This window comes from Caballeronia sp. LjRoot31 (assembly GCF_964253885.1).
Taxonomy (GTDB): domain Bacteria; phylum Pseudomonadota; class Gammaproteobacteria; order Burkholderiales; family Burkholderiaceae; genus Caballeronia.
In genome coordinates this window covers 3324661-3382331 of sequence record NZ_CAXURX020000001.1, presented here as the reverse complement: position 1 = coordinate 3382331, position 57671 = coordinate 3324661, and the positions used below count along the sequence as shown (strand labels likewise).

Genomic DNA, 57671 nt, shown 5'->3' with positions numbered 1-57671 from the left:
TTGATTCGTTCCGCGAAAGCAGTTGTATTTCCGTCTTTATATGAAGGCTTTGGATTACCAGTCTTGGAAGCTATGGAGCTAGGAACACCAACACTTTGCTCCCGAGAAGGGTCGCTAACAGAAGTTGCAGGAGACGCGAGCGTCTTCGTCGATGCCTACGAGGTAGGGTCCATTGCGAGCGGCTTGGAAAGCTTAGAAAGAAATGACGAACTCAGGCACAAGCTTGTGACTGCTGGAAAGCATCAAGCAGCAAAATTCAGTAAACGAATCTATCAAGAGCGGCTGTCAGAATTGTATCGGTTAGCGTAAGCGGTGACTTATTTAGGGAAAAGATCTATGTTACAGGTATTCGTGAAAAACAAGAACGGAAAGTCGCAATCGATTAAGTTGGGTGATGACGCGCGCGATGCGCGGCGATGGCAGGACGCCGTAGAGCATTACAATGCAGCGCTCAGCGAAAATCCTAACAACGATGGCATTTGGGTTCAGCTCGGACACGCGCAGAAGGAATTGGGTCAATTTGCAAAAGCAGAGGAAAGCTATCTAAAGGCGTTGAAGCTAAAGCCAAACGAAGCCGATACAAACTTGCAAATCGGTCATCTTTTTTCTGTTCGAAGTGATTCAGTGAACGCAGCTCGATATTACCGCGAAGCCATAAGACTTGGTTCCTACGACAAGATTGCTGCGACTTATATCGCGAATAACGTAGTTGTTGCGGACGAGTTAACATTGTCCGCGACCGATGCTCGATCCACACTGTACTTCGATTACAGCGATCTGGTTCAGTACTTCCGCCACAATCGGTTTCCCACCGGGATTCAGCGGGTCCAGATCGAAATGCTCAAGGCTGCGCAGGAGTCGTCCTTTGACGTCCCAATCCGGGCATGTACATTTTCTGAAGCTAAGAGATTCTGGGTTGACCTCGATCCAATGTTATTTCGGCGAGTTTGTGACCTGTCTTCACTCCCTGGTGGAGAAGACGACGCGGTATGGAGGTCTGCTGTCAACGATCTCATCGCAAGGATTGAAGTTAAACCAGCGATTCGCTTTCCTGCCGGCGCTGCGCTGATAAATGTTGGAACGTCCTGGTGGATAAAGGACTATGGCACGTATATACGCCACGCCAAACAAAAGTATGGACTTCGATATGTTCCTTTTGTACACGATGTAATCCCGCTTATCACGCCGGAGCATTGCTCCAAGGGATTGGTGGAAGATTTTAGGGCGTGGATCCACGCTGTGATGTTGCAAGCCGATTTTATGGCGGTAAATTCGGTAAACACTCAGAAGGATGTTGTTGCGCTGGGGCAGCAAAGGAATGCATTGTCTTATGAGCCTCAAGTGGTACGGCTCGACGCGGAATTTTCCCGCAATCCAGATCGGGGAGATGCCTTCGTCGAGGATGTACTTCTCGATTTCGGCCTCTCTAAAGATGATTACGTTTTGTTTGTTGGGACGCTAGAGTCGCGAAAAAATCATGCCGGCGTGTTCAGCGCATGGAAGAAATTGATCGCAAAGCATTCCGTAGACAAAGTGCCCACGCTAGTATGCGTTGGTAAGCGCGGGTGGCTTTTCGAGGAGGCAGCTGCGCGTCTCGAGAAAGACAGTGCATTGTCGAGTAAGGTAATGATGCTGTCGGGCATTTCCGACGACGAACTGGCTTCTCTTTATCGCGGATGCCTTTTCACCGTATACGCAAGCCACTACGAAGGCTGGGGACTCCCTGTTACTGAAAGCTTGAGTTTTGGAAAGGTCTGTCTTACGGCCGATAACTCGTCGCTCCCCGAAGCCGGTGGAAAATTCGCAGATTATTTTGACAATGACTCGGTCACGGAGTTAGTGACAGGGTTAGACAAACTGATCTTCGACGATAAGTATCGAGAGCAACGAGAAAGCGAGATTCGAAAGCAATTTGTGCCTCGGGACTGGGCTGCCGTTCTTGGCGACCTGGTAAACGGCGTCAGGCGGCATTTCGAAACCCACAGTCCTGAGGCGCAACGTGGTATCGCGGCCATTCGGCCTAGCATCTTGTATACGACGGCCAATGCTGCAGGGACTCCAGAGGCGGGTGAGTTTCAATCGATCGATCCCCTCCGACACGAGCTTACTTGGCATCCGTTGGAGGCGTGGGGCTCCTGGGCGCGCAGTAAGGTGGCGAAAGTTGCCTTTACGTTGCAGGGTGCGGAGCTGCTGCAAAGTCCCAACGTGCTTATCTATATAAAGCTTCAGTCGGGACCACTCGGCACTGCAACTCGAATCCGCTTGGGCAACCGCGAAATCGGAAAAGTCAGGTTGAACGCTGGCGAAACTCGATTTGTGCGATTCAAAATACCGCGGGACTTACTTGAACTCGATAGCGCACAAACGACATTCAACGTTTTGGCTTTTTACCATGAGCGTCTACACGACCTATCCGAACAAACTCAAGGTGCAGACCAACGCGAAATTGGGTTGGGGTTGTGCGCTTTTGGTCTCTGTGCGGAGAGCGACTTCGGGTTTCGCTTGGAATTGCAAGAGCGCGATTTCATGATCGTTCTCTAGAACCCGGTTAGATTCGCGTTTTAAGCTGTTAGAGGAGCAATAGGGGGTTTTAAGCTTTACCCCTTGCTCTTCCTCGGTCGTAATCGTGGTCGGCGCACTTTGAAGTCTGATGCCGGGGGCGGACACCGATCGGGTGTTCAGGAAGGGGCTTCATCATTTGTATGGATGTGGATCACTCCGACCACGCAGCGCTTGCTGCCCGAGCATTCAGGACAACCTCGACTCCGAATGGACTATGACAGAGTAGATCCAAGCGCTGCGGCAATGCGATTCTTTACATTTGCGGCGGCGGCGCGTGATGCCACGAGGTACTGATCAACCTTCTTCCAATCTTCGTCGGTGAAATCAAATTCGCTTTCCATTACCGCGCGTTCTGTACCTACAATAAAGCGCTCAAGCCCCAGCGTTTGGTAAAGATCCCGAATCTTAGGGATAGAAATGCACAATGCGCTAACTCTTGACGCGAGAGCAAATAAAGCCCCATGGTATCGCATCGTGAACACTGTTCTCGCCGCCCCGACGATCTCGATAGCTTCCGCCCAGTTAGTGACCCGAATCACGTTTTCAAAGCCGCCGGCAATCTTCCCGTCCATATGCGGCTCAAAAAGCAACGTGATCGTCTCGACTTGTTTCGCACGTAATTCCGCTTGAAGAGTGACGAGCGCTGCCAACCCTTTCTCCTCATTGGCATTCACCGGATTCTTAGGAATCAGGACAATCTTTGAGCTTTTGGTTGATGGTTTTTCAGAAAATCGAATTTCGGCGGATGTTGCAAAGAAAGGATCCGCCATAAACTGCGTATCGGGGCGATAAGCTCTCAGCGCGGTAACGCTCTCCAAGTCTCGACCCGTCACGAACAATGCTCCCTCGAGCAAATTTTTGTAGCCGCTCATACGGCCTGGTGCGGCTAGTTCTGCGCTCGTTGCACCAACACCTACCAGCGCGTATTTACATCCGAGTGCCCGCAGTCCATTGACCCAGAGTTCATTGTGAAGGGGAAAGTGGGGGGTGGATAGTAGTCCCCCACCGCCGATCAGCAGGAGATCCGTTGATTGCAAAGCGCTAGCATTGAGTATTTCGTCACGCGCTAATGGTAATTGTGCGCCTTCAAAGCTCGCATTTACGTTTTCCCAAGAGCAGGCACTTATACCGATTTTCCCAAGCGTTTCCGATGCTTCACTTACCAACCGATGGAGCGCGGCTGCTTGACATTGATCTCCAACATTTCCGTTTCCAAAAGCTCCAAACAACATCACGTTTATGCTATCGAATAATTTGGGAGCATGGGAGACTCGTGCTTTAAAGCATTCTAGTAAATTAAGTTTCCGGTGATTGTCGGCGTTTTCATCGGATAAAATTAGTTCTGTAACTAGCGAAAATAAGTTGTCGTTTCGAGACAGGTGCTCTTCCAATACGTCTGAAGCCAGTAAATCCCGACCCAGAATGGCTTTATAGGCAAGATCAATCTCCGCACCGTGGAGGCGACTGTGCCACACGAGATCGGCGCGCAAGTTTGCGTCCGTGTCAAAAGCATAGGGACCCCATTGCTCCTGCTTGCCGCAAAGAATGTTCTGAAATTCGGTGCTTCGCATTATGCGGTTTCGCAGCACGCCAATGCTAGGCAGTCGGCGGCACTCGTCAATTGTCGACTGGCTCTCGGGGTCCCGTCCAAGCAGCATTCGATAGGCCCAAATGACGTCAACGTCATTAATCCACACACCGTTCATAGGTTCTAAATCCATCGACATTCTCTAGAGATCTATTGTCTGGTTTATCTACATCCGGTCTCACACCCATGTGCAGCTACTGCGGTGGAGTTTGCGTGCTATTCGCGCTCGTGCCTAAGCAGGTGAGAACCCGGTTCACAAGCTGCAAGGAGCTGCGCCATCGCACAGTCTTGAAAGCCGGATAATTGGCTCCGAAGGGTCTTTAGTTCCGAATGCCTCAGGGCGCTTAGGTCTTAGCATTCCTAACGTAGTCACTGAGATGTATTCTAAACTATCAAATTGCTTACATCCAAATACATTTTGCGGCAAACGCGAGAATGCCAAGATAGGTGCGAGGCGCGTAAACGAGAACTTGAGACTGTTTCGATTATTCCGTCGAACAATTCGTCGTTCCCCGTCCGCATATGCGCGTCCTAAATGATCGGTGAATACACTAAAAGCTTCGGCGCGCGCATCGATGTTTGACCGCCCACTAGGTCACTCACTTGCCGCCGTGCTTGATAGCCAATTTCGAATTTTCGATTTAAATTTATCGAGATATAGGCAAAAAATTGCTTAATATTGCTCGTAAGAGACAAAATTCGTCGAATGGGTCGACGAAGTCCAATGTTTGCCAATGCGAAGTTCCAGCAAAACGGCTTAGTATCGCATTTTGATCGCGAGCTAGAACATCCATGCGAGCGATACCAGTATGCGTCGGGGTATTTGCAACCGCTACAAACATGAATGACACATCTTTATTTTTGCGCTGAAGCGAGTCACGAATTAGTTCAAACTCCTGAACTGAGTGTTCATTTTCCCTCCGAAGCAGAAGAAACAAGGTCTTCGCGTTGTCGCGCAGGGCATCTCTAAAACGCTCAACGCAGCGTGTCAAGTACGCATAATCTTTCGGTTCGTGTACGTCATGATGGTTGAACATAAAGTCCACCCCGTGAGCTTGCTTATAGTACAAGTGCTGCACGCGGTTGACGTCGGTTCCATCACGACGTTGCTCTATCGGCACTGGTGAATATTGGGCTGCATCAAGAAAAGTCTCAAAGTCATCGTCGATGGCATGAGCGATCATGGACGGATTCGAAAAAATCCAGTCGAATGCTGATGAAAATTTCTTCAGCTGAAATCGCTTTAGAAATGTTCCGGTATAGCAATGGGTTCCCAAGCTAACTACGCTATCAAAAACTCGCGCCGTATCTTCCGATAGGCCCGCAAGGCGTGCCATATCTTGACGCGCCAGATATCGCCTACTCTCGTCATTCGCAAGAAACATCTTGAGAAGATCTTGGACCGCGTCTTCACGACCATGCTGTTGCATCCACGTAGAATGAGTTTGAAGTCCATTCGCATCGGGTTCTCTTCCGAGGAGCTGCCGATAAAACGCGGTTACGATTTTCTCATTTTGATTGTCGAGTGACATGTTCGGGCCCAATTGATTTGTGTCGCTATTAAGCGGCGCAATAGTCGTATTCTCGAGTGAAGTATTGATTACGGGCGTCGTCAGCTGCTCAGATACTGACAGGGAATATCTGATATTGGATGATTTAAGCTCATCGTGATAGTAATCGTATGCTGTGTTGACATCGTCAAAATTTCGTAAAATGCCATTCTCAAGCACACAGGCACGAGAGCAATGTTCGCGAATCATACTTGCATCGTGTGCAACCATTAACATTGCGCGATTCTTTCGATTGACGAATAATTCTCGGCGACACTTTTCCTGAAAATTTGCATCACCTACTGCGAGAACTTCGTCGATCAGAAAGCAATCGAAATCGACGGCCATAGAAAGCGCGAAAGCGAGACGTGCACGCATTCCATTAGAGTAGGTTTTTACCGGTTCCCGCAGATAGCTTCCCAATTCAGTGAAGTCCTCAACAAACGGAACCGCATCTGAGTAAGATGCCCCATATATTCGGCAGACAAAGCGCAAATTATCTAGGCCGGTAAGACTCCCTTGAAAACCACCGCTAAATGCGAGCGGCCACGATACAGACATGCTGCGCTCGATTTCACCATGCGTGGGTAATTCAGACCCGCCAATTAACCGGATCAAGGTTGATTTACCAGCGCCATTTCTGCCAAGAATACCGACGCGCTCTGATTTCGACACGCGGAGGTTAATGTTATTAAGAACCTGGCGATGACCGGTTCTAGTTCGGTAATATTTGCTAACTTGGCGTAAATCGAGCATCAATGTTCTACTTTCGATGAAATAAATTTGACCGCAGCCAGCCCTGCCCATGTAAGTAAAGTGCAAACTATTGCAACGTACCCGACACTATAATAAGATTTAATCGATGAACCGAAATATCCCGCTCTAAAAATCTCCGCGCAATTAGCTGCTGGAAACCACAGAACAATCTCGCGTATTCTCGGCGGCAACCAACTTGCCATGGCAAACGCACCCGAAACGGGTAATTGAAAATAAGCAATCGGATGCCAAAATCGCTCGATTATTTCGCTGTATTCGCAAAGGCCGCCGACCAGAAGTCCCATTGCCGCGGAGTACCAAGAAAGCAGAAGCCAACCTCCAACCATGGTCAGAATGTCCGCCGGCGGTGGAATCATTCCGGTCGCCACGAAAACAGTTATTAATGTAATGACCGAAAGTGTGATTCCCACAATTTCAAGGATAATGCGAGCAATAAACAAGTCAATCACTCGAACATTTCGGTGGAACAACAGGGACAGATTAGGTTCAACTGCGAGGGTGCACCTACCTATTGTATTTCTCCATATGAGCACCGTTGAGTAACTGGTTACGGCGAAGGCAATAATATTGATAGTGTGCGAGGTGTCACCGGTATGAACTACGCTCCACAGCGCAGTAACACCTACTGTGAAAAGCATTGGCTCCGCGAAGAGCCATGCAAAACCGATATTATGACGTCCATAACGCGTAATGATCTCCCGCATTATTAATGCATAGACAATGCGGCTTTGAATTGCGATAGCGTTAATCAGGGTGTCCGAATTATTGGAGAGCATAATGTCAGTCCCGATGTTCTCGTACGCTCGCAATGAGTAAGCTGAGCGAGGCCCATGCTATAAGCCCAAGAACGAACGTTGTTGCAATCCCGCGCAATCGCTTTGGCTCAATAGCAACGTCTGGCCGGTTCGGCTGAATTAACCGCTCTAAGTAGAGCTGTTTACGCTGGGCCTCGGCGCGCGCGCCGTCTAGGGTTGTCATTGCCGAGGCTAATTGTTTATCGGCGAACTGAGAATCAAGTTGTAGGCGTGCATAGGCGCCGGCCTTAGCGGACAGCGATCGCGTGTTGCCGGTTACACCACCATTTGCATCTTTAATCTGTTGTTCAAGGCTTGATATATTTGTTTTTAGCACTGGGACTTGCGGATTCAGCGGTGAAATCGACTGTAAGCCTGTCAGCTGTGCTTGGGAAGAATACAATTGGGCCTGCAAGGCCGTGACCTGCTGCAGTTGGAGCGCGGATTGGCGCTCTGGGTCAAAAACCGTGTTGGCGTTGCGGAACGATGCGAGCGCTGCAGCAGCATCCTTTGCTTTCGAAGCCGCTTCGTTCACTTCAGTCTGGGCGAATCGCACAGAATCGTATGCAGCACGTTGATTCATTCGATTTACAAGATGTTCGCTCAATTCGAGCAATTGCTCGTTGATTTGAGCCGCATCGGCAGATGTGAACGCGCGGACTTGCAGTGTTGTGATCGCCGATGTCGAGTCCAGTTCTACAGAGACTATCTTCTTTTGATAGTATTTCCATAAAGCCTCGAAGCTCGGATCGATGCCAGGAACAAATCGACTAAAAATATCGCCACGTTGGGAATACGAATTATAAATATGATTACTCGTGTTGAGTTCCGTGAGCGCATCGCGCGACTGAATATAGTCAATTACGGGATATGTATCATCCTGAGCCCGAGAAAATCCGGTACCTTGCAATAGTGCACCGACCACGCTGGTTTGAGCTTGCCGTTGCGGACTGCGAACAACAAAACGCGACTCGGAGACATACACATCCGACGCAACTAGGGCGTAATAGCCAATTGATAGTGCAGTCGGGATCACGACTGAAAGGATGAATATCCCGTTTGGTCTCTTAATCCGCTTGAAAAAGCTTTGTTTTTCCGGTTGCGGCAAGGCGGGGTAGCTGCTCGTAAGAGGTTCCAACGTATAGTCCAGACGGTAAATCACACAATAACGCGTCGTGCGACAATCATTAATAGGCAAAGCAAGGCACTGTGTGCGACCGAATCTCTCGCGGACAGTGGGCGCACAGACCAGCGTCTTTCTCCAAGAAGGGGCGATCCGTAGCCGTTGCTCGGAGCAACCTTACAGCCTTCCTTTGATACGCTCATTCGAGCCATATTTAACCGCATAAGTATATCGATACTGCTTACCGTTTGCCACTTTCGGCCGTAAACTGGTACCTTCCCCGCAGGACGCTGGCAGGCTCTTGGCAACAGCAGTGTCGGCGATAGCTGACAGCAGCCAGCGCCAAGGATGCGGAAAATGACGGGGAAGTGCAACAGCCCTTTAAGATCGGCATGCCAATCCGGGCCGCCTATGATAAAATTAAACACTTCAGGTTATTGCCGTTAGCTACTCTTTCAGTCGTCTGTCTTGTCGATAAAGATGGCGCAGTGACTGCGATAGTGGTAATTGCGTCAAGATGCCGGATACAAAAGCATAAGTTGATTGATCGCGCCCGCTCCTGGTGGCGCGGCCGCGGCTTTATCTTCTCCAAGCGACCCACTTAATGCCGCGATCGTTCCTTGCCCTCCAAGGCACGGCTTCACCATTTTTTAGTCGACTTTCGGACGCTTTGATAGAGCGAGGCCATCCGGTGCGCCGCGTGAATTTCTGTGGTGGCGACATCCTCTACGGTGGGAAAACTGAAGCATTAAATTACCGCGATAACGAGCGAAATTTATTGGCGTGGTATAGCGATATCCTAAAGCCCGGCGCATTTACCGATATCGTTTTATTCGGCGATTGCCGGGCAATTCACACCCCAGTCCATCCCATAGCCAAACAATACGGCGTGAACGTACACGTGTTCGAAGAAGGTTACGTTCGCCCGCACTGGATCACCCTCGAAAGCCCTGGCGTCAACGGACGTTCGCAACTCCCTCGCGACCCTGCGTGGTACCTCGAACGCCGCGGCCACACGCCTCCACCGCCGTGCCATTCGACCGGCTACAACCTCTACGAACGTGCGTGGCATGACATTCGATATCGCGCGGCGAACACGCTTTACGCATCCCGATTCCCGAACTATCAAAGTCATCGTCCGCATAACGGCATAAAGGAATACGCGGGACTCGCCATGCGGTTCTCGCGCCAGAAACTCCACAATCGGGAAGCGGCGCGCGTCACCGCATCTGTGCTCGGAACAAAGCGCGCCTACTACGTCTTCCCGCTACAACTGAGCTCGGACTCGCAAATCCTCGAACACTCACCGTTCAATTCGGTGCGCGAAGCAATCGAAAAAGTAATGCGCTCTTTCGCCGTCCACGCGCCCAGCGACGCATTGCTAGTCATCAAGAACCATCCCTTAGACACTGGCATCGTCGACTATCGGCGCTTCTCTCACGACCTCGCGCGCACGCTTGGCATGCAAGACCGCCTGATGTACATCGAAGCCGGCCATCTGCCCACTTTGCTCGATCACGCAAAAGGCGTGGTCGTCGTGAACAGCACGGTGGGACTCTCCGCAGTCCACCATCGCAGACCGCTGATCGCGCTCGGCGCTGCAATCTATGACATGGCCGGCATGACGTGGCAGGGCGGCATCGACGACTTCTGGCGCCACGCAGAAGGACCCGACATGGCCCTGTACTACGCGTTCCTCGACTATGTGATCCATCACACTCAGATCAACGGCGACTTCTACACAAAAACCGGTATTGCCATGGCAACAGCGGGCGCCGTGCAGCGACTCGAAGCGTCAAGTGTTGGGCGTGAACAGGCAAGCGTGCTTGTGCCGGAGCGCGAGCGTCTGTATGGCTGAGGGCGCTCCGCGCCACATCGTCGTGACTGGCGCAAGCGCGGGCCTTGGCGCAGCGCTCGCGCGCGCCTACGCGGCGCCGGACATCGTGCTGGGCCTGGTCGGTCGTGACATCACGCGCCTCGAGGACTGCGCGCAGCAATGCCGCAACGCTGGCGCGCAGGTTGTGACAGCAGCGCTCGATGTCCGCAACGCCAGCGCCATGCAAACCTGGCTGGATCATTTCGACAATACCTATTCCATCGACTTGTTGATCGCCAATGCAGGGATCGCGAGTACGCTGGCTTCGGCAACGGATTGGGAGGACCTCGCGCTTACAAACGCGGTGATGGAAACCAACTTCTTCGGCGCAATGCACGCGGTGCTGCCAGTCGTCGAACGCATGCGTGTACGCAAGCGCGGGCAGATCGCCGTCGTCAGTTCGCTGGCGGCACTGCACGGCATGGCAATTTCCCCAGCCTATTGCGCAAGCAAATCGGCGCTAAAAGCATACGGGGAATCGGTGCGGCCGCTGCTGGCACGCGACGGTATCGCGTTGTCAATCGTGTTGCCCGGATTCGTCAAGACGGCAATGAGCGATATGTTCCCGGGAAATAAACCCTTTCTCTGGACGGCCGAAAAAGCGGCGCGCTTTATTCGTCGCGGCCTGCGCGCAAATCGGCGGGAGATTGCGTTTCCCGGCCTGCTGGCTTGGGGAATGGTCTTCCTCCGGTTTCTTCCGGCCCGCCTCGCGGATGGCATTCTCGCCTCAATGTCCTACCTGCCACGCGAGGAGCGTTGATGACGTGACGGTCACGCTCTGGTTTCTTGTCTCGATGATCGGTTCGTGCATGGCGGAAGCCGTGGCGTTGCCGCGTGCGTCGTTCAAGCGCTCATGGCGGGCCATCGGTCTCGGCGTGGCTGCACTCGCACTGCTGTTTTCGATAGTCCTGTGGGTGAGCGCTCGCCCCGCGTTCGCCGCGCTCGTGACGGCCTCGCTGGTCGCGTTGCTGGCTATAGTGAGCAACGCCAAGCATGAATCGCTACATGAACCGTTTGTATTCACGGATCTCAGCCTTTTTAGCCAGCTGTTTCGCCACCCACGTTTGTATCTGCCGTTCCTGAGCGCTGGCAAGGTGGTCGCCATAGCAATAGGCGCAGCGCTTTTTGTCGCTGCGTTTATCTTCGGGCCGAAGCTGCCACGGCTTCCGCATGCCTCGCTGGCGCTTGTCGCACTGGCGAGTCTCGCAGCGATCGTGCGTTTGTCGTCGCGGCTCGACTTGTCCTTGCTGCTGGAGAACGACCAGCGGCGCTACGGGTTCTTTTCAACCTTCATTGCCTACTTGTCGAATGGCTTGCGTCCCGCGACTGCGCGCCAACTACACGCCGCGCTCGCGAGCGGCCCATTCGCCCGCACGGCGGCGCCAGTTGCTCACCCAGACGTGATCGTGATCCAGAGCGAATCCTTCTTTGATGCACGACGGTTGGGCAGTTCGATCGAACCGTCGCTGCTGAAGCACTTCGACGCAGCCTGCCGCGAGTCCGAGCAATACGGCGAACTGACCGTCCCGGCGTGGGGCGCGAACACCATGCGCACGGAGTTCGCCGTGCTGACGGGCTTACCTGAAACCCGCCTTGGCTACGCACGTTTTTATCCGTATGCGTTTGTTCGGACCCGGTGCACGACGATTGCCGCCTGGTTCAAGCGGGCGGGTTACGTGACGCGCGCCATTCACCCGTATTTCGCCGATTTCTTTGGCCGGGCGCGTGTCTTCCCGCTCATGCATTTCGATAGCTTCACCGACATCAGCGCATTCGCAACGGCGCCGCGCGCCGGTCCGCATGTTGCGGACTCAGCGGTGGCGGATGCCATTCTCGAAGCGCTCGAAGCGGCCGGGGACCAGCCGGCATTCGTGATGGCGATGACCATGGAAAATCACGGTCCGCTACATCTTGAGCACGTAGGACCGGGAGAGGCTGCGCAGTATCACGGCGAAGGCGAGGATCCGCGCTGGCACGACCTGACGGCTTACCTTCGGCATCTTTCCAACGCAGACGTTATGATCGGCGCCCTTATGCGCGCACTCGCGCAGCGGCCGCGCGAATCCATCGTGTGCTTTTACGGTGATCACGTGCCGGCGCTACCCAAGATTTTCAATTCACTGAACAAACCTCAACACACAAGCGATTACTTCATTTGGTGCAGCCATGGCACGCGCACGGAGCGACGAACCAACAAGCCGATGAGCGCCGCACGACTTGGACTGACTCTCGTCAAGCTGATCGAAGCGAAGCATGGCGCTGTATCGATGCGCTAACTAATAGATGAAGATGAGAGCGATCCCAGTCTTGCCGGGATCGAAAAATAATGATGACCAAACCAATCGCAATAATAGGAATGGCCTGCCGGTTTCCGGGCGGCGTGACCACTCCCGATGACTTCTGGCAGTTGCTGTCCACCGGCCGCGACGCGGTCACGCAAATCCCGCCTGATCGCTTCGGCACCGAGTTCTACCAGCACCCGTCAAAACGCGAGCCGGGCAAGAGCTACACGTTCGCGGCGGGCGTGCTCGACAACGTCGCGGGATTCGACGCCGCTTTCTTCGGCATCTCCCGTCGCGAAGCCACGCAGATGGACCCGCAGCAGCGCCTGCTGCTGGAACTCGCGTGGGAAACCTTTGAAGACGCGAGTCTGCCCCCGCGCGAGATGGCAGGGCGCAACTGCGCCGTCTATGTGGGCGTGGCGAATACGGATTACGGCCATCGCGGCATGGACGACGTGAGTGGCATCGATGCCTACACGGCTACGGGCACCACGCTGAGCATTGCGTCGAATCGCGTGTCGTATGTATTCGACCTGCGGGGCCCGAGCATGTCGATCGATACCGCCTGCTCGTCGTCGCTGGTCGCGCTCCATCAGGCGTGCCAATCGTTGCAAGCAGGCGATGCCGACATGGCGCTTGCCGGCGGCGTGAACGTGTTGACACATCCGTCGGCGTTCATCGGCTTCTCGAAGGCGTCGATGTTGTCGCCCACAGGCCGTTGCCGCGCATTCGATGCCTCCGGCGACGGCTACGTGCGCGCCGAAGGCGGCGCATTCGTGCTGCTCAAGCCATTGGATAAAGCCCTCGCCGACGGCGATACGATCCACGCGGTGATCGCGGGCTCGGGCGTCAATTCCGACGGCCATTCGCGCGGTGGAATCAGCGTTCCAACGTCGGCTGCGCAAGCGGCGCTGCTGAAGAGCGTGTACCAGCGCGCGGGTATCGATCCGCGCGAACTCGCCTATCTGGAGGCGCACGGCACGGGCACGGCGGTGGGAGACCCCATTGAAGCGCGGGCGCTGGTCGAAGCGGCATCGGTTGGGCGGCCGGCTGACAAGCCGTTGCTGATCGGGTCGGTGAAGACGAACGTCGGCCACCTTGAGACGGCGTCCGGCATGGCGGGTTTGTTCAAGACCATCCTGAGCCTGAAGCACCGCGCGGTGCCCGAGTCGCTGCACTTCAAGACGCCGAATCCGCGCATCGACTTCGAAGGCGGCGGGTTGAAGGTCGTGGACCGGCTTACGCCGCTCCACAGCAGCGCGCCGCTCGTAATGGGCGTGAACTCGTTCGGCTTCGGCGGGACGAATGCGCACGTGGTGCTGCGCGAAGCGCCGCTACGCACGCCGGCCGCTGATGCTCAAACCGACATCGCAAAAGACATTTCGTTATTGCCGCTTTGCGTGACGGCGCGCGCACCGGAAGCGCTGGCTGCCATCGCCGCGCGCTACGTCGCCATGCTGGACGCGGGCACGCCCTGGAATACGCTGGCCGTCAGCTCGGCGCGCGGACGCCAGTGGCTGAGCGAACGCGCGATCATCGCGCCGTCGAACGCAGTTGACGCCCGTGCGTTGCTCGAAAGCCTGAGCAAAGGCGAGGACCCAACCGGCGACGCCAACGCGCTGATCCGCGGCACCAGCCCCGGCGACGACGACCGTCTCGCGCTTGTGTTCTCCGGAAACGGTGCGCAGTGGGTGGAGATGGGCAAGCGTCTGGTCGACGAAGAGCCGCTGTTCCGTGCCGCGCTGGAAGAAGTCGATGCACACTGGTGCGCCGACGGCAGCGCATCGCTGCTCGACGTATTGCGCGCGGGCACAACGGCCGCGTGGCTCGACGCAACGGAAAACGCGCAACCGCTGTTGTTCGCAATCCAGGTGGGCATTGTGCGAGTGATCGAAGCGCGCGGCGTCCTGTACGACGCGTGTCTCGGCCATAGCGTGGGCGAGATCGGCGCGGCGTGGGCCTCGGGCGCCCTGACGCTGGCGCAGGCGGTGCGGGTCATCAAGGTCAGAAGCCAGGCACAGGCGCTGACACGGGGCTTGGGACGCATGGCGGCGGTAGGCATGAGCGAGATCGCGATGCGCACGCGCATCGCGGAACTGGGGCTTGCGGCATCGGTGGAAATAGCCGGCATAAACAGTCCGCAAGCGGTCACGCTGGCCGGTTCGCTCGAAGGCCTGCAAAAAATTGAAGATGCGCTGCGCGATAGCCGCACGTTCTTCCAGATGCTCGACCTGGACTACGCGTTCCACAGCTCGCACATGGACCGGATTCAAGCCGCGGTGCTCGACGGCCTCGCGGACCTGGCGCCGCAGGAATCGGTGCGCCGGTTCATCTCGACGGTGACGGGCGCGGACTTTCCGGGCGATCAGCTCGATGCGGATTACTGGTGGCGCAACATTCGCGAACCGGTGCATTTCGGCGAGGCCGTCGCGCACCTCGCCCGCGCGGGCGTGCGGATTTTTCTCGAAGTCGGCCCGCATTCCATCCTGCGTCACTACGTGAAGCAGACCTGCGACGACCTGGAATTGCCGGTGCGCGCACTGTCCACGTTAAAGCGCAATCACGACAGCGCACAGATGTTGGAGCACGCGCTGTACGCGGCGCTCGCCAACGGCGCGCGTGCGGATCTGAATCGCTTTGCACCCACGGATCGCGCGTCGGCACGCATCGCGTTGCCGGGTTATCCGTGGCAGCACGAGCACTTCTGGCAAGGCCCGACTGCGGAAGCCTATGACCTGGTGAACCGGCATCGCGAGCATCCGCTGCTGGGGTATCGGCTGCGCGATCAGGCGCTCGCATGGGAAAACGATATCGATCCGGAACGGCTGCCGATGCTGGCCGATCACGTGGTGGACGGCAATATCGCGTTCCCGGGCGCGGGGTATGTGGAGATGGCGCTGGCGGCCGCGCGCGTGTTTTTCGGCACGGAAACCTGCGCGGTCGAGAACGTCGAGATTCGCGTGCCGGTGGTGTTCCGCACACAGCATTCGAAGCTCTTGCGCCTGAGCGTCGATCCGCGCACTGCCGCGTTCACGATCGAAACGCGCGACCGCATGAGTGACGCGGCATGGACGCTGAATGTGACAGGACGTCTGTTGTCGGGCGGTCCGGACATGAGCGCGCCAGCCTCGGTGCCGCATGCCGAACTTGAGCGGCTGATGACACTGCCGGCGCACGACGGCGCGACGCTGTACGAACAAGCCATGAACATCGGTCTTGCCTACGGTCCGGCATTCCAGTGGGTTAAAACGGTTCGCATTGCCGACGATAACCTCGCGCTCGCCGAAGTCGCGATGCCGTCGGCGTGTGCCGTTCCCGGCCGCAAGCCGGATCTGTACACCTTCCATCCGGCGTTGATGGACAGCGGTTTTCATCCGCTGTTCGCGCTGCTGGCGGCGGGTGTCGAAGAAGGCGTTGCCGATCACGCCGCGTATGTGCCGGTGCAACTCGGACGGATCGACTTCCTCGGCGGTGAGGCCGTCAAGTATGTGCTCGCACGGGTCGAGCGCCGCAGTCCGCATTCGCTGGTGGCATCGTTTGAATTCGCCGATGAACACGGTGTCATCGTCGCGCGGCTAAGCGCGTGCCGGTTTCGCCGCGTGGATCTGAACGCGCGCCGTCCGAGCGCGCCTGCACGCTTCGCCTATGTGCTCGACGCAAAACCGCTGTCCGGCGACGCGCACGCGCGTACGCTGCCGGCCTCGGCTGGACTGGTTGCGAACGCGTTGTCAGCACGAGGCGCGGCGTCCACCGAAGACGATGCGCGCCGCACGACGCATCTCACCGAAGTGCTGCCGTTGCTCGACGTGCTCGCGAGCGCATACGCCTTGCACGCGCTCGAAGCGCTCGATGTGTTCAATCAGTCCACGCTGCCGCCGTGCGCCCATCCGGCGCTGCTTGCGCGGCTGGTGGACATGCTCGTCGAGGACGGTCTCGCAAGCTGGGACGCGAGCGGTCGCCTGATTCGCGATGAAGCCGCCTGCGAGAGCTTGCCGCCCACCGACGCACTCTGGCGTGAGCTGCTTGCGCAGTCACCGTCACACGTCGCGGAATTGACGTTGCTCGCGCATTGCGGCAGCGCGCTCGCGCCGGTACTGCGCGGCGAGAAGTCTGGCGTTGAGATTTTGCCGGCCGCACGCAGCAGCCTGGTCGAGCATTTCTTTGAAGGTTCGCCGACCTGGTCGTTCGTGAATCAACTGGTGGGCGATTGCGTGAACGCCGCCATCGATTCATGGAAGCAGCCGCGCCGCTTGCGCCTGCTCGAAATCGATTCGCCCGAAAGCGATGTATTGCAGCCGCTGGGCATGCATTTGCCGTTGTCGCGCGTGGATTGCACGATCGCCGGAACCGATGAACAACTGAGTACTTTCGACACAGCCGCGTACCCCGCCGTGCATACAGTTACGCTGGAGCGCGGCGCACGGCCGAAGCTCGGCAGCGGCGCGGCGAATCACTACGACGTGCTGGTTGCAAGTCACGCGCTCGCGGCGCAATCGAATCCGCGCGCGTTCGTTGACGCAATGCGTGGCTGGCTTTCGCCGGGCGCGCTGGTCATCATCACCGAAGCGCGCCGCAGCCGTTTCTCCGACATCGTCTTTAATCTCGATGCCAGCGAGTCCGCAAAGCGGACCTGGCTGTCCGCCGCCGAAATCGCGCTCCTGTTGCAGGAGGCCGGTTTCGACGATGTTTTCCAGCACGTCGAGCAGGGCCTCGACCTGGAGGGCGCGCCGACGCTCGTGGTCGCGCGGCAACCATCCGCACCGGAAAACACGCCTGCACAGGACAGCCGGCCGAAGCAGTCCTGGGCGTTGTTGACGACCGGTGCTTCGAGCGCGTTGCATACCGCCATTGCTGCCGAACTCGATACAGAAGGGCAGGATGTGAGCTGCGTCGCGCTGTCCGCGGTGTCCACGCTCGACGCTGAGAACGTCGTGTTCATTGCGCCGGACCTGGCCGGTGAAGATGTCTTGTCATCGCAGCGCGATCTTTCGCTTGCGCTTGCTCGGCTGGTACGCGATCTCACGCGCAATCCGGGTGCGCCCGCGCCGAAGCTCTGGATTGTCACGCGTGGCGGTGCGCCGCTGATCGTGCGGCCGGAGTCCGTATCGCAGCAGACGGACGCCGCCGCATTGCATCCTGAACAGGCCACATTGTGGGGTCTCGGCCGCGTGATCGCCAATGAGCATCCCGAACTTTCGTGCCGTCTCGTCGATGTGCATCCGGCATGCGCGAACCCGGCGGCGAGTCTCGTCGGCGAACTGCTTGCTGCCGATACCGAAGAGGAAGTGCTGCTGACGCCTTCGGGCCGTCACGTGCCGCGCATGCTGCCTGCCGCCACCGGCCTGAACTTTCGCGACGTCATGTACGCGATGGGCCTGCTCTCCGATGAAGCCGTGGAAAACGGCTTCGCGGGCGCGACTATCGGCATGGAGTTGTCGGGAAGAATCGTGCGCGTGGGACGCGACATCACGGGCTTCCGTCCCGGCGATGCCGTGCTCGGTTTTGCACCGGCATCGTTTGCATCGCGGGTGCGTACGCGGGTCGTGGCCATCGCCCACAAGCCGGCGCAGATGACCTTCGAGGAAGCCGCGACCATTCCCACCACGTTCTTTACCGCCTGGTACGCGCTGTGCGAACTCGCGCGGCTGCGTCCCGGCGAGCGCGTGCTGATTCACGGCGGCGCGGGCGGCGTGGGCATCGCGGCAATCCAGCTCGCGCGCCACTTCGGCGCGGAAGTGTTCGCGACAGCAGGCAGCCGCGAGAAACGCGAGTTCGTGCGGCTGCTGGGCGCCGACCATGTTCTCGATTCACGCAGCCTGCTGTTCGCCGATGAAATCCGCGAGCGCACCGGCGGTGCAGGCGTGGATATCGTGTTGAATTCGCTGGCGGGCGAAGCCATGGTGCGAAGCATCGATACCTTGCGGCCGTTCGGACGTTTCCTCGAACTCGGCAAGCGCGATTTCTACGAGAACAGCCGCATCGGCTTGCGTCCGTTCCGCAACAACATCAGCTACTTCGGTATCGATGCCGATCAACTGATGACCGTATTACCCGAGCTCACCGCGCGTCTGTTCGCCGACGTGATGAAGCTGTTCGCCGATGGCGTGCTGCATCCGCTGCCTTATCGCGCGTTCCCTGCCGAGCGCGTGGAAGACGCGTTCCGGCACATGCAGCAGGCGCGTCAGATCGGCAAGGTGCTGGTCACGTATTCGGGCGGCACGCCCGCGCCCGCACACGCGGCGGTTACGCCGGACGCATTGCGGCTCAATGATTCTGCGGCGTATCTGGTCGTGGGAGGGACCGGCGGGCTGGGCTTTTCGACGGCGCGCTGGATGGTCGAACGCGGCGCGCGGCACATCACGCTGGCAAGCCGCCGTGGTGTACTGGCTCCGGCCCTTGCCGACGAAGTCAAGACCTGGGAGGGCGTGCAGGTTCACGTAGCTGCGTGCGATATCACGGACAACGAAGCTGTTCACGCGCTGATTCGCGACATCGATGCACGCGGTTTGCCGTTGAAGGGCGTCGTGCATTCGGCAATGCTTGTCGACGATGGCCTGATCCGTAATCTCGACGACGCCCGCTTCAACGCCGTGCTCGCGCCGAAGGTCGCAGGTGCATGGAATCTGCATCGCGCGACGCGGGCTTGCACGCTCGATGTGTTTGTCGTGTATTCGTCGGCGACCACCTTCCTCGGCAATCCGGGACAGGGCAGCTATGTGGCCGCGAATACGTTCCTCGAAGCGCTGGTCGGACAGCGTCGCGCAGCCGGACTCGCGGGGACGGTGATGGCGTGGGGTCCTATCGATGACGTCGGTTTCCTCGCGCGCAATGAAGAAACACGCGAGGCGTTGCAGGCGCGAATTGGCGGTTTGTCGATTACATCGGCGGAAGCACTGGCTGCGCTGGAACAAGCGCTGCTCGATGGCCGCTCCGGCGAAGCGGTGCTACGGCTCGACTGGAATGTCGTCGCACGCGGCATGCCGGCTGCCGACGCGCAACGCTACTCCGAGCTGCACACGCGCGGCGCGGCGGAAGTCACGCGCGAATGTGGCGCGCATATTCGCGCGTTGTCCCGTACGGACGCGCTGTGGTTCGCCGAAGAAACGCTGCAATCGCAGATCGCGCGGATCCTGCATATGTCGCCGGAAAAGATCGGCAAGGACCGGTCGCTCGCCGACATGGGCATGGACTCGCTCATGGGCATGGAGCTCGGCATGGCGGTCGAGGAATCGTTCGGCGTGAAGTTCTCGGTGATGGCGCTGGCCGAAGGGGCGACCGTGGTATCGCTGGCGCGGCGTATCGTGGATTCCGTCATGACCGGCGACGCAGAAGGCGCGTCGCTGGATGCACCGGACGAGGCGTCGGTACTGGCTGCACGTCACGGTATTGAAGACGAAACCCGGGCTCTGGCGGAACCCGATACAGAAGCTGAATTGGAATCGGTTTCAGAGGCCGCACTCGCCGATACCACCGGGGGAACGCATTGAGCGCCCCGGCCGGCTGGCACTGCGACCAGGGCACGCTCGCCCGCAACCTTGAACTGAGCGGCCGTGGGCTGCATACGGGACGCCGCGTGAATGTGCGCGTTGTTCCCAGCGAGGCCGGCGGCATCATTTTTCGGCGGATGGGCAGTGGCCGGGTGCTTGCCGAGTTGCCGGTGAGTCCTTCGATACGTCTCGCGCAGCCGCTCTGCACGACCTTGCAAATAGATAGCGTTCGGGTGCGCACGGTGGAACATCTGCTGGCTTCACTGCTGGCATGTGAGATCGATCACGCCACCGTGGAACTCGACGCTGAAGAAGTACCCATTCTCGATGGCAGCGCTCAACCCTGGATTGAAGCCATCACCAATTGCGGGCGACGTTCCCTGTCTGCCCGCAAGCGCTTCATTCGCGTGTTGCGCCGGGTCAGCGTGGAGGACGGGGTGGGCAGCAAGAATGTTCGCAGCATGAGCATCGAGCCTTCAGACCGATACGAAATGAGCGTTCGCAACGATCTCAAGGGGTTCGGCAACCTGCATTGGGATGGCGGCATTACACCCGCCAGTTTTGCGGCCGAAATCGCACCGTCGCGATCGTATGGCCGCGTGAAGTGGGCGGCGCTCGCCATTGTTGCGGGCTATGTGCGCGGCGTGCCGATCCTGCGCGGCGCACGGCTCAGTTCGACTGCGGCGATCGTGGGCAGCAAGGTGATCGGCGGGATGCGCCTGCCGGACGAATTCGTGCGGCATCGCGTGCTCGACCTGGTCGGCGACCTCGCGCTCGCGGGTGCGCCGCTGCTCGGACGCGTGACGGCGGTACGGCCCAGCCACGAGATGAACTATCGGCTGCTTGCCGCACTGCTTGCCGATCGAGATGCATGGGAATGGACCGAATTTCCCGCCTGAGCGCACGCCACACAGGAAAAAACACCTCATGGATTTGACTGGAAATTTTCGCCAGCAGCTCGCTGCAAAGGCATTGCAGCGACAACTCGAACGTGTGTCACAGCAAGCTCAGGCTCCGGCGCGTTCGCTCGCGCAGGAACTTGCGCAGGCGCCCGGCAGCGCGTCCAGCTCGACGCGCGACGCGTTATGCAGTTTCGAGACCATGCCCGGTTACACGCAGGTCAAGCTGCTGCGTGAAATGGGCGACAAGCTGCGCGTGACGTCGCCGTTCTTCCGCGTGCATGAGGGCACCGCAGGGGCGACGACGCAGATCACCGGCAAGCAGTATCTGAACTTCGCGAACTACAACTACCTCGGGCTGGCCGGCGATGCACAGGTGAACGCGCGCGCCAAGGCCGCGATCGATCAGTACGGAACGTCGGCATCGGCGAGCCGGATGGTCGCGGGCGAACGCACGGTGCACGGCGAACTGGAACACGCGATGGCGCGTTTCTATGACGTCGACGACGCGCTGGTTTTCGTCAGCGGCCACGCAACCAACGTGACGGTCATCGGCTCGCTGTTTGGTCAGGGCGACCTGGTTGTCCATGACTCACTCGCGCACAACAGCATCCTGCAAGGCGCGCAACTGAGCGGCGCGAAACGCCTGAACTTCCCGCACAACGACTGGCGCGCGCTCGATGATCTGCTGACACGCGTGCGCCATGAATTCCGGCGCGTGTTGATCGTGGTGGAAGGGTTGTACAGCATGGATGGCGACATCCCCGATCTCGCGCGCTTCGTGGAGGTGAAGCGGCGCCATGCCGCCTTCCTCATGGTTGATGAAGCGCATTCGCTGGGTGTGATCGGCGAGACGGGCAAGGGCATCCGCGAGTATTGCGGCGTGCCGAGCGCGGACGTCGATATCTGGATGGGCACGCTCAGCAAGACGCTGGCGGGATGCGGCGGATTTATCGCGGGCTCGCAGGCGCTGGTCGATATCCTGCGGCATCTGGCGCCCGGATTCCTCTATAGCGTGGGCTTGGCGCCTACGCTCGCGGCCGCTTCGCTGGCGGCGCTGGAACGATTGATCGCCGAGCCGTGGCGGGTCAAGCTGTTGCGAGAGCGCGGTCACCAGTTCCTCGATGAAGCGCGCAGTGCGGGCCTGGACACTGGTATGAGCGCGGGCTTTGCGGTCGTACCCGTGATCACCGGCAGTTCACTGAAGGCGGCGCAATGGGCCAATGCGCTGTTCGAAGAAGGCATCAACGCCCAGCCGATTTTCTATCCGGCCGTGGAAGAGCGCGCGGCGCGGCTGCGGTTCTTTATCTGCTCGACGCATGAGCCCGAACAGATTTCGCAGACGGTAGCCGTGCTGCGAAAGCTTGCGCGATGACGACCGCGTCGAACGCGTCCACGGCAGCTCAAAGCTCGCACGCTGGCTGCCGTCCTGCCGGTCCCGACGATGCACGCCAGGCTGCGCCGCTTGTCTTCGCCTCGGGCAGGCTGGAGTTCGGCTTCCTGTTCGGCGTGCCGCCGGAGCACTGCATCGCTTTCCTGCAGAGCGCGTTCGCGTCCACGCATGGACGGTTCTCGTGGCGGCGGCATTGGGTATCGATGGAGGGAGGCGAGGTCGTCGGCGTACTCGCGGCGCACGGCAGCCGCTCGACGCTTTCGGACAATCTCTGGTTCGCGTGGATGACCCTGCGATGCTTCGGCTTGTGGCGCACGGTCGGCGTGCTCAGGCGCGGACTGATCCTCGAAAGTGAATTGCCGCCACCGCGTCGCGGTGAAACGCTGCTTGCGCATTGCGCCACTCGCGAAGCTTCGCGCAACCGCGGCGTGTTCAGCGCTTTGCTGAACGACGCACAGACGCTCACCACGCCGTCGTTCGTCCCGCAGAGCGAAGGGCTCGTGCTCGACGTGCTGGTAAGCAATGAGCGCGCTGCGCAGTTGTATCGGCGGCTGGGGTTTGTTGCGTTGACACGCAAGCGCCCTCCGGCGCGCAGCCTGCCCGCCGAGCTGGAATCGGTGAGAATGCGCTTTCAGCCGAAGTGAATGGCGCGGGCCAGTAGTACAACCAGGCGCACGGATAAACGAACGTAAAATCATGGTCAGCGTCCAAATGGATACCCGGCTCCGTCGATCCGTGGACGATCCTTGAGAAGGAGCACGGCCATGAAACCTGTCGAAGAACTCTGGCGCCTGGCAGAGGGAGACCCCGAGGCCCTTGAACACCTCACGGTCAGCGGCGATGAACGGCAACTGCCGTCGGTGTATCGGGTGAGTGCGTTGGCGGCGGCGAGCGTGGGCGCATCGGCGTTAGCGGCGGCGCAATGTTTCAAGCATCGCACGGGCCGGCAGCAAGACGTGCACATCTACACGCGCCGCGCGGCCATTGCGTTCCGCAGCGAGCGCTATTTGCGCATCGGGACCGATAACCCGCCGGAGCTGCGTGATCCGCTAATGGGCTTCTACGAGACCCTTGACGGCCGCTGGATCCAGCTTCATACGAACTTCAAGCATCATCGGGACGGCGTGGTGAAGCTGCTGGGCTGCGCGGACGATCACGCCGGCGTGACGCAGGCCATCCGTCAATGGAACGGCGCAAGCCTGGACGAGGTGCTGGCCGATGCCGGCCTGTGCGCCGCGCTGATCCGCACGCCGGAAGAATGGGCGCTCACGCCGCAGGCCCATGCGATTGCGGAAATACCGCTGCTGGAGATCGTCAGACTTGACGATGCGCCGCCCGAATCCATCGGTGAAGGCGAGCCGCAACGGCCTTTGTCAGGCGTCCGCGTGCTGGACTTGAGCCGCATCATCGCGGGTCCGGTGGCGGGGCGAACGCTCGCCGAGCACGGTGCCGATGTCCTGCTCATCAACGGTCCGCATCTGCCGAACATTCCACCATTAGTCATCGACAACGGCCGCGGCAAGTGCTCGGCGACGCTCGATCTTCGCGAAGAAAGCGGCCGTGAATCGCTGCGCACGTTGTTGAAAGATGCCGATGTATTCCTGCAAGGCTATCGTCCCGGCGCGCTGGCAGCACATGGCTTCGGCCCGGAAGAGGCTGCGCGGCTGCGCCCGGGCATTGTGTATGTGACGATATCGGCGTACGGGCACAAAGGCCCGTGGTCTCAACGGCGCGGTTTCGATAGCCTCGTGCAATCGGCGAGCGGGATTGCGTGGACCGAAGCGCAAGCGGCTGGTCAGGCGCAACCGCGCCATCTGCCGTGTCAGGCACTCGATCACGCCACCGGTTATCTCGCGGCGCTTGGCGCGATGATCGCGCTGCAACGACGCGCCACGCAAGGCGGAAGCTGGCATGTGCGGGTGGCGTTGGCGCGGACCGGGCGCTGGTTGCAATCGATGGGTCTGATCCAAGGCGGTCAGAACGTGCCCGATCCCCAACTCGACGATGTCCGCGACATGCTGCAAACCATCGATTCGCCGTTTGGTTCGCTGACGTGCACGCAGCCGCCTGAACGGATGTCGCTGACGCCGCCATACTGGGCTTCGCCGCCGGTGCCTATCGGGACCGATCAGCCGCGCTGGTGGTGAGCGCTGGCGACTAGGCGCGACTACTTGCGCAACTCCGCGACGAAATCGTAATAGTCGTTGCGGCAGTAGGTATCGGTGAGTTCGATCGGGCGCTGGTCGGCCGTATAACCCACGCGCGTGATCAGCAGCAGCGCGTCGTGGGGCGCGATGCCCATTTGCGCGGCGATTTCATCGCTCGCGTTCACCGCGCGGAAATGCTGCAGGGCTCGCACGATTGAGAGATTGCGCTGTTCCAGAAAGCTATAAAGCGAATCGCCGACAGCCTGCGGGTCCGGAATCAGCGCTGCCGGAAAGGTGGAGTTCTCAACGGCCATCACGATGCCGTCGGCGGTGCGCAAGCGCCGCAAGCGTGTCACGGCGGCCGCTGGCGATAACCCGAGCTGGATCACTTCATCGCGATTTGCGGGTTCGATCACGCGTGAGAGCCACTTCGAACCGGGGGTAAAACCGCGTCGACGCAGCATTTCGCTGAAGCTCGACAGCCGTGACAGCGGATCTTCATAGCGCGGCGTGATGAACGACCCGGCGCCTTGCGTGCGGCGAATCAGCCCTTGTTCGACCAGCAACGCGATTGCTTTACGCGACGTAATCCGCGATACCCCGAGCGCTTCCGACAGCACGCGTTCCGAGGGCAAGGCTTCGCCCGCGTTCCAGCGATTGTCGTGGATTGCGTTGCCGAGCTTGCGGGCGAGCTGGAGATAGAGCGGGGTGTCACTGTCCGGGTCCGGGCGCAAGTCGCGCCAGCGGTCCTCCGATGTCGTGTTCATAGTGCGCAGGAAGTGGGGACCAAGGGCAGATTCTAAGACAAGCAGCGCGGCGACGGGGATTGAATGAGAAGTGGCATGCGTGGGAGAGCCAGGGTTGGGGGCGGTCAGTGCCGGGATGGTGGGTTCTGGGTTAGTGGTCGGGGTCTATGCCGGGGTGGTCGGTTCTGGCGGTAGTGGTCGGGGTCAATGCCCGGGGTGGTCGGTTCTGGGGTTAGTGGTCGGAGTCAATGCCGGGGTGGTGGTTTCGGTGTTAGCGGTCGGGGTCAATGCCCGGTTGCTGCTTTCGGCGTTAGTGGTCTGCGAGAGTCGGATTTTCTCTTTATCACTATTAGCCACTGTGCGTGGCGGCACGTCATTTCTTTGTCCAAAGCGACAAAGAAACGAAGCAAAGAAAACGCTTTTAAACCGCGCTACCCTAAGTGTCCACAGCGTGCAGTTTTGATTCATAGGTGCCCCAAAAGCACGGTGCTCGCCAGAGCCACGGATGTTTGAACCCCTCCTTCTCGCGAATCCTGACACGAACACGCTTCGCCCCGTACGCTCTCGGGCAAGCACAATTGCTAAGGAACCCGCGCGGCCTCACGCGTTCTGGCTGCCGTGCTCTTCGCGTGTCAGCTACGTGCTCCGACGGTTACGTCGGTAGGTCGTGGCACCACGCGTGTTACTGCTCCAGTTTTGGTGAGTTACCCGCGTGGTCCCCACAGTTATTTGCGTGGGTGCGGCCTTACGCATCTTCGCGACCGCGTTTCCAGCAGGGTTGGCGACATGGTTCGACGTGCGCACAAATTCGGTGGTTGGTCGTCCGCGGATAGCGCGGGGTGCCCCTTGGGCAGGTTCAATCACTGGTGGCGAAGCGTGTGGGTATCGGTGTTCGGAGAAGGAGGGGTTCACACATCCTTCGCTCTGGCGAGCACCGTGCTTTTGGGGCACCCATGAATAGAAACTGCACGCTGTGGACACTTAGGGTAGAGCGGTTAAAGCGCTTTCTTTGCTTCGTTTCTTTGTCGCTTTGGACAAAGAAATGACGTGCCGCCACGCACAGTGGCTAATAGTGATAAAGAGAATATCCGACTCTCGCAGATCACTAACACCGAAAGCACCAACCCGGCATAGACCCCGACCGCTAACCCCGGAACCAGGCACCCCGGCATAGACCCCAACCGCTAACCCTGGAACCTAGACCCCCAACGCCCACCCGTCCAACCTCCTACGCCGTAGCCGCTCCCCCAACCCCGCGCCCTGTGCGCACATACAACGCGATGGTGAGCGCCACCCCCGCCGCCGATGCAACCGCAGCAAACAGATACACGGAGCTGAACCCAAACTCCCCGGCGATATACCCGGCCAGCGGCCCCGTCACGCCCAGCGACAAATCCAAAAACACCGAATACGCCGACAATGCCGCGCCACGACTAGCCGGCGGCACGAGCCCGACCGCCTCAACCCCGAGCGCAGGAAAGATCAACGCAAAACCAAACCCGGTCAGCGCGGCGCCCGCAAGCGCAAAGGCGGGATCGGCGGCAAGCCAGAGCATCAGCAAGCCGACGCATTCGAACGCAAACGACACAATAGCCACGCGAAAGCCGCCAAAAACCTTGATGGTGTTGGCAAACAACAGCCGCGAGCCGACGAACATCGTGCCGAACACGGTCAGCGAAAGCGCTGCGTCAGGCCAGTTGTGCGCGGCATAAAAGAGCGTAATGAACGTGGCGATCGACCCAAATCCCGCCGATCCCAACGCGAGACCCATGCCGTGCGGCAGCACGCGAAAGAACACGCTGCGATACGACATGCGCTCGCCATGCACGATCGGAACAGCCTCCATGCGCGTGGCAAGCCAGTAGCCAAGACCGCCCAGCGCAATCACAAGCGCGCCCAGCGATGCAAATCCAATCGAGCGCTCCATCGCCACGCCAAGCGGGGCGCCAACGGCCAGCGCGCCATACGTGGCAATGCCGTTCCACGAGATCACGCGCCCGCTGCCGGCGGCGCCAACCCGTCCGATACCCCACGTGATCGCACCGGTTCCGACCCAGCTTTCGCCAAAGCCAAGCACAAGACGGCCGATAATCAACAGCCCCAGGCTCACCGAATGCCATTGCGACGCGAGCGCCGCGCTGAGCAGCAGCACGCCGCTGATCGCGCAGGCGGTCAGCCCGTACAGCACGGTCTGCTTCGGCCCGATGGTGTCCGCCGTGCGCCCGGCGAGCGGCCGCGAGGCGAGGGTTGCGAAGTACTGGACGCTGATTGCCACGCCTGCCATCACCGATCCGTAGCCGAGATCCGTATGCACGAAACCAGGCAGCACCGCGAGCGGGATGCCAATGGTCAAATAACAAATGAACGTGAACGTGACGACCGAGACGATTCGCCCGGTAATGGCTAGATCGGCGCGTCGGGACAGCGGGGCTTCGGTGGACATTGGGGTAATTGCGGGGTTGATATCGCTGAAGAAGCGTGATTCTCCCATAGCTTAGACGCGAACGTGGCTCGCCAGATGCTTTTTCAGGATACGCAGAATAGCGAAAAGCCTTGTCGGGGAAGAGTCTGCAGAATTTTCGTTGCGGACGAAGAATTTGCATCTGGCCCGTGACCGGCCGTGGAGCGGGAAAGTCTTACCGGTTTTCCAGGCCGGCGGACTGCCCGGTCAACTCCCTTGAGACATCGGCCATCAGCGTCTGCAACCAGGCCAGGTCGGTGGGACGGCTGACTTCGGGCAAGGACATCAGATAACTTTCGATAGGCGGAAACTCGATCGGCGACTCCATGACCACCAGCGGCAACAGCGCGGCGTAATGCAGCGCGAAGCGTCGCGTAGCAGTGAAGATCAGGTCGGATTGCAGCAACACTTGCGGCACGAGCCCGAAGTACGGAATGGTCGTGACAATGCGTCGACGGATGCCTGCGCTCGCCAGGCCTATATCGATGGGATGACGCTTCACGCCGCTATACGTGGTGGGCGCGAGATGCGCCGCGAGCGCATAGCGAGCCGTTGTCAGCGGTTCGCGTGCGAGCGGATGGCCGCGGCGCATGAGGCACACGAAGCTGTCGGTGAAGAGATCGCGGCGGGCAAAACGCGGCTCGGGATTCTCCCAGTTGCCGACGACCAGGTCGAGATCGCCGTCATCGAGCGCACGTTCGTGATCGAGCGTCGGCGTCAGCGATTCGATCTCCAGCCGCGCATTCGGCGCCGCCACGCGGAATGCGCGAATCATCGTCGGCATGAAAAAGTCGTTCAGGTAATCCGGTGCGGCGACCCGGAAGGTGCGCCGTGACGTGCTGGGATCGAAGGCGCCATGCGGCGTGGCGACAAACTCGACCTCGCGCAACGTGCGCTGCACAGCCGGCAGCAGCGACGCGCCGTACTCGGTCGGCACCATGCCCTGCTTGCCGCGCACGAGAATGGGGTCGCGCAGCAGTTCGCGCAGCCGCCGCAGCGCCGTACTGATGGCGGGTTGCGTCTGCCCCAGGCGCAGCGCGGCCTGCGTGACGCTGCGCTCGGTCAGCAGTGTTTGCAGTACGCGGATCAGCCAGATGTCGAGGGAATCAGCGGCGGAGCTGGCGTAATCGGCGGGATCGATGGGATCAGTCATAGAGCGCGGTCTTCGGGCGGACCCTTGGGGCTGGGTGTTGCGTAGCAATTCGTGGCGGGACGATCAGGCGTAATGCGCGCCCGATCGAGAGTGCACTACGTTAAGCCCGACCGAACACGCACGCCATAGCGTGCATGCTATGGATGGAATAGGGGCCGACCGTCAACCAGCGCGGGCCGAACCTCACGAATCAGCCGGCTCTCGTCCAGCGCCGCATCACACTTCCGGCGCGGTCCTCGGCAAATCGCTGATTCGCCGCACTTCCTTGCCGTCGAGCCAGTTCGGCGAACGCGCGACGTAGAGCACCATCGGCAGCGTGTCTTCGCCCCAGAACAATTGCTGGTTCACCACGAATGTCGGCACACCGAACACGCCGAGTTCCACCGCGCGCTCGACATTCGCCCGCAATGTCGCCTTGACGTCCTCGAGCTCGATCATTTTCGCGCCGTCGGGCAGGCCCACATGGCGGCACAGATCGTCGAATCCCTGCTCGCTCGACGGATCGCGGCCTTGCTTCCAGATGAACCGGAAAATCTCGCGGATACAGCCGATTTCCCCACCCGCCGCCACGGCAAGGCGCAGCGCCTTGCTGGAATCGAAGGGATGCGACGGCGGCATTTTGAACGGAATACCCAGTTGTTCGGCGCGAAAGAGCGCGTATCGATACATAAACACGCGCTTCGATGGAATGTTGCCCGGCATCGGCTGGCCCCAGTGCTTGAGGAGCTTCAGATAGTCGATAGGCAGCACTTCGAACGGCATGTTCGGCCACTTTTCATGCTGTTCGAGCAGCAGATACGAAAAGGGAGAGTTGAAATCGAAAAAAAAGTACGGCTGATGCGGATCGATGGAAGCCGAGGCGCTCATATGAATCTCCCTGGTGCGTTGCTCGTCGCGGTAGCCGTCACGCCGGTTACCGTCGTTTCTTCTTTCGATATTACGTGGTGTGCTGAACGCTGTCTCCCTGCGCGTCGAGTGCGGCCGCCTGCGCCATGGTCAGCCGCTGCCGCACAAAGCCGATATGCTCGCGCAGCACGTAGAACTGGTCGGCGTAGGCGAGCGGCATTTTCATCTGGTTGACCGCGTTCTCGATACCGTCCACCCGTTCGATCAGCTCCTCGCGCTGAGCTGGTTCGGGGTCGCTCAAGGCCTCGCGTTCAATGCCGATCAGCGCACCGTAGATCTTGTAGATCCGCGATTTGATCCGCCACCTGTACAGCCCCGGCACGAGCCGAAAACCCGGAATCAGCACCACGATAATCGGCACCAGCAGCACGATCACGCGATCCGCAAGACTCGCGATCCAGAACGGCAGTGTCCGGTAGAGGAAGCTTTTGCCCGACTTGTAGTAACGCTCGGCGTCGTCGCTGATCCGAAATTCGTGTTGCAGCGGCGCGGGGAATTCGTTGGCCGTCTGCAACAGGTTCGCGCGTCCGTGCACCTCTTTCGCGGCTTCGATCAGCAAGTCGGACAGCGCGGGATGCAGTCCGTCGCGGGCGATCAGCTCGGCTGTCGGCGCAATCAGGTGGAAAGGTTGCGGCGGCACGTTCTTCGCGAGATCGAAGGCGCCCATCGGCAGGACGATCACCTTCAGGTACGGAAAGCGCCGCGCGTAGGCGTCAGCCTGGGTGAAGTCGAGGAAACGGATGCCGGGCGTGCGAAACAGCTTGCCCATGGTCGGCGGCTGCGCGGAGTCCCCGGTGAGAAACGCGGCGTCAATACTCCCGTCCGTCAGTGCGCTGGCCGCGGCGTCGCCGCTCAGCGGCAGCAATTCGGTGTTGCCGCCCGGCTCGATGCCATTCGCCTTCAGCACCGCCAGCGCGAGCGCACGCGTGCCGCTGCCTTCGGTGCTGATGGCGAGCCGCTTCCCCTTCAATTCTGAAAGCCGCGTCAGCAGCGGTCCCCGATAAAACACCGCCAGCGGCACATACGCCACGCTGCCGAGTGAGACCAGATTTTCGTGCTTGTCCGGCGTGCCGGGCGCCGACATGCCGCCCTGCACGAAACCGACATCGACGTTCACCTTCGGATCTTCGAGCTTTTGCAGGTTATCGAGCGAACCCTGCGACTCCAGCACGTTCAGCGTGACACCGTTGCGCGCGAGGATCCTTTTGTACTGCTGCGCGTCGTTCCAGAACGAACTGCCCTGAGGTCCCGCCGACATCGTCAGCGTATTGGGCGGCGCGGGCTGGATCAGGCGCACGGCGAGATAGATCGCGGCGGCGCTGATCAGCAGGATTGGTCCGAACGATATCGCGAGGTCGCGCCAGGAAATTGCGACGAAACGTGCCATTGTCGGAGCCATGCGCCGGGTGCGGGTTTTCTTCGGGGTTTCCTGAGCGGGAGGTTCTTGGCCGGGAGTTTGAGTCATTGTCGGGTTCGGTGGGGCGGGGACCTGCGTTGACGCAAAACCGCAAAACCATTAAAGCAGCGAATTTTATAAACGGGATCGAAAAGAAGAAAGGGAAAGGGAAAACCCTCGCACCCACTTATTCAACAAACAAATTTGAGATGGTTAAAAATACCTCTCCTTGTCCGCATTAAGCCTTTTCATTCAATCGCGGCAGTAAAACATGCCTGTGCCAATATGTTGAAACGTCTGTTGTTACATTCATTGCCCACGCGCTGTCGCAATTTTCGCCGATGGTACATGAACGCCCGTGCTGTTGGATCACGAGCAGGCCCTAAGCCGGTATGACAATAACGACAACTACGGTCGAGTGCGCACTTCATCGTGTTAAATGCTTTGCGCTTCTCGCGAGGCTGGATTAAATTGACGTTCGCCGCCGTAGAACCAGCATCCGCGCCGCCTAACCGGCATTCGGAGAAATGCTCCGAGCAGAACCGGCAGCGTCGCATGATGTGCAGCAGCTTATGTCCTTGAGCCAACGGTCATGACGCCCGTACAAGAAAGGCCGGACATTTGTTTTTTTCGCCAGTCTCTCGCAACACCGTGTCGCCAGCATCGCCGGTCTGTTTGTGTCGTATGCGCGTCGATCGTCGGGTCGCCGTTCGTACAGTCAGGCCGCAAGATGTCGTAGCCAAGCCGCTGGGTTGATGCGGTCCAAAGAAGTACAAGAGCAACACTTTGCGAAGTCCAAAGCGAAACAAAAGGAGAAGTCATGAAAGTAGTCGATATGTTGAAGGCGCTGAGCGTCGTGGTGTGCGTCGCAGTGGCGTCGAGCGCCTATGCTCAATCAAGTGATGCCACGGCCACGACGGCACCGTCGGCCAAGACCACCAAGAAGGTCAACCGCAAGCTCGGCCTCGATGTGCGGCGTGCATTGAGTAAGGCACAGGGCATCGACGTGTCGAACATCTTCGTGCGCGCACGCGGCGGTGCAGTCGTGCTGACGGGTACGGTGCCGGACGGCGCGCAAATCCCGAAGGCCGAAGAAGTGGCGAAGGGCGTGAGCGGTGTGACTTCCGTCTCGAACAAGCTCACGCTGGCTGAACCGAACGGTGGAGGCTGATGCTTTCCTGAGCCTTGGACTGCGGTGCGTCGTTGCAGCGTTTTTGCAGCGTGTGACGCGGTTTCGTCCAGTGGTTTGAATAACGGGTTCCGGTGCTTTGCGCCGGAACCCGTTATGCGTTATGGGACCAGGCTAGGGGCGCAAGCTTCCTGGTTGAGAGCAGGAGCCAGGTTCGCGACGTGGATCGAAAGATGTACGCCGAATAAAAACAACATGCTGGAGAGCGACGATGAAGCGATTCCCGGGAGTCATGGCGCTTCCCCTGGCAATGACGGTGTTCGGCCTCGCGGCCTGTCACGGCAACGATGACGGCAATGGCAGTGGCAATGGTTCGCAGAACAATGCGCTGCCGAACTTCATCGCCGGCAGCGTGCGTACGCAAACCTACGACGGCACGACCGATGACCTGCTGACAGCGGGGCTGGGCAAGGACGGGCTGGCATCGGCAACGCCGCCGGCTATCGCTAACGCAGCAGCGCCGAGCGCCGCTGAATTGCGCCGTCTCGCGATCTACTCGAACTATCGCGCGCTCGTCGATATGTCCGCCAATGGCGGCTACGGGCGCTTCTGGGGGCCGAATGTCGACCTGAACGGCAACGACACGCTCGGCGAGGGGATGATCGCCGGCAAGGAGTATCTGGCTTTCGCCGACGACGGCAGCGGCACGCTCAACGTGAGTTTGCTCGTGCAGATCCCGGCGAGTTTCAACCCCGACCAGCCGTGCATTGTCACGGCCACTTCGTCCGGGTCGCGCGGCGTGTACGGGGCGATATCGGCGGCGGGGGAATGGGGTTTGAAACGCGGCTGCGCGGTCGCTTACACCGATAAAGGCAGCGGCAACGGCGCGCACGAACTGGCGACGAACACGATTACGCTTATCGACGGCACGTTGTCAAACGCCGCGGCTGCCGGCAAGACCAGCGTGTTCACGGCGAACCTCGGGAGCACTAATCTTGCCACGTTCAACGCGCAATTCCCGAATCGCTACGCGTTCAAACACGCGCACTCGCAGCAGAATCCGGAGAAAAGCTGGGGCACGAATACGCTGCAGGCAATCCAGTTCGCGTACTGGGCGCTCAACGATACCTATGGCCCGCTCGACGGCACCACGCGCAAGATCCGCTATAACCGCGGCGATGTGACGACCATCGCGGCGTCGGTGAGCAATGGCGGCGGCGCGTCGCTCGCGGCCGCCGAGCAGGACACGCAGGGATGGATCACGGCGGTGGTCGTAGGCGAGCCGCAGATCAACTTGAACGTTCCGTCGCAGGTTTCGGTGAGGCAGGGCGGCGTGCCGGTGGCGTCGTTCGGCCGGCCGCTCGCCGACTACATGACGCTCGCGAATCTGCTGCAGCCTTGCGCGGCACTGGCGCCGGCCGCAGCGGGCGCGCCTTATCTCACGACGTTGCCCGTGGCCACGACCGCGTCGATCCGGGCGGCGCGCTGCGCGTCGCTGGCAGTCAACGGCGTGATTACCGGCGGCGATGTGCTCAGCCAGGCCACTAATGCCCTCGCCCAACTGCATCAGGCCGGTTATCAGACGGACTCCGACTTCCTGCAGGCGCCAATGTGGGATTCGCAGGCCGTGCCGGCGGTTGCCGTGACGTATGCCAACGCGTACACACAGTCGAGCGTCGCCGATAACCTCTGCAACTTCAGTTTCGGCACCACCAATGCCGTGACGGGGGCGGCTGGAGTCAGCCAGCTCGTATCGCCGATGTCTACCGTGTTCGGCAACGGCAATGGCGTGCCGCCGACCAACGGTATCAATCTCGTCTACAACGCGGGAAATTCGGGCGCGGCGGACCATCGATTCGCAACCGCCGACGCAAGTTTCGCCGGCGCGTTTTGTCTGCGCGGCTTGTGGACGAACGGCGACGCGCGGATGACGGCGAGTGTCAACGCGATCCGGGTGAATGCGAATCTGCACGGGAAGCCGGCGATCATCGTGCAGGGGCGTTCGGATACGCTTGTGCCGATCAACCACGCGTCGCGCCCGTACGCGGCGATGAACAAGCTGGCCGAGGGCAATTCAAGCAATTTGTCGTTTTACGAGGTGACGAACGGCCAGCATTTCGATGCGTTTCTGAGCGTCGCGGGCTTCGATACGCGCTTCGTGCCGCTGCAGTATTACAACCTTCAGGCGCTGAACCTGATGTGGGCGCATTTGAAGAACGGGGCACCTTTGCCGCCGTCGCAGGTCGTGCATACGGTGCCGCGAGGCGGTACGGCGGGGGCGGCGCCGGCTTTATCGGTGAGTAATTTGCCAGCGATTTCCGCGTCGCCCGGATCGAATGCAATCACGTTCGGCGGTGGCGGGGTGAATGTGCCGAATTGAAGCTGGGGCTTGATCTCGCCGGTCAATGGCTGGCAGGCGATGGTGCCGGACGGGGATGGGGCGCAATTTGCGATTTGTCGAAGCGCGGCCGCTGAACTCGCGGTGGTTGGCGTGTTGCCGGCCGCCAGTATTGGATAAGCCGCTATCTTCGATTGATTACGTGGCGGTTGCTGGTGCGTAATCGGCCGCTATGAACGCACCGCAGCGCAACCCGCGCTTAAGGCGTGCTCGCCGACGCGGCCACCGGCGCGGAAGCCGGGGTAGCCGCAGTCACCGCCGTAGCGCTGGCGCTGGCGGCTGAAACCGCACTCGCCGTTGGCGCAGGGCTGGCCGCACTGGCGTTCAACTGCGCGCGAGCGGCCGCACTCGCGGCTGGCGTCTGCACGACGATGGGTGTTGGCGTGAGGTCCGGCGAATTCAGGATCAGCGATGGCGCAAGCGCCTGACTGCTGACATTCTCGCCAGGAATCGGCGAACTGCGTGGCACGGTCTTCAAATAGTGCTCGACCAGACTAAAAAAGCGATCGTAGAACTTGCCTGCCGGCACGGTTTCGCTGGAGATTTTCACCATCGAGTCGCTGTTCGAGCGGATCGGCAGCGAGAGCGAACCGAGCACGCTCAAACCCACACTGGCCGAGGTATCGCTTTTCTTCAGCGTATAACCGTCCTGCACGGCATTCACATACGCGATGCTCGTATTGCTCGCGTTCTCGCCCGCCGTGCAGACCACATGAAACGACACCACCACGTGCGTGTCCGCCGCGGGCTGGAAGTTCTTGGTGGCATCGACGGTATCAGGCTGCGGCATGGTCGTCACGTAACCCTGGCTCAACAACGCGCGGCGCGAGGCTTCGCAGGTTTCCTGACTGGTGGCGTCGTAGTTGCGGGTGAACGGACTCGCGCCCGTCAAGAACATTTCGGCCTGATAGCTGGGTGTGGGCGCGGCCTTGCCGCCACAAGCGGCGAGGGCGAGCAGGGGCAGGGCGAGCGAAAGTCGGGAAAGCGGGTTTTGCATGACGGCGGCTGGATGAAACGAAGGACTTCGGCGGCCTAGATTGTAGTGCGCCGCGCGGTTGGACGTAAAAAGCGAGAAATTTAGGGGGAGCTTCGATTCACGGTTCCGGCTTTTCGAGCGGCGTCTTTCGGTGCCTGCGCGTCTCCCGAAGCGCTCTAACACCTTCAGCGTCATGGGCTGAGCTCTCGATTTGACTTGCCCGACACGTTTCAGCATACGCATAGAATCCAACGCGTACTTCCCGTTTTTCCGGAGGCTTTTCATGCGTACCGTATTCATTTACAAGGACGAGGCAAGCCAGGCCGTCGAGATTCCTAAGGACATGCAGTTCGAGGGAGTGGCTGAGTTAGAGATTCAGCGCGAAGGGGACACCATCCTGCTGCGCCCGGTGCGGCCAAACTGGATTTCGTTCGGGCACGGGCCGGCCGCCGGTGCAGATTTTCTCGCGGAGCGTCCTGGCGTTGTCCAGACGGGCTGCTTCGATCTTTCCGGCACCGACGAAAGCTCGGGAAAGCCAGGCCAATGACGCAACTCTATTTGCTCCACTCGAACATCTGCTCCTTCATCATGCGCGAGCGCCCAACTGAAGTCCTGGAGAAATTGCAGGCTTGCGTCGATGCCCAGCAGCGCATTGTCATTTCAGCCATCACCTACGCGGAAATGCGTTTCGGGTCGATCGGCAAAAAGACATCGCCCAAACATGCTGGACTTGTATCGGCCTTTGTCGCGCGGCTGGACGGCATCCTGCCTTGGGACACTGCGGCCGTGGACGAGACGACACGCGTGCGAATCGCGCTGGCAAGCTATGGAACGCCCATCGGCGATAACGATGCCGCTATCGCCGGCCACGCTCTGGCCGCCGGCACAGTGCTGGTGACGAACAACGTTCGCGAGTTCAAACGAGTGCCCGGCTTGCGCATCGAAGACTGGGCTACGCCCGCGACCTGACAAAGAATTTGCCGTTCCTTGGCAAACGGGTGACTACATAAGTCTTAAGCTATTGTTTCATTGAGTATTTTTCCACTTAAAACCAACTTGCTCGACACGAACGAACGGAAACTGGAGAGACCCAACCTCTCATTCGGATCTGCTTCGACATCTATTTCTCGTCCCCTGTCGATATCCCTTCTTGAAATTACCGATCGGTGTGCCATATACTTGGCACTCACTGCACGAGAGTGCTAACAGTTTTCCGCCCGGTGGCTTTGTAGGTCGTCGGACGGGTTTCCCGCGTTTTTATAGTCTCAGTTAGAGAGGAGTGTGTATGAACCTTCGTCCTTTGCACGATCGCGTCATCGTCAAACGTCTGGATCAGGAAACCAAGACTGCCTCGGGCCTCATCATCCCCGACGCTGCAGCTGAAAAGCCGGATCAAGGCGAAATCCTGGCCGTCGGCCCGGGCAAGCGCGATGACAAGGGTACGCAAAACGCCCTCGACGTCAAAGTGGGCGACCGCGTGCTGTTCGGTAAATACGCTGGTCAGACCGTCAAGGTCGACGGCAATGAACTGCTCGTGATGCGCGAAGAAGACATCATGGCCGTTCTGGTCAAGTAATCACCTTCAAGCCCATTTGGCTTTCCGGCCGGACGATCGAACCGCTCAAGCGATTCTCGTCCGCCCTGATCGAAAGCCAGAAAACTGAAACGAATCAAGGAGTTTGAATATGGCAGCTAAAGAAGTCGTATTTGGCGATATCGCCCGTGCAAAGATGGTTGAAGGCGTGAACATCCTGGCCAACGCGGTCAAGGTCACGCTGGGCCCGAAGGGTCGTAACGTGGTTCTCGAACGCAGCTTCGGCGGCCCGACGGTCACGAAGGACGGTGTTTCGGTCGCTAAAGAAATCGAACTGAAAGACCGCCTGCAGAACATGGGCGCGCAAATGGTGAAGGAAGTTGCTTCCCGCACCAGCGACAACGCAGGCGACGGCACGACCACGGCTACGGTCCTGGCTCAGTCGATCGTTCGCGAAGGCATGAAGTACGTTGCATCGGGCATGAACCCGATGGACCTGAAGCGCGGTATCGACAAGGCAGTTTCGGCTGCTATCGAAGAACTGCGCAAGATCAGCAAGCCTTGCACGACGAACAAGGAAATCGCTCAAGTTGGCGCGATTTCGGCTAACAGCGACACGTCGATTGGCGACCGTATTGCTGAAGCAATGGACAAGGTCGGCAAGGAAGGCGTGATCACGGTTGAAGACGGCAAGTCGCTGGAAGACGAGCTGGACGTGGTTGAAGGTATGCAATTCGACCGCGGCTACCTGTCGCCGTATTTCATCAACACGCCGGAAAAGCAAGTCGCGATCCTCGAAAACCCGTTCGTGCTGCTGCACGACAAGAAGGTGTCGAACATTCGTGACCTGCTCCCGATCCTGGAACAAGTTGCCAAGGCTGGCCGTCCGCTGCTGATCATCGCTGAAGATGTGGAAGGCGAAGCGCTGGCTACGCTGGTTGTGAACAACATCCGCGGCATCCTGAAGACCGTTGCTGTGAAGGCTCCGGGCTTTGGCGATCGTCGTAAGGCCATGCTGGAAGACATCGCGATCCTGACCGGTGGTCAAGTGATTGCTGAAGAAACCGGCCTGACGCTGGAAAAGGCTACGCTGGCTGAACTGGGCTCGGCTAAGCGCATCGAAGTGGCGAAGGAAAACACCACGATCATCGACGGCGCTGGCGAAGCTGCAAACATCGAAGCGCGTGTTAAGCAAGTTCGCACGCAAATCGAAGAAGCGACGTCGGACTACGACCGTGAAAAGCTGCAAGAACGTGTCGCCAAGCTGGCTGGCGGCGTTGCAGTGATCAAGGTTGGCGCTGCTACCGAAGTCGAAATGAAGGAAAAGAAGGCACGTGTTGAAGACGCACTGCACGCAACGCGCGCAGCTGTGGAAGAAGGCATCGTGGCTGGCGGCGGCGTTGCGCTGATCCGCGCTCGTCTGGCACTGAAGGACCTGAAGGGCGACAACGCTGATCAGGACGCCGGCATCAAGATCGTGCTGCGCGCGATGGAAGAGCCGCTTCGCCAGATCGTCACGAACGGTGGCGAAGAAGCCAGCGTCGTGGTGGCAGCAGTTGCAGCCGGTACGGGCAACTTCGGCTACAACGCGCAAACGGGCGAGTACGTCGACCTGGTGGAAGCCGGTGTTGTGGACCCGACCAAGGTGACGCGTACGGCATTGCAAAACGCGGCATCGGTGGCAGGTCTGCTGCTGACGACCGACTGCGCTGTGTCGGAACTGCCGAAGGAAGATGCTCCGATGGGCGGCGGTATGCCCGGCGGTATGGGCGGTATGGGCATGGACATGTAATTTCGGGCCTGGCCTGAATTACAGGGCAGCGCGGGTTTCTTCGGGAGCCCGGGTTGCCAAAGAAAAAACCCGCATCGGCAACGATGCGGGTTTTTTTATCGGCTCAAGAAACTGCCGGCTACTTGTTGTTCTCTGCTCGCATCTGTTCGGCGGCCGCCTTGTAGTCGTAGGTCGGATAGAACTCGGTCCGGTAACCACCCCACGCGGTATTTTCGATTGCGCGATTCACCTCGCGCAATTTATCGGCGGGGACACGTAGCGTGACCACCTGACCGATACCCATCATCACGTACCACGAAACAACCTGAACGCCCGGCGGCGGAAACGCCTTGAAAAAGCCTTGCTCCTTCAGTTGTTCGTTGATCTTCGGCAGCGTCTTCGACTCATCATGCTTCAGGAAAATGGTCAGCAGAAAGGTGCCATCGCCGACGGGCGCAGCGTTCGCATTGTTTTCAGCAGGAGCCGGCGCCGGCGCCGTCTGCGCGAAAGCCGCAGCGGAACTGACGGCCACCAGCGCCCCGGCAATCACCCGTGCACCCAGCCATTTTCTGCACTCAAGCATCAGCTTTCTCCCTGACGGCAACCCGTTTCGGACGCGCGTTCAATGCCTTGCGGCTTTTCACGCGCAGCGCGTTGAACTGGGCGTGGCCGGCGGCGGTGTTGTCGAAGATGCACCAAACCTCGTGCGCTTTTTTCGCCCGGTCATGGAGCGTGAGCGCGAGGGAATCGAGGTAGGGATATTCGTACGACGACTGATACATCTCCGGTGAGCCATGCAGCCGGAAATACACCAGCGACGTATCCGCCCTATGCGCGATGAAACAGTCATCGGGTTGTGGATCGGCATCGACGTAGGCAATCTGTTTCGACTTGAGCAACGTGGCCGCGTCTTTCGCGAACCAGCTCTCGTGCCGTGCTTCCAGCGCGATCGGAATGTCCGTACGTTCACGCATCGATGTAAAAAACGACTTGGCCACGTCGGGGTCGAACGCGAGGCTGGGCGGTAGTTGCACGAGCCAGCAGCCGAGCGTACTGCCCAGTTGAGTCGCGGCTTCGAGGAAGGTGTCGAGCAGCGTTTCGCAACTGACGAGACGGGCGTCGTGTGTAATGGCCTTCGGGATCTTCACAGAAAAGCGAAACGTACTGGGCACGCTATCGCGCCAGCGTGCATACGTTTCCGCCCGATGCGGCCGATAAAAGCTGGAGTTGATTTCAACGCAGGTCAGCACCTGCGAATAACGGGCGAGGTGAGTACCGTCGCCGGGGAAGTGTTCCGCGACTGCGTCCGTGATGCCCCAGCCAGCGCAGCCGACCCGCACGAGGCCGGGACTGTGCTTGAGTGGGTGGAGCGATGTTTTGCGCAGCGGCATGTGTCAGTTTCGCTCCAGGAAAGTATCAGTGGCGGGCTTCGCCCGGTGTAACGGGTGGTGCATCGGGTTGCGCATCGATAACCACGGGCGGTGTCTCGTCGTCATCGTTCGAACGCGCCCAGAAAAACCGGTCCGGCAAATAAGCGCCCATGCCGGGCCTGAACGCAGCGCGGGTCGCCTGGAACACATATTCCTGTGCTTCGCGTGCGGCTTCCGCGGGTTCCTGCCCATTAGCGAGCAACGCGGCGATGGCAGACCCGAGCGTGTCGGTAATGCCCATCATGCGGTGCTCGGTACGGTCCCACGTGTCCTGCCTGATCTGGCCTTCCTCACTGTAAAGCGTGTTCACATGCCGATGCGTGCCCGTTTCCGTCGCCAGGATGTACTCGCAGCCCTGCGACAGCAAATGCGAGATCGCGGCGTCGAGCGTGGGCGCTTCGGCGTCGCCATCGGGCTGCGCGAGCTGCAGGAGCGTGGCGTGATCGGCCACGAGCATGGTGGTTTGCGGCACCAGCAAATCCGCTATCGATTCGCGCAATTCGTCCGCCGCCAGCACGTGTTCGTCGTCGAGCGTGAAGTCGGGCGCGAGGATCAGCGGCACGTCGTCGTAGTCGGCGACCACTTCTGCAATTGCGCTGACCACTTCCGCGCGCGTCGCCGCGCCGATCTTGAAGGCCGCCACAGGCATATCTTCCAGCAACATGCGGGCCTGAGTGCCGACGGTTTCGGGGTCGAGCCCGGTGACTTCGTCGCAGGTCGCCGAGTCGCGCACGGTGTAGCCGGTCAGGACAGTGAGTCCGTGACAGCCCATGCTGGCAAGTGTCAGCAGGTCTGCCTGCAGGCCGGAGCCGCCCGTGGGATCGGACAGGCCAAAGGTTAGAACAATAGGAGGGGTGTCGCTGGGCATCGGATTATTCGTTTGTTCAAATCTATCGGCTATTGAAGCGGCCGGACAAGGAGCCGGCGCAAACGGCACGATTATGCGGCCTAAAGTCACGTGGACACATGAGATGGGCTTTTTTTCGTACCAAAGCCGGATGAATCATTGTGCGGGAACCGGTGCAACGAAGGACCGATACTTGCTGGAAGGGCGTCGCGCGCTGTGTAACGGCCGCGTGGCGGTGCCGACGAGGGAACCCCAACGAAACCCGAAAGCCGTCCGAATCCCGGCCGATCGGCCAGCGCTGCCGCATTGCTAGGCATCGCGCCGCCAAACCGGTACCATCATGCACTCATTTAACCGATTGCCCGACGCGACATAAGTATGGAATACAGAAGCTGGATGTGCCTGATTTGTGGCTGGATTTATGACGAAGAAGCGGGACTGCCCGAGGAAGGAATTGCGCCGGGTACTCGCTGGGAAGACGTTCCAATTAACTGGACGTGTCCCGAATGCGGCGCACGCAAGGAAGACTTCGAAATGGTCCAGATCTGAGCAGAGGCTCGGATGTCGCAAGGAAAAACCGCGCCGCATGGATGGGATGCCTTCATGCGGCGCGTCTTGTTTACGTGTTGGCAATAAGCGTGAGGTGCGCTTGGTGGTTCGCGGCGCGCATGACGGTCAGGTTAGACCACAGTTAGATCAGTGAGCAGGAACGCTCGGCCAGCGAGTTGGCTCGACCCGACTCGACTCTTCCGGCGTGTGTCCGGGTTTTATCGCCAGAGGGGATGCGGCGGCATGCATCGGCGAAAATGCGCCCGGGTTCGATCAAGATCCATCCGATGCATGGCGTAGCGCCGTGTATCGGCTCGTGAGCGTTCCATGACAACTCAATCCGGCTTGAGCAACACGTTCCAGGCATTGCCCAACCCGCGCGGGGGCGCCGTGCGGATTGCGGAGATGGCGCTGACTGACGCGCTGCACGCATTCGTGCGCGATGGCGACACGCTCGGCGTCCTGCGCCGCGGGATTGGCGCGTTGCACTCGGCGGGCTGGCTGCCGGCGCAGCGTTTCGGCGAGACCTTGGTGCTGGTGTCGCCGCTTGCCGGGTTGAGCGAAAAAAATCGCAACCAGTTCGCTGAAGCGTTGCGTGATTTCAGCGCGGCGGTGGAGCGCCGCAATCTGCGCGAGCTCGCCTGTTCCACGCTGCTGTTCGAGCATTATCGCGGGCTGCATGCGCTGATGGCCGCGCATACCCGCGCCGCGCCCGTTTCCTTCGATGACCTCGCGCTCGCCGGCCGTGCCATTGCGCCGGCCACGCTGCGCTCCATTTCCTCTGAACGCCTCGCTCGCGTGCGGGCGCACTATGAACGGGCGTTGCTGATGCTGCTGCGTTCGAAGGCCGGCGAGCTGAAGGGCGAGGCCGAAATTGTTTCTATCCTCGACGCCTGTTTAGCCGATCTTGCCGGTCCCGATCCCTACGATTTCTGGCGTCTGGCGGGCGCGGTCGTCGAAGCATTGCGTTTGCAGCCCGATCCCGACACGGCCGCCGACGCACGTCGCCTGTACGCTCGCTTCAACCTGGTTCTGGCCGATCAGGCGCACGGTTTGTCGCATGCGCCCAAGTCGCTGGTGCGCGCCGCGCTGGCGCTGTTATGGCGCGATTACGCGTTATACGGCGCATCGGCGGAGGATTCCGTCCAGGTCGATGTGTTGCGCGATTACGGCTTGACCGTGGACTGGCACGTCGCGGCGTCGCAGGCATCCGAGGACGCGTGGGAGCGCAATGCGGAGCAGGCGCGTGACGCGTCCACTCGCGATCTGGGCGTATTGCGCGTGAACGCCGTTGCGTACGAAGACTTTCTGACGAGCGCCGAGCCGGCGATCGCCGCGTTGATCGAGCATGGGATGCCAGCGCGGGAGGCTGGCCGTATCGCCGTACCGGCTGCGCTCAAGGCAGCCGACGCGGCGTATCGGCTGGGTGCGGCGGCGTGTGCGTTGGGGCTGGGTCATGTCGCGTTGCTTGCCGACACGCTCGGGCTCGCGTGGCGGCGGATTGCGTACGAGGCACAGACGACGCCGGAGGGCTCGCCGCTCGATGCCGCGATTCCCGAGCGCGCGGCCCAGGCGCTCGGCGCGATGTTGCATCAGGCTGCGGCGGGCATTGCACCGTCGGAGGGCGGCGCGTCTGTTGCAGCGCTGACCGCGATGATTGAACGGGGCATGGCCGTCACGCGATAGGGTTTGTTCAAGAGCGCCTTTGCCGCAGAACCCGCGCGTAAATTGCGCTACTTGACCGCGGCGTATCGCGCCAGTGTGATTTTGCGTGCCGTATCGTGATCGACGACCGGCATGGGGTATTCAGCGCCCAGCGAAATCTTCGCGACCTTCAACGCATCCGGTTTCGCTTTCCATGGCGCGTGGATGTCTTTATCCGACAACGCGGCAAGTTCTGGCACGTAATGACGAATGAACTTGCCGTGGGTATCGAATTTCTCCGACTGCGTGACCGGATTGAAAATGCGGAAATACGGCTGCGCGTCGCAACCGCTGGAAGACGCCCACTGCCACCCGCCATTATTCGATGACAGCTCGAAGTCGTTCAGCATCGATTCGAAATACCGCTCCCCGCGCCGCCAGTCAAGCCCGAGGTCTTTTGTGAGAAAACTCGCCACGACCATCCGCAGCCGGTTATGCATATAACCCGACTGATTCATCTGGCGCATGGCGGCATCGACTAGCGGATAACCCGTCCGGCCTTCGCACCACGCGGCGAAATTGGCATCGGCGGCGTCTCCCGTTTCCCACTCGATACGGTCGTATTCCGGCCTGAACGCCTTGTGGTCGCTCGGCACGCCAACATACGGAAAATGGTGCAGCACCGAGAAATAAAACTCGCGCCAGATCAATTCTGACAGCCACGTTTGCGCGCCCTGATTGCCGTGACGCTGAGCGTTGTGTGCGGTACGGGCCAACGCGCGAATCGAGATAGTGCCGTGTCGCAGATGCACGCTGAGATAACTCGGACCTTTGACCGACGGAAAGTCGCGTGTCCGGTCGTAATCGACCATGCGGTCGAGGAAGTCATCGAAGAGCTGGTACGCGCCGCTCGATCCGGCCGGCAACGCGGGCGCGTGCGCGGCGCTGAAACCGAGCGATTCCAGCGACGGAATCCCGTGCTTCACGCCAGCCGGCGGCCGCACCAAAGCAGCGAGGTTTTCTTCCGACGCATACGGCTTCAACGCATCGGGCGTCAGTGACGCGAGCCAGTTGCGCTTATAGGGCGTAAACACGGTGTAGGGCTTGCCCGCACCCGTGAGCACGTCATTCTCATGAAAGATAACCTGGTCCTTGAACGTGAAAAACGCCACGTCTACGCTGGCCAGTTTCCCCCCGATATCCTCGTCCCGCGCCTTCGCAGACGGCTCGTAGTCGCGATTCGTGAACACCGCGTCAACGCCGCAGTCGCGGGCGAGCACGGGAATCTCGTGCGACGGTAGACCGTGCCGCACCATCAGTGCGCCGCCCGCGTTGCGCAGGGTTTTATCGAGTTCGATCAGGCTGGCATGAATAAACGGCACGCGACGATCGTTTTGAGGCAAAGGAGAGAGAATTTCGCTGTCGAAAACGAAGGCGCACAGCACCCGGCGACAGCGTGTTAGTGCGTGATAGAGTGCAGCATGGTCTGCTACGCGCAGGTCTCGTCGAAACCAGACTAGCCCCAGATCAAAGTCGGCCATCAAGCAGCGCCTTTGCTAAAATTCGAATTATGTCCAACACTTCCGATCGCATCAATTTGACCAATCAGTTCCTGATCGCCATGCCAAACATGGCTGATCCTACGTTCTCGGGGACTGTAGTCTACCTTTGCGATCACAGCGAGCGCGGTGCGCTCGGCCTGGTGATCAACCGGCCGACTGACATCGACCTCCAATCGCTTTTCAATCGCATCGACCTGAAACTCGAGATCGAGCCGCTCGTGCATCTGCCCGTTTATTTCGGCGGACCGGTGCAGACCGAGCGCGGCTTCGTGCTGCACGATCCGGCCGACGGCGACGTCTACACCTCGTCCATGAGCGTCCCTGGCGGTCTCGCCATGACCACGTCGAAAGACGTGCTCGAAGCGGTCGCGAGCGGCAAAGGGCCTGCACGTTTCCTGCTCACGCTCGGCCATGCCGGCTGGGGCGCGGGGCAACTGGAAGAAGAAATCGCCAAGAACGGCTGGCTGACGGTGGAAGCCGATCCGCGCATCGTCTTCGACGTACCCGCCGAGGACAAGCTGCAAGCGGCGTTGTCGTTGCTCGGCGTGTCGCTTTCCATGCTGTCGGGCGAAGCGGGCCACGCATGACGGGTGACACCCGCACTGACGCGCGCACCGAAGCCACGCTGCTAGCCTTCGATTACGGCGAGAAACGCATTGGCGTCGCGGTCGGCAATACGTTGACCGGGCACGCCCGGGCGCTGACGGTGTTTGAAAACCGCAGCCGCGAATATCGTTTCGAAGTAGCCGGTCAATTAATTGCCGAGTGGAAACCCATGACCGTGATAGTCGGCCTGCCGATGCACCCCGACGGCACGCCGCACGAAATGACGCAATTGGCCACGCGTTTCGGCAATCAGCTGAATGGCCGTTTCAGCGTGCCCGTGAGCTGGGTGGACGAGCGGTATTCATCGGTGGAAGCGAAGGCCGAAATGAAGCGCAACGGCGTGAAGATGAATGCGAAGGGCCGTTACGACGATATCGACGCCGAAGCCGCGCGGGTCATCCTCCAACAGTATCTAGACGGACTTGACGACAAATCATGAGTTCCCAGCATGACTTCTATTAATGCCGAGGCGCTGTATCGCGAGTTGCTTGGGCAGATCCGCGCGGCTTATGGTGAATCGCTGACGCAAGCTGGCGCTCCGGTGCTCGCGGGTATTTACAGCGGCGGCGTGTGGCTCGTCGAACGGCTCGCCAAAGACCTGAACGTGGCCGGATTCGGCGTGGTGAACGTGTCGTTGCATCGCGACGATTACGCAAAGAAGGGCCTGCACAGCCAGGCCAGCCCGACGTCGCTGCCGTTCGAAGTCGACAATCAACAAATCCTGCTGGTCGACGACGTGCTCTCGACGGGCCGGACCGTGCGCGCAGCCGTCAACGAGCTTTATGATTTCGGCCGTCCGGCTTCCGTGGAACTCGCTGTGCTAGCCGATCGCGGCGGCCGCGAGTTGCCCATGGCAGCGCGTTTCACCGGCGGCGTAGTCGATGTACCCGCGAACGCCAATCTCGTGCTCACGCAGCGCGATGACGGCACGCTGGCGTTCACGACTGAAGCGCGCACGGACTAAAAACGCGTACGGACACGAATAAACAGCAGCGCCACCTCTCCCCTGACAAAAAACACCGCACCACCAGGATCGACATGAACACGGCCACCCAGGGTTCTGCCGAAAGCCGCGAGCCGGACAGAAAACCGGCGTCTTCGCGCTATGGTTTTCTCAAAGGCAATCCGCAGCTCACGAAGAACGGCGAACTCAAGCATCTGCTCACCATAGAAGGACTTCCGCGCGCGATCGTTACGCACATTCTCGATACCGCCGAACAGTTCGTCAGCGTGACGGATCGCGAGATCAAGAAAGTGCCGCTGCTGCGCGGCAAGTCAGTCTTCAACCTGTTCTTTGAGAATTCCACGCGCACCCGGACCACGTTCGAGATCGCTGCGAAGCGACTCTCGGCGGACGTGCTGAACCTGAATATCAATGCATCGTCCACCAGCAAGGGTGAGTCGCTGCTCGACACCATCAACAACCTCTCGGCCATGCACGCGGACATGTTCGTCGTGCGTCATGCGTCGAGCGGTGCGCCGTATCTGATTGCCGAGCATTGCGCGCCGCACGTGCACGTGATCAATGCCGGCGATGGACGTCATGCACACCCGACGCAGGGTTTGCTCGACATGTACACCATCCGCCATTACAAGAAAGATTTCAGGAATCTGCGTGTGGCGATAGTCGGCGACATTTTGCATTCGCGCGTGGCCCGTTCGGATATCCACGCGCTGACCACGCTCGGCGTGCCGGAAGTGCGCGCAATCGGTCCGCGAACCTTGCTGCCGAGCAATCTCAACGAGATGGGCGTGCACGTGTATCACAACCTCGACGAAGGCTTGAAGGGCGTCGATGTAATCATCATGCTGCGCTTGCAGAACGAACGCATGAGCGGTGCGTTGCTGCCCTCGGCGCAAGAGTATTTCAAGTCCTGGGGACTCACGCCGGAACGTCTCGCGCTGGCTGCGCCCGACGCTATCGTGATGCATCCCGGACCGATGAATCGCGGCGTGGAAATCGATTCGCAAGTGGCCGACGGCCCGCAATCGGTGATCCTCAACCAGGTCACATTCGGAATTGCCGTGCGGATGGCGGTAATGGGCATCGTTGCGGGAAATAACGACTAACACCATGAAGATCCATATTCAGGGCGGCACGCTCATCGACCCGGCTGCGGGCACCGAAACCCAGGCCGATGTGTTTATCGAAGCGGGGAAGATCGTGGCCATTGGCGACGCTCCCACCGATTTCCACGCGGCGCGGGTGATCGATGCAAAAGGCTTGGCCCTCGCGCCGGGTTTTGTCGACTTGAGCGCGCGGTTGCGCGAGCCGGGTTTTGAACACAAGGCCACGCTCGAGTCCGAAATGGCGGCTGCAGCCGCAGGTGGCGTGACCAGTCTCGTCTGTCCGCCCGATACCGATCCCGTTCTCGATGAACCCGGGCTTGTCGAAATGCTCAAGTTCCGCGCGCAGAAGCTGCATCAGGCGCACGTGTATCCGCTCGGCGCGTTGACCGTGGGACTGAAGGGCGAGGCGATCACTGAAATGGTCGAGTTGACCGAGTCAGGTTGCATTGGCTTTTCGCAAGCGGATACACCGATTGTCAATACACGCACGCTCCTGCGCGCGCTGCAATATGCGACCACGTACGGGTACGCCGTGTGGCTGCGCCCGCAAGACTCCTATATGGCGAGTGGTGGCGTGGCGGCGAGTGGCGCGGTGGCTTCGCGCCTCGGCTTGTCGGGCGTGCCGGTGTCGGCAGAAACCATCGCATTGCATACTATTTTCGAATTGGTGCGGGTGTCGGGCGCGCGGGTGCATTTGTCGCATTTGTCGTCAGCGGCGGGTGTTGCGCTCGTGCGCGAGGCGAAGGCCGAGGGCTTGCCCGTGACCTGCGACGTGACCATCAACCACGTGCATCTGACCGATATGGATATCGGTTATTTCAACTCGCAATTCCGTCTCGATCCGCCGTTGCGCTCGCAGCGTGACCGCGACGCGATTCGCGCGGGGCTGGCCGATGGCACTATCGATGCAATCTGCTCAGATCACACCCCGCTCGACGATGACGAAAAGCTGCTGCCCTTCGCCGAAGCCACGCCGGGCGCGACCGGGCTGGAACTGCTGCTGTCGCTGACGGTGAAATGGGCGCGTGAGGCGCGCGTACCGCTGGCGAAAGCGCTCACGCGTATCACGACTGCGCCGGCCGGCGTGCTCAAGCTGAGCGCCGGGCGTATTGCCGTGGGCGAATCAGCCGATCTTTGTCTCTTCGATCCCGCCGCCGAATGGCTCGTCGAGCCCGCCAACCTCAAGAGCCAGGGGCACAACTCACCGTTCCTCGGTTATGAATTGCCGGCGCGTGTGCTCATGACGCTGGTGTCGGGGCATATTGCCTATGAAGCGCGCTGACCGGTCCTGACCATGTTCGCTTTCCGCAAAGTACGGATTTTTGGGCATCTGCTTCATGGCATGTGGACGGTGGCCACGCGTTTCCCGAACGCGACGCCGCAGGTGCGCATGGAGCTGAATCGCCTCTGGTCGGTTGAAATGTTGCGTCGATGCGGGATGAAGCTTGTCGTGCATAACGATCACGCGCGGCTCGATAGCGGCGCGCTCGTGGTCGGCAACCACGTGTCCTGGATCGATATCTATGTGGTCAACGCGTGGCGGCCGACGCCGTTTGTATCGAAGGCTGAGGTTCGCCAATGGCCGCTGGTCGGCTGGCTTGCGCAGCAGCTCGACACGATCTTCCTTCAACGCGAAAAACGTAGCGATGCGAAACGCATCATGCATGAGCTGTCGGAACGGCTCGCGCGGGGCGAACTGATGTGCGTGTTTCCGGAAGGGACGACGTCGTCTGGCACGGACTTGCTGCCGTTTCACTCCAACTTGTTTCAGGCGGCTGTGTCGGCGTCTCGTCCGGTGCAACCGATCTGCCTGATGTATGAAGATGCGAACGGACGGCAGTCGGCCGCGCCGGCTTATATCGATGACCTGACGCTGGCGTTCACGCTGAACGCGATGCTCCGCGATACGCCGCTGACAGCGCATCTTTACGTCTGCGATGCAATCGAGCCGGGTGCCGACCGGCGCGTGCTGGCGAAAGAGGCGCAGGCGGCGGTGGAGGTGGCGTTGCGGCGGATGCAGGCGGGGCTGGGGGCACCGGTCGCGGTTGTTAGCGACGACGCTGGGGCGGTTGCCGAGTTTGAAGCGGTGACGCCGCGGCATTGAGCGTTTCGGCGGAGCAAACGCGCAAGCGCGTCAGCGTTGCATCGCTCCGGTTTTAACGACAGGTGCACGTCGCGTTGCAGCTATGCGCCGACTGACGTGCCAGGAATCACGAAGCGATCCAGTCTGCCTTTTGGCCGAAAAGCACGTGAGTGGCAGGTGGACATTGGGGGGGGCGCCTGTGATATCTTCGTGATGGCTTAAGGCAGCTTGCTGAATGTCCTAGTGCGCATGCGTTTCTCCGACCTACGTTTCGATGTTTGGGGTGATAGAACCTGCCAATCAACTTTTTTCGCGCAGAAATTACATGATTCTAGTGACTGGCGGTGCGGGTTTTATCGGCGCTAACTTCGTGCTTGATTGGCTGCACGCATCCAAAGAAGCGGTGCTGAACGTCGACGCGCTGACGTACGCAGGCAATCTCGGTACGCTCAAGTCGCAACAAGACAACGCCCGGCATGTATTCGTCCGCGCAAACATTTGCGATCGCTCCGCAATGGACGCGTTGATCGCCGAACACAAGCCACGCGCTATCCTGCATTTTGCCGCTGAGAGCCACGTCGATCGTTCGATCCACGGGCCGGCGGATTTCGTGCAGACCAATGTGGTGGGGACGTTCACGTTGCTGGAAGCAACTCGCGCTTATTGGACATCTTTGCCCGAAGCGGAAAAGACCGCGTTCCGCTTTCTGCATGTTTCGACGGATGAGGTGTTCGGATCGCTCTCCGCAACTGATCCCCAGTTCTCCGAGACCACGCCTTACGCGCCGAACAGCCCTTATTCCGCCACGAAGGCGGCTTCGGATCATCTGGTCCGCGCGTATCACCACACGTATGGTCTGCCGGTCCTCACGACCAACTGCTCGAATAACTACGGGCCGTATCAATTCCCGGAAAAACTCATTCCGCTGATGATCGCCAACGCGACAGCCGGCAAGCCGCTGCCTGTGTATGGGGACGGTCAGAATGTGCGCGACTGGCTCTACGTTGGCGACCATTGCAGCGCGATTCGCGAAGTGCTTGCACGCGGAAAACCGGGAGAGACCTACAACGTCGGCGGTTGGAACGAGAAGAAGAACCTTGAAGTGGTCCATACGCTCTGCGACTTGCTTGACCGCTTCAAGCCGAAATTGAACGGCTCTTACCGTGATCAGATCACGTATGTGACAGACCGGCCAGGGCATGACCGGCGTTATGCGATCGACGCGCGCAAGCTTGAACGCGAGCTTGGATGGAAGCCGGCGGAGACTTTCGAAACCGGCTTGGAAAAGACCGTCCGGTGGTATCTCGACAACCAGGAATGGTCCGACGAAGTAGCTTCCGGCGAGTACCTGAAGTGGGTCGAAACGAACTACGCGCAGCGTGCGCATAACTGACAGGAATCGACCATGGCACGTAAGGGCATCATTCTCGCCGGCGGTTCCGGAACACGGCTTTATCCGATCACGCATGTCGTCTCAAAGCAACTGTTGCCTGTGTACGACAAGCCGATGATCTATTACCCGCTATCCACGCTGATGATCGGGGGTATTCGTGACGTGTTGATCATCTCCACGCCGCAAGACACGCCGCGATTCGAGACGATGCTCGGTGACGGAACCCAGTGGGGCATGAATATTCGCTACGAAGTGCAGCCATCGCCGGATGGATTGGCGCAGGCGTTCATTATCGGCAAGGAATTCATCGGCGACGATCCGTCGGCACTGATCCTTGGCGACAACATCTTTTATGGCCACGATCTCGTGAAGCAACTCGAGCGCGCCGATGCTCGTAGCGATTGCGCGACCGTATTTGCCTATCACGTCCAGGATCCCGAGCGTTATGGCGTAGTGGAGTTCGACAAGCAGTTTCGTGCGTTATCGATAGAAGAAAAGCCCTTGAAGCCGCGTTCGAACTACGCGGTTACCGGACTCTATTTCTACGACAACCAGGTCTGCGACATCGCTGCCGATATCAAGCCGTCACTGCGCGGCGAACTCGAAATCACTGACGTGAATTCCCGCTATCTTGAGCAGGAGAAACTGACCGTCGAGATCATGGGGCGTGGTTTTGCATGGCTCGACACCGGGACGCACGATTCGCTCATTGAAGCGGCCACGTTCATAGCGACGCTACAAAAACGGCAGGGCCTCGTGGTAGCGTGCCCGGAGGAAATTGCCTATCGTCGAGCGTGGATTGATGACGAGCAGTTGCTCAGGCTCGCCAGGCCGCTCGCGAAGAACGCGTATGGACAGTACCTGCTCAACCTATCAAACGATCAAGTCGCATGGCCATCCACGTAACCGCCACCGCGCTGCCCGAAGTCAGGATCATCGAACCGAAAGTGTTCGGCGATGCCCGCGGCTACTTCTACGAAAGCTTTAACGGCCGCGAGTTCTCGGACCAGGTAGGAGTGGACGTTCAGTTCGTGCAGGACAACCATTCCCGCTCGGCCAAGGGTGTGTTGCGTGGCTTGCATTATCAGATCGAGCACGCACAGGGCAAACTCGTGCGCGTGGTGGAAGGCGAAGTATTCGATGTGGCCGTCGATATCCGCAAGAGCTCGCCGAATTTTGGCAAGTGGGTGGGTGTGCATTTGTCGGAGGAGAACCATCGGCAATTGTGGGTGCCACCGGGTTTTGCGCATGGGTTTGTAGTGTTATCGGAGTCGGCGCAGTTTCTCTACAAGACGACGGACTACTGGTACCCGGCGCACGAACGCAGCATCATCTGGAACGATCCGGAAATTGGGATTGAGTGGCCGATCGATTTCGAACCGTTGCTGGCGGCGAAAGATGCGGCGGCCGTGCGGCTGGCCGATGCGCAGCACTTTACGTGAGAGCCTGTAGATGACCACCGGACACGAGCGGCAACTGATTTTGCTGACTGGCGCCAACGGTCAGGTTGGTTTCGAACTGGCGCGCAGTCTGCAGGGTTTGGGGCAAGTGGTGGCGTTGGATCATAACGGCCTTGATCTTGCGGATTCCGAACAGATTCGACTGATCGTGCGCGACCTGTCGCCTGCGTTGATCGTCAACGCGGCAGCTTATACGGCCGTGGATGCAGCCGAAGGCGATGCGGCTGCCGCGATGCGTCTCAATGCCGAAGCACCGGATATTCTGGCTCAGGAGGCAAAGCGTCTTGGCGCGTTGCTCGTTCACTACTCGACTGACTATGTCTTCGATGGCACGAAGGACGGTCCGTACGAGGAAGATGACGCCGTGAATCCGCTGAACGTCTATGGCAAGAGCAAGACGGCGGGCGAGCAGGCGATTGCGGCGTCGGGTTGCGCGCATCTGATCTTGCGGACCAGCTGGGTATATGGCTCGCGGGGAAAGAACTTTCTCCGGACGATGTTGCGGCTTGGTGCGCAACGGGAGGAGTTGAGCGTGGTGGACGACCAGATAGGCGCGCCGACATGGTCCAGGACCATTGCAGCGATGACGTCCAATGCGTTGTCCCAGCTTCTTGTCCAGGATCGAGACGAGTGGCTGCGACGCTCGGGCATTTACCACCTGACGGCTTCTGGTGCGACCTCGTGGTGTGGCTTCGCTCAGGCCATCTTCGACACATCGACGCTTGCGAACAAGCCGGTGGTCAAGGCAATCTCCACGGCTGCCTACCCGGGTTCTACGACCGCTGCGGTCCGGCCGAAGAACTCCCGGCTATCGAACCACAAGCTGTTCGCGACTTTCGGACTGACGGCGCCTGACTGGCGCCAGGCGCTGGAGCTCTGCATGGCGGATTTGTTGTAAATCCCCCGTGCAGGACATTTAGTCGATAACCGCGCGGCAGTTCGAGCATTCCACCTGGGTCACCGTGCGTTCGGCCGGGTCGCTTGCCAATCGCACTGCCGTCAGCTCTTCGCCCCACACGCAGCCTGAATCGAGGCCGATGACGTTATCGCGGATGATGAGGCCGAGCGCAGCCCAATGGCCGAACACGACGGTCACGTCCGCTGTTCCGCGCGACGGCACGTCGAACCAGGGCATGAAGCCCGGGGGCGCGGAGTCCACGCCGCCGCTGGACGAGAAGTCCATGTCGCCTTCGGCGGAGCAGAAGCGCAGGCGCGTCAGCGCGTTGCAGACCACGCGCAGCCGGTCGCTGCCCTTGAGCTTGGGTTTCCAGCGGGTCGGCTCGTTGCCGTAGAGGCTCGCGAGCGTTTCCTTCCAGTTGGGCGCGCGTAGAGCGCGCTGGAATTCATCGGCGAGTTCGAGTGTCAGCGCGACGTCCCATTGCGGCAGGACGCCCGCATGAACCATCAGCATGCCGTGATCGAAATGCGCGATCGGGCGATGCCGGACCCAGTCGAGGAGATCCGCGGCGTCGGGGGCAGTCAGGATTTCGTCGATGGTGTCGCCTTTTTTCGACTTCCGGATCCCCGCCGATACAGACAGCAGGTGCAGGTCATGATTGCCGAGGACGGCGACGGCGCGGTCGCCGAGGGCGATCAGGTCACGCAGCGTGGCGAGCGATTCGGGGCCGCGATTGATGATGTCGCCGGCGAACCACAGTGGCGTGGCGGCGCTCGGCGCGGCTTTGGCCAGGAGGCGCTGGAATGCTTCGTGGCAACCCTGGATGTCGCCGAAAGCGAGGGGAACGGGGCGTTGCGGGAATAGAGATGCCATGTGGGAACGGTGCGAAGAATGGAATCTATTGCCGGCACGGGCGCGGCGCGTGAACGAACCAATGGGCAGGGCGCTTTGCTTACTTTACTTAAGTAGCATGCTGCCTTGCGAGGGCCGTCTGGAGATGCTCTGCCGGGCTTCGGCGGGTTTGCGTGGGCTTGGACGATGGCCGCTCAAACCACTCAAATCAACACAACATGATAACCGAGGCGGTTCATGGCTTGGTGGGGTTTGGAGCGCGGGCAATTCTGGCGCAGTCCTGCCTGGTTCCTGGATTCTTTGGTATCGCGGAATGCGGTGGGCGTCACCGCAAACGAAAGTTTCAGTAAGCTAATTTTTTCGTAATAAAAACGCAAGAAACTTCTGTTTTCTTTCCTTTGTATCAGGTTGTCAGCGCGCTTTGGGCCCGCGTAGCACGCATTTATAATCCACCATTCGCCGAATCCAGTGCCTGGTTCGAATGTTGCCTCAAAAGCATTCGATAGCAGACAATACGAGGTTGTCCGCGTCGTGACGGTCACGTCCCGTTTGGGATGGGCGGGTATCGACAGGCCAGCGCGAGATTTGTCTCCGACCCGGCTGGCGCTATTGCAGCGTAGCGGCCTAATTTCCTGAGGATATGACTTGAGTGCATTGTTGGGTGCCCTGATCCGGTACCGAGGATTCGTCTTTGGCAGCGTCAAGCGTGAGTTCCAGACGCGTTACCGAACCAGCATGCTGGGGGCCTTGTGGCTCATTCTGCAACCCCTCGCGATGATTGTCGTGTACACGGTGATTTTTGCCGAGGTCATGCGTTCACGCATGCCGGGTGTGGAAAGCACGTTCGGATACAGCATCTATTTGTGCGCGGGTACGCTGACGTGGGGCTTGTTTGCCGAGATCGTGTCGCGGTCGCAGGGCGTGTTCATCGACAACGCCAACTTGATGAAAAAGCTGAGCTTTCCGCGCATTGCTCTGCCGGTGATCGTGACAATGTCCGCATTGATGAACTTCGCGATTATCTTCTCGCTGTTCACCATTTTCTTGTTGGTAACGGGCAATTTTCCAGGGCTGCCGTTCCTGGGTTTGATTCCCCTGCTGCTGATTCAGATCCTCTTCAGCATCGGGCTTGGGATGACTCTGGGCGTTCTGAATGTATTTTTTCGCGATGTCGGCCAGTTCATGACCATCTTCATGCAGTTCTGGTTTTGGTTCACGCCGATCGTATACCCCTGGCGCATTCTTCCTGCGGCAGTCAAGCCATTGATAAAGGTCAATCCGATGGCCCGGCTAATTCTCGGCTATCAGACTATTTTGGTCGACCGTAAGTGGCCGGACTGGATAAGCCTTGCACCGGTGGTCGTGGTCGGAATCTTGCTCTGTGCGCTGGGCCTGTATCTTTTCAGGCGCCACTCGGCTGAAATGGTCGACGAACTTTAAGTTTTGTCCACTTTTTTATGACATTTTGGGGCGATGCGCCCTGATTTTGAGGCAATAAGCGTCAGATATAATTCGGACACTAGGGAATTTGTTGTCTATCCGTAATCTGATCGCGCAAGCGAACCTCCTAAGGAGATTGAATTGACGAGCGCAGTTGTCACTGGCGTTACTGGCCAAGACGGGGCATACCTTACTCAGCTCTTGCTTGAGCATGGCTACGATGTCTACGGCACCTATCGGCGGACTAGTTCCGTTAATTTCTGGCGGATGGAAGAACTCGGTTTGCTCGAGCATCCAAAGTTACATCTCGTAGAACACGATTTGACCGACTTGGGCGCGACCATTCGTCTGCTCGAAAAGGTCAAACCTCGCGAGGTGTACAACCTGGCCGCACAAAGCTTTGTGGGCGTGTCATTCGAGCAACCCGTGACCACGGTTGAAATTACGGGCGTGGGTGCACTTCACGTTCTGGAAGCAATCCGCATTGTCGACCCGGCTATTCGCTTCTATCAGGCGTCAACGTCGGAAATGTTCGGGAAAGTGCAGGCTATTCCGCAGAAGGAAGATACGCCGTTCTACCCGCGCAGCCCGTATGGCGTCGCGAAGCTGTACGCACACTGGATCACGATCAACTACCGCGAGTCCTATAACATCTTCGGTTCGAGCGGCATCCTGTTCAATCACGAATCTCCATTGCGCGGCCGTGAGTTCGTCACCCGCAAGATCACGGATTCCGTCGCGAAGATTGCACTGGGCAAGCTCGGTCGCCTGGAGCTCGGCAACCTGGACGCAAAACGCGACTGGGGTTTTGCGAAGGAATACGTTGAAGGCATGTGGCGCATGCTGCAAGCGGACGAGCCGGATACCTTCGTACTTGCCACTAACCGTACTGAAACCGTGCGAGATTTCGTGACTATGGCGTTCAAGGCCGTGGGGACCGATTTGTCATGGCGCGGTCAGGGTGAACAGGAAGAGGGCGTCGATGCGGGTAACGGCAAGGTGCTCGTGAGCGTTAATCCGAAATTCCACCGTCCGGCCGAAGTGGAGTTGCTGATTGGTGATCCGGGCAAGGCGAAGGAAAAGCTTGGCTGGGAACCCAAGACCACGCTGGAGCAACTGTGCAAGATGATGGTCGAAGCCGATCTACACCGTAACAAGGTTGGCTTTTCGTTTTAGTCCGTCCCGCTGAGCTGAGTTCGCGGGTGAAATGTCGGGTGCTTGACTCAGGCTGTTTTATGGGCGCCTGATGGCGTTGCCCGCGTGTCAATCGGCGCTTTTTCCTGGTGTTCGGGATGTCGGGCCGGCGTTGAGGCGTGCGTATTTCCCGCTGGTCCGGCGAGCATGGCGGACGCCTATCTGCATCGCGGCGTGGCACTCAGTCAGCTTGCGATTCTGTTTTTTACCCGACGGGGCACGGCAACGCGCCCGGACGGCCCGACGGACGAGTGGGAGTGGCATGGGAAGTATTTCTGTACAAAACCTCGGCAAGGCATACAAGCAATATGAGTCCAGGTTCGGCCGTCTGTTGGAGTGGGTTTCTCCGGTAGCGATCGAGAAGCACACAGTAAAGTGGGTTTTGCGTGATGTGAGTTTCAATGTTCGCCAGGGTGACGCGTTGGGGATCATCGGAGTGAACGGTGCAGGCAAGAGCACGTTGCTGAAGTTGATCACTGGCACTACGCAGCCAACGGTGGGATCGGTGACCATGCATGGGCGGGTTGCGGCGATGCTGGAGCTCGGCATGGGTTTTCACCCTGACTTCACCGGCCGGCAAAATGTGTTCATGTCGGGCCAGTTGCTCGGCCTCAACGCTGGCGACATCGAACGTGTAATGGGTCAGATCGAGGAATTTGCCGAGATCGGCGACGCCATCGACAAACCGGTTCGCA

At 59.5% G+C, this 57671-nt stretch carries 45 protein-coding genes and 2 pseudogenes (2 of these 47 only partly in view); 31 read left to right on the top strand and 16 right to left on the bottom strand.

The annotated features are described in order from the left end of the window. Both ACSQ8V_RS14875 and ACSQ8V_RS14870 read left to right on the top strand, forming a co-directional pair. Nucleotides 1–309: the 3' portion of a glycosyltransferase family 4 protein gene (locus ACSQ8V_RS14875; RefSeq protein WP_436206184.1), read on the top strand. Its footprint begins 777 nt before the window's first position; only the last 309 of its 1086 coding nucleotides appear in the window; its start codon lies off the left edge, out of view; it ends in the stop codon at nucleotides 307–309. A 27-nt stretch (nucleotides 310–336) separates the two neighbouring features. After that, nucleotides 337–2541 (top strand): glycosyltransferase, encoded by a 2205-nt coding sequence (locus ACSQ8V_RS14870; protein ID WP_436206183.1) that lies wholly within the window; start codon nucleotides 337–339, stop codon nucleotides 2539–2541. Between the two features lie 233 nt (nucleotides 2542–2774). Here ACSQ8V_RS14870 and ACSQ8V_RS14865 read toward each other — a convergent pair whose 3' ends face one another. The 5 genes and pseudogenes from ACSQ8V_RS14865 to ACSQ8V_RS14845 form a co-directional block, all read right to left on the bottom strand. Next, nucleotides 2775–4283, bottom strand: a complete 1509-nt coding sequence (locus tag ACSQ8V_RS14865; RefSeq protein ID WP_436206182.1) for a polysaccharide pyruvyl transferase family protein — start codon at nucleotides 4281–4283, stop codon at nucleotides 2775–2777. Between the two features lie 514 nt (nucleotides 4284–4797). Further along, nucleotides 4798–5427 (bottom strand): annotated as a pseudogene (locus ACSQ8V_RS14860) (DUF1796 family putative cysteine peptidase); the annotation flags it as partial. Nucleotides 5428–5814: 387 nt separating this feature from the next. Then, nucleotides 5815–6456: pseudogene (locus ACSQ8V_RS14855) on the bottom strand (ABC transporter ATP-binding protein); the annotation flags it as partial. Further along, the gene (locus ACSQ8V_RS14850; protein ID WP_436206181.1) at nucleotides 6456–7253 is read right to left on the bottom strand and encodes an ABC transporter permease; all 798 of its coding nucleotides are present in this window, start codon (nucleotides 7251–7253) and stop codon (nucleotides 6456–6458) included. The gene ACSQ8V_RS14850 and the pseudogene ACSQ8V_RS14855, both read right to left, overlap by 1 nt. 4 nt (nucleotides 7254–7257) lie before the next feature. Next, a complete protein-coding gene (locus ACSQ8V_RS14845; RefSeq protein ID WP_436206180.1) occupies nucleotides 7258–8409 on the bottom strand; it encodes a hypothetical protein in 1152 nt (383 codons plus the stop codon). A gap of 589 nt (nucleotides 8410–8998) precedes the next feature. On the opposite strand from ACSQ8V_RS14845, the gene ACSQ8V_RS14840 reads away from it, so the two are divergent. The 8 genes from ACSQ8V_RS14840 to ACSQ8V_RS14805 all read left to right on the top strand — a co-directional run bounded on the left by ACSQ8V_RS14840 (nucleotide 8999) and on the right by ACSQ8V_RS14805 (nucleotide 24478). Next, the gene (locus ACSQ8V_RS14840) at nucleotides 8999–10252 is read left to right on the top strand and encodes a capsule biosynthesis protein (protein WP_436206179.1); all 1254 of its coding nucleotides are present in this window, start codon (nucleotides 8999–9001) and stop codon (nucleotides 10250–10252) included. Then, the gene (locus ACSQ8V_RS14835) at nucleotides 10245–11030 is read left to right on the top strand and encodes an SDR family NAD(P)-dependent oxidoreductase (protein ID WP_436206178.1); all 786 of its coding nucleotides are present in this window, start codon (nucleotides 10245–10247) and stop codon (nucleotides 11028–11030) included. The genes ACSQ8V_RS14840 and ACSQ8V_RS14835 overlap by 8 nt, the downstream gene beginning before the upstream one ends. Before the next feature lie 4 nt (nucleotides 11031–11034). Then, nucleotides 11035–12546 (top strand): LTA synthase family protein, encoded by a 1512-nt coding sequence (locus ACSQ8V_RS14830; protein WP_436206177.1) that lies wholly within the window; start codon nucleotides 11035–11037, stop codon nucleotides 12544–12546. Nucleotides 12547–12596: 50 nt separating this feature from the next. Beyond that, nucleotides 12597–20039 carry an SDR family NAD(P)-dependent oxidoreductase gene (locus ACSQ8V_RS14825; RefSeq protein WP_436206176.1) on the top strand — a complete coding sequence of 2481 codons (7443 nt, stop codon included), beginning with the start codon at nucleotides 12597–12599 and terminating at the stop codon, nucleotides 20037–20039. Continuing rightward, a complete protein-coding gene (locus ACSQ8V_RS14820) occupies nucleotides 20036–20938 on the top strand; it encodes a UDP-3-O-acyl N-acetylglycosamine deacetylase (protein WP_436206175.1) in 903 nt (300 codons plus the stop codon). The genes ACSQ8V_RS14825 and ACSQ8V_RS14820 overlap by 4 nt, the downstream gene beginning before the upstream one ends. A 28-nt stretch (nucleotides 20939–20966) precedes the next feature. Then, nucleotides 20967–22313 (top strand): aminotransferase class I/II-fold pyridoxal phosphate-dependent enzyme, encoded by a 1347-nt coding sequence (locus tag ACSQ8V_RS14815; protein ID WP_436206174.1) that lies wholly within the window; start codon nucleotides 20967–20969, stop codon nucleotides 22311–22313. Further along, nucleotides 22310–22975, top strand: a complete 666-nt coding sequence (locus ACSQ8V_RS14810; RefSeq protein ID WP_436206173.1) for a GNAT family N-acetyltransferase — start codon at nucleotides 22310–22312, stop codon at nucleotides 22973–22975. The genes ACSQ8V_RS14815 and ACSQ8V_RS14810 overlap by 4 nt, the downstream gene beginning before the upstream one ends. Before the next feature lie 120 nt (nucleotides 22976–23095). After that, on the top strand, nucleotides 23096–24478 hold the full coding sequence (locus ACSQ8V_RS14805) for a CoA transferase (RefSeq protein ID WP_436206172.1): 1383 nt from the start codon (nucleotides 23096–23098) through the stop codon (nucleotides 24476–24478). 20 nt (nucleotides 24479–24498) lie between these two features. Here ACSQ8V_RS14805 and ACSQ8V_RS14800 read toward each other — a convergent pair whose 3' ends face one another. The 5 genes from ACSQ8V_RS14800 to ACSQ8V_RS14780 form a co-directional block, all read right to left on the bottom strand. After that, on the bottom strand, nucleotides 24499–25245 hold the full coding sequence (locus tag ACSQ8V_RS14800) for a GntR family transcriptional regulator (RefSeq protein WP_213768578.1): 747 nt from the start codon (nucleotides 25243–25245) through the stop codon (nucleotides 24499–24501). Between the two features lie 1207 nt (nucleotides 25246–26452). After that, the gene (locus tag ACSQ8V_RS14795) at nucleotides 26453–27667 is read right to left on the bottom strand and encodes an MFS transporter (RefSeq protein WP_436206171.1); all 1215 of its coding nucleotides are present in this window, start codon (nucleotides 27665–27667) and stop codon (nucleotides 26453–26455) included. A gap of 193 nt (nucleotides 27668–27860) precedes the next feature. Beyond that, the gene (locus ACSQ8V_RS14790; protein ID WP_436206170.1) at nucleotides 27861–28838 is read right to left on the bottom strand and encodes a LysR family transcriptional regulator; all 978 of its coding nucleotides are present in this window, start codon (nucleotides 28836–28838) and stop codon (nucleotides 27861–27863) included. Between the two features lie 216 nt (nucleotides 28839–29054). Continuing rightward, a complete protein-coding gene (locus tag ACSQ8V_RS14785) occupies nucleotides 29055–29705 on the bottom strand; it encodes a 2-hydroxychromene-2-carboxylate isomerase (protein ID WP_436206169.1) in 651 nt (216 codons plus the stop codon). Nucleotides 29706–29775: 70 nt separating this feature from the next. Further along, nucleotides 29776–31131 (bottom strand): TAXI family TRAP transporter solute-binding subunit, encoded by a 1356-nt coding sequence (locus tag ACSQ8V_RS14780; protein WP_436206168.1) that lies wholly within the window; start codon nucleotides 31129–31131, stop codon nucleotides 29776–29778. 829 nt (nucleotides 31132–31960) lie between these two features. Here ACSQ8V_RS14780 and ACSQ8V_RS14775 point away from each other — a divergent pair. Further along, nucleotides 31961–32311 carry a BON domain-containing protein gene (locus ACSQ8V_RS14775; protein ID WP_213767025.1) on the top strand — a complete coding sequence of 117 codons (351 nt, stop codon included), beginning with the start codon at nucleotides 31961–31963 and terminating at the stop codon, nucleotides 32309–32311. Between the two features lie 229 nt (nucleotides 32312–32540). Further along, nucleotides 32541–34649: a D-(-)-3-hydroxybutyrate oligomer hydrolase gene (locus ACSQ8V_RS14770; RefSeq protein WP_436206167.1), complete on the top strand. Its 2109-nt coding sequence runs from the start codon at nucleotides 32541–32543 to the stop codon at nucleotides 34647–34649. A 217-nt stretch (nucleotides 34650–34866) separates the two neighbouring features. Here ACSQ8V_RS14770 and ACSQ8V_RS14765 read toward each other — a convergent pair whose 3' ends face one another. Next, on the bottom strand, nucleotides 34867–35664 hold the full coding sequence (locus ACSQ8V_RS14765) for a DUF2242 domain-containing protein (protein ID WP_436206166.1): 798 nt from the start codon (nucleotides 35662–35664) through the stop codon (nucleotides 34867–34869). 262 nt (nucleotides 35665–35926) lie between these two features. On the opposite strand from ACSQ8V_RS14765, the gene vapB reads away from it, so the two are divergent. The 4 genes from vapB (at nucleotide 35927) to groL (ending at nucleotide 38969) form a co-directional block, all read left to right on the top strand. Continuing rightward, nucleotides 35927–36190, top strand: a complete 264-nt coding sequence (gene vapB, locus ACSQ8V_RS14760) for a type II toxin-antitoxin system VapB family antitoxin (protein WP_436206165.1) — start codon at nucleotides 35927–35929, stop codon at nucleotides 36188–36190. Beyond that, entirely contained in the window at nucleotides 36187–36612 is a 426-nt protein-coding gene (locus ACSQ8V_RS14755) for a type II toxin-antitoxin system VapC family toxin (protein ID WP_436206164.1), read from the top strand. Before vapB ends, ACSQ8V_RS14755 begins: the two co-directional genes overlap by 4 nt. A 316-nt stretch (nucleotides 36613–36928) precedes the next feature. Beyond that, a complete protein-coding gene (locus tag ACSQ8V_RS14750) occupies nucleotides 36929–37219 on the top strand; it encodes a co-chaperone GroES (RefSeq protein WP_031362728.1) in 291 nt (96 codons plus the stop codon). Between the two features lie 109 nt (nucleotides 37220–37328). Further along, nucleotides 37329–38969: a chaperonin GroEL gene (gene groL, locus ACSQ8V_RS14745; protein WP_213767029.1), complete on the top strand. Its 1641-nt coding sequence runs from the start codon at nucleotides 37329–37331 to the stop codon at nucleotides 38967–38969. Between the two features lie 118 nt (nucleotides 38970–39087). Here groL and ACSQ8V_RS14740 read toward each other — a convergent pair whose 3' ends face one another. From ACSQ8V_RS14740 to thiD, 3 genes are read right to left on the bottom strand one after another with little or no spacing between them, the layout of a single operon-like run. Beyond that, the gene (locus ACSQ8V_RS14740; RefSeq protein ID WP_436206163.1) at nucleotides 39088–39531 is read right to left on the bottom strand and encodes a hypothetical protein; all 444 of its coding nucleotides are present in this window, start codon (nucleotides 39529–39531) and stop codon (nucleotides 39088–39090) included. Then, nucleotides 39524–40339 (bottom strand): DUF72 domain-containing protein, encoded by an 816-nt coding sequence (locus ACSQ8V_RS14735; RefSeq protein WP_436206162.1) that lies wholly within the window; start codon nucleotides 40337–40339, stop codon nucleotides 39524–39526. The genes ACSQ8V_RS14740 and ACSQ8V_RS14735 overlap by 8 nt, the downstream gene beginning before the upstream one ends. A gap of 25 nt (nucleotides 40340–40364) precedes the next feature. Beyond that, nucleotides 40365–41246 (bottom strand): bifunctional hydroxymethylpyrimidine kinase/phosphomethylpyrimidine kinase, encoded by an 882-nt coding sequence (gene thiD, locus ACSQ8V_RS14730; RefSeq protein WP_436206161.1) that lies wholly within the window; start codon nucleotides 41244–41246, stop codon nucleotides 40365–40367. Nucleotides 41247–41603: 357 nt separating this feature from the next. On the opposite strand from thiD, the gene ACSQ8V_RS14725 reads away from it, so the two are divergent. Both ACSQ8V_RS14725 and ACSQ8V_RS14720 read left to right on the top strand, forming a co-directional pair. Beyond that, nucleotides 41604–41774, top strand: a complete 171-nt coding sequence (locus tag ACSQ8V_RS14725) for a rubredoxin (protein ID WP_025527884.1) — start codon at nucleotides 41604–41606, stop codon at nucleotides 41772–41774. Nucleotides 41775–42101: 327 nt separating this feature from the next. Then, on the top strand, nucleotides 42102–43460 hold the full coding sequence (locus ACSQ8V_RS14720; protein WP_436206160.1) for a hypothetical protein: 1359 nt from the start codon (nucleotides 42102–42104) through the stop codon (nucleotides 43458–43460). A gap of 47 nt (nucleotides 43461–43507) precedes the next feature. Here ACSQ8V_RS14720 and ACSQ8V_RS14715 read toward each other — a convergent pair whose 3' ends face one another. Then, nucleotides 43508–44959: a cryptochrome/photolyase family protein gene (locus ACSQ8V_RS14715; protein ID WP_436206159.1), complete on the bottom strand. Its 1452-nt coding sequence runs from the start codon at nucleotides 44957–44959 to the stop codon at nucleotides 43508–43510. Between the two features lie 29 nt (nucleotides 44960–44988). Between ACSQ8V_RS14715 and ACSQ8V_RS14710 the strand changes: the two genes are divergently transcribed. The 10 genes from ACSQ8V_RS14710 (at nucleotide 44989) to rfbD (ending at nucleotide 53490) form a co-directional block, all read left to right on the top strand. After that, nucleotides 44989–45567, top strand: coding sequence for a YqgE/AlgH family protein (locus ACSQ8V_RS14710; protein ID WP_213767034.1), 579 nt, complete (start codon nucleotides 44989–44991; stop codon nucleotides 45565–45567). Next, complete coding sequence (gene ruvX / locus ACSQ8V_RS14705; protein ID WP_436206158.1) at nucleotides 45564–46025, top strand: Holliday junction resolvase RuvX; 462 nt, start codon at nucleotides 45564–45566, stop codon at nucleotides 46023–46025. The genes ACSQ8V_RS14710 and ruvX overlap by 4 nt, the downstream gene beginning before the upstream one ends. A 9-nt stretch (nucleotides 46026–46034) precedes the next feature. Continuing rightward, nucleotides 46035–46550 (top strand): bifunctional pyr operon transcriptional regulator/uracil phosphoribosyltransferase PyrR, encoded by a 516-nt coding sequence (gene pyrR, locus ACSQ8V_RS14700; protein ID WP_436206157.1) that lies wholly within the window; start codon nucleotides 46035–46037, stop codon nucleotides 46548–46550. 74 nt (nucleotides 46551–46624) lie between these two features. Next, nucleotides 46625–47656: an aspartate carbamoyltransferase catalytic subunit gene (locus ACSQ8V_RS14695; RefSeq protein ID WP_436206156.1), complete on the top strand. Its 1032-nt coding sequence runs from the start codon at nucleotides 46625–46627 to the stop codon at nucleotides 47654–47656. Between the two features lie 4 nt (nucleotides 47657–47660). Next, nucleotides 47661–48938 carry a dihydroorotase gene (locus tag ACSQ8V_RS14690; RefSeq protein WP_436206155.1) on the top strand — a complete coding sequence of 426 codons (1278 nt, stop codon included), beginning with the start codon at nucleotides 47661–47663 and terminating at the stop codon, nucleotides 48936–48938. 12 nt (nucleotides 48939–48950) lie between these two features. Beyond that, nucleotides 48951–49760 (top strand): lysophospholipid acyltransferase family protein, encoded by an 810-nt coding sequence (locus ACSQ8V_RS14685; RefSeq protein ID WP_436206154.1) that lies wholly within the window; start codon nucleotides 48951–48953, stop codon nucleotides 49758–49760. A gap of 304 nt (nucleotides 49761–50064) precedes the next feature. Continuing rightward, nucleotides 50065–51132, top strand: coding sequence for a dTDP-glucose 4,6-dehydratase (gene rfbB, locus ACSQ8V_RS14680; protein WP_213767040.1), 1068 nt, complete (start codon nucleotides 50065–50067; stop codon nucleotides 51130–51132). A 12-nt stretch (nucleotides 51133–51144) separates the two neighbouring features. Then, on the top strand, nucleotides 51145–52038 hold the full coding sequence (gene rfbA, locus ACSQ8V_RS14675; RefSeq protein ID WP_436206153.1) for a glucose-1-phosphate thymidylyltransferase RfbA: 894 nt from the start codon (nucleotides 51145–51147) through the stop codon (nucleotides 52036–52038). Further along, entirely contained in the window at nucleotides 52023–52574 is a 552-nt protein-coding gene (gene rfbC / locus ACSQ8V_RS14670; protein WP_436206152.1) for a dTDP-4-dehydrorhamnose 3,5-epimerase, read from the top strand. The genes rfbA and rfbC overlap by 16 nt, the downstream gene beginning before the upstream one ends. 10 nt (nucleotides 52575–52584) lie before the next feature. After that, entirely contained in the window at nucleotides 52585–53490 is a 906-nt protein-coding gene (gene rfbD, locus ACSQ8V_RS14665) for a dTDP-4-dehydrorhamnose reductase (protein WP_436206151.1), read from the top strand. A gap of 18 nt (nucleotides 53491–53508) precedes the next feature. Here rfbD and ACSQ8V_RS14660 read toward each other — a convergent pair whose 3' ends face one another. Beyond that, complete coding sequence (locus tag ACSQ8V_RS14660) at nucleotides 53509–54363, bottom strand: symmetrical bis(5'-nucleosyl)-tetraphosphatase (RefSeq protein ID WP_436206150.1); 855 nt, start codon at nucleotides 54361–54363, stop codon at nucleotides 53509–53511. Between the two features lie 624 nt (nucleotides 54364–54987). On the opposite strand from ACSQ8V_RS14660, the gene ACSQ8V_RS14655 reads away from it, so the two are divergent. The 3 genes from ACSQ8V_RS14655 to ACSQ8V_RS14645 all read left to right on the top strand — a co-directional run. Continuing rightward, entirely contained in the window at nucleotides 54988–55782 is a 795-nt protein-coding gene (locus ACSQ8V_RS14655; protein ID WP_436206149.1) for an ABC transporter permease, read from the top strand. Between the two features lie 141 nt (nucleotides 55783–55923). Next, the gene (gene gmd, locus ACSQ8V_RS14650) at nucleotides 55924–56958 is read left to right on the top strand and encodes a GDP-mannose 4,6-dehydratase (RefSeq protein ID WP_436206148.1); all 1035 of its coding nucleotides are present in this window, start codon (nucleotides 55924–55926) and stop codon (nucleotides 56956–56958) included. A gap of 280 nt (nucleotides 56959–57238) precedes the next feature. Then, nucleotides 57239–57671, top strand: the 5' end (the start) of a protein-coding gene (locus ACSQ8V_RS14645; RefSeq protein WP_436206147.1) for an ABC transporter ATP-binding protein. The gene runs 800 nt beyond the window's last position; the window shows 433 of its 1233 coding nt (coding positions 1–433); its start codon is at nucleotides 57239–57241; the stop codon falls past the right edge of the window.

Bases quoted from the DNA above. Each gene is read 5' to 3' on its own strand.
- rfbB (WP_213767040.1), top strand. From the start codon at position 50,065: ATGATTCTAGTGACTGGCGGTGCGGGTTTTATCGGCGCTAACTTCGTG.
- ACSQ8V_RS14810 (WP_436206173.1), top strand. From the start codon at position 22,310: ATGACGACCGCGTCGAACGCGTCCACGGCAGCTCAAAGCTCGCACGCT.
- ACSQ8V_RS14725 (WP_025527884.1), top strand. From the start codon at position 41,604: ATGGAATACAGAAGCTGGATGTGCCTGATTTGTGGCTGGATTTATGAC.
- ruvX (WP_436206158.1), top strand. From the start codon at position 45,564: ATGACGGGTGACACCCGCACTGACGCGCGCACCGAAGCCACGCTGCTA.
- ACSQ8V_RS14775 (WP_213767025.1), top strand. From the start codon at position 31,961: ATGAAAGTAGTCGATATGTTGAAGGCGCTGAGCGTCGTGGTGTGCGTC.
- ACSQ8V_RS14710 (WP_213767034.1), top strand. From the start codon at position 44,989: ATGTCCAACACTTCCGATCGCATCAATTTGACCAATCAGTTCCTGATC.
- rfbD (WP_436206151.1), top strand. From the start codon at position 52,585: ATGACCACCGGACACGAGCGGCAACTGATTTTGCTGACTGGCGCCAAC.
- ACSQ8V_RS14780 (WP_436206168.1), bottom strand. From the start codon at position 31,131: ATGGCACGTTTCGTCGCAATTTCCTGGCGCGACCTCGCGATATCGTTC.
- ACSQ8V_RS14750 (WP_031362728.1), top strand. From the start codon at position 36,929: ATGAACCTTCGTCCTTTGCACGATCGCGTCATCGTCAAACGTCTGGAT.
- ACSQ8V_RS14720 (WP_436206160.1), top strand. From the start codon at position 42,102: ATGACAACTCAATCCGGCTTGAGCAACACGTTCCAGGCATTGCCCAAC.
- ACSQ8V_RS14815 (WP_436206174.1), top strand. From the start codon at position 20,967: ATGGATTTGACTGGAAATTTTCGCCAGCAGCTCGCTGCAAAGGCATTG.
- ACSQ8V_RS14790 (WP_436206170.1), bottom strand. From the start codon at position 28,838: ATGACTGATCCCATCGATCCCGCCGATTACGCCAGCTCCGCCGCTGAT.
- ACSQ8V_RS14715 (WP_436206159.1), bottom strand. From the start codon at position 44,959: ATGGCCGACTTTGATCTGGGGCTAGTCTGGTTTCGACGAGACCTGCGC.
- ACSQ8V_RS14765 (WP_436206166.1), bottom strand. From the start codon at position 35,664: ATGCAAAACCCGCTTTCCCGACTTTCGCTCGCCCTGCCCCTGCTCGCC.
- rfbC (WP_436206152.1), top strand. From the start codon at position 52,023: ATGGCCATCCACGTAACCGCCACCGCGCTGCCCGAAGTCAGGATCATC.
- groL (WP_213767029.1), top strand. From the start codon at position 37,329: ATGGCAGCTAAAGAAGTCGTATTTGGCGATATCGCCCGTGCAAAGATG.
- thiD (WP_436206161.1), bottom strand. From the start codon at position 41,246: ATGCCCAGCGACACCCCTCCTATTGTTCTAACCTTTGGCCTGTCCGAT.
- ACSQ8V_RS14805 (WP_436206172.1), top strand. From the start codon at position 23,096: ATGAAACCTGTCGAAGAACTCTGGCGCCTGGCAGAGGGAGACCCCGAG.
- vapB (WP_436206165.1), top strand. From the start codon at position 35,927: ATGCGTACCGTATTCATTTACAAGGACGAGGCAAGCCAGGCCGTCGAG.
- ACSQ8V_RS14795 (WP_436206171.1), bottom strand. From the start codon at position 27,667: ATGTCCACCGAAGCCCCGCTGTCCCGACGCGCCGATCTAGCCATTACC.
- pyrR (WP_436206157.1), top strand. From the start codon at position 46,035: ATGACTTCTATTAATGCCGAGGCGCTGTATCGCGAGTTGCTTGGGCAG.
- ACSQ8V_RS14660 (WP_436206150.1), bottom strand. From the start codon at position 54,363: ATGGCATCTCTATTCCCGCAACGCCCCGTTCCCCTCGCTTTCGGCGAC.
- ACSQ8V_RS14690 (WP_436206155.1), top strand. From the start codon at position 47,661: ATGAAGATCCATATTCAGGGCGGCACGCTCATCGACCCGGCTGCGGGC.
- ACSQ8V_RS14840 (WP_436206179.1), top strand. From the start codon at position 8,999: ATGCCGCGATCGTTCCTTGCCCTCCAAGGCACGGCTTCACCATTTTTT.
- ACSQ8V_RS14835 (WP_436206178.1), top strand. From the start codon at position 10,245: ATGGCTGAGGGCGCTCCGCGCCACATCGTCGTGACTGGCGCAAGCGCG.
- ACSQ8V_RS14770 (WP_436206167.1), top strand. From the start codon at position 32,541: ATGAAGCGATTCCCGGGAGTCATGGCGCTTCCCCTGGCAATGACGGTG.
- ACSQ8V_RS14695 (WP_436206156.1), top strand. From the start codon at position 46,625: ATGAACACGGCCACCCAGGGTTCTGCCGAAAGCCGCGAGCCGGACAGA.
- ACSQ8V_RS14740 (WP_436206163.1), bottom strand. From the start codon at position 39,531: ATGCTTGAGTGCAGAAAATGGCTGGGTGCACGGGTGATTGCCGGGGCG.
- ACSQ8V_RS14755 (WP_436206164.1), top strand. From the start codon at position 36,187: ATGACGCAACTCTATTTGCTCCACTCGAACATCTGCTCCTTCATCATG.
- ACSQ8V_RS14850 (WP_436206181.1), bottom strand. From the start codon at position 7,253: ATGCTCTCCAATAATTCGGACACCCTGATTAACGCTATCGCAATTCAA.
- ACSQ8V_RS14870 (WP_436206183.1), top strand. From the start codon at position 337: ATGTTACAGGTATTCGTGAAAAACAAGAACGGAAAGTCGCAATCGATT.
- ACSQ8V_RS14735 (WP_436206162.1), bottom strand. From the start codon at position 40,339: ATGCCGCTGCGCAAAACATCGCTCCACCCACTCAAGCACAGTCCCGGC.
- rfbA (WP_436206153.1), top strand. From the start codon at position 51,145: ATGGCACGTAAGGGCATCATTCTCGCCGGCGGTTCCGGAACACGGCTT.
- ACSQ8V_RS14685 (WP_436206154.1), top strand. From the start codon at position 48,951: ATGTTCGCTTTCCGCAAAGTACGGATTTTTGGGCATCTGCTTCATGGC.
- ACSQ8V_RS14865 (WP_436206182.1), bottom strand. From the start codon at position 4,283: ATGGATTTAGAACCTATGAACGGTGTGTGGATTAATGACGTTGACGTC.
- ACSQ8V_RS14825 (WP_436206176.1), top strand. From the start codon at position 12,597: ATGATGACCAAACCAATCGCAATAATAGGAATGGCCTGCCGGTTTCCG.
- ACSQ8V_RS14800 (WP_213768578.1), bottom strand. From the start codon at position 25,245: ATGAACACGACATCGGAGGACCGCTGGCGCGACTTGCGCCCGGACCCG.
- ACSQ8V_RS14785 (WP_436206169.1), bottom strand. From the start codon at position 29,705: ATGAGCGCCTCGGCTTCCATCGATCCGCATCAGCCGTACTTTTTTTTC.